The organism is Fibrella aquatilis, assembly GCF_017353255.1.
In the GTDB taxonomy this organism is placed as follows: Bacteria; Bacteroidota; Bacteroidia; order Cytophagales; family Spirosomataceae; genus Fibrella; species Fibrella aquatilis.
The window spans coordinates 57,672-115,342 of sequence record NZ_JAFMYU010000021.1 but is presented as its reverse complement, the minus strand read 5'-3'; the positions used below and the strand labels follow the sequence as shown (position 1 = coordinate 115,342).

Below are 57,671 nucleotides of genomic sequence, written 5' to 3'. Positions count from 1 at the left end.
TTGTAAATACGCTTGCAGGTTTCAAGCACGTAGGTAAGGGCGCTGAAAAGTCCATTCAGATCATCGCAAGACAAGGTGTCTTTGTATAGTACCAGTCTATGTGGATATAGTACGCCGATCTCCCAGAGATCACCGTTCGAGACAATGCCATATACAGGGTTTCCGTCCTGGTTTAACTGCTGAATAGTATACATTTCCAGGGCGCATTGCGCCCATCCCATTGTAAAATCATCTTTTTTGGCCTCGACAACAGCTACGTAGGGCGTGTCAAACACGACTTTGCCCAATACCGATTTGCGGGCAAAGATGTAATCAGGCACACCTGACAGTTCATCGTTGAGTTCAATTGGCTTATGACTCCAAATTGCAAACGTTTGACGATATGGTTTCCAAACAGCCCGCAGGATGGGGTAGATCACATTCTCACACATTGCTGCATCGGAGGCATTGTAAGCAATCTCTGTTCTGTTGAAAGTAATTTCTTCATGAAGTTCTGGTGGTGCTGGCCACGTATTTCGCTCAGTTGGCAGCCTGTCCTCTTCATACCGAATAGAGTATGCCTTCAATACATCACCGAGCGTTTTATATAGTATAAAAGCCATGATTGTTTGTCGTTTTTGTAAAGATACCCACCTACTGCCAAGGGACTAGTAGCCCAGTCCCTGCGCCCGGTCAACGGCGGCGCGGAGTTCGGGAATGGTGAGGTGTTCGAGGTTGGGCACGACCAAATCGGCCTCGGTCAGCACATCGGGGGTGCCGATGCCCACGGCAAACATACCGCCGCGTTTAGCGGCTTCGACGCCCGCCACGGCATCTTCAAACACGATGCATTCGGCAGGGGCGACATTCAGTTCGGCGGCTCCTTTCAAAAATACTTCCGGGTCGGGCTTGCTGTTGGTGATCTTCGAGCCGTCGATGAGGGCGTCGAACAGGTGCGTGATGCCCACGCGCTCCAGAATCAGCGGCGCATTTTTGGAGACAGAACCTAGGGCTACCCGGATTCCGGCGCGTTTGGTTTGTTCCAGAAAGCCCAGCGCGCCGGGCAGGATATCGTCGGGCGTCATTTGGCTCACCAGTTCGAGGTACCACTCGTTTTTCTGCGCGGCCAGTTCCAGCTTTTTTTCGTCGGACAGCGTCACACCACCCAGCGCCAGAATCCGGTCGAGTGAATCCATGCGGCTGATGCCTTTGAGGGTTTCGTTGAACTCATGCGTAAAATCGAACCCCAGCGAATTGGCCATCCGCCGCCACGCCTGGTAATGAAACACGGCCGTGTCGACCAGCACGCCGTCGAGGTCAAAGAGAAATGCGTTGATCATAGGAAATAGGACATTGGACGTTGGACACTGGATTAGATACTGTCCAATACCCAGCGTCTAACAGCCAGCGTCTTCATTTAATACCCCCCCGCCTTTAAAGCAGAGAATAGTTTTTTGATGGTTTCGAGGCCTGCGGGGCCATTTTGGGCGAAGTAGTAGAAAGCCTCTACGTCGCCGCGGTGCATGGCCACGTTCATGTCGCCGCTCTGCGATTTGTGCTCCGCCTTCACCCAGTCGGCCACGATCTGATAGCTGTGCTTACCCCCCTCGCCAAACGTGTGCGACACGTCGACTTCGTAGACGGTTGCGCTGGGCAGCACCTTTGTTTCGGGGTAGCCGGGCAGTTCGGAGAAGGAAAAGGTGGTGGTGCGGCTGAGGGTGCGCCCCGCCAGCACAATGGGCTTGCGCCCCTGTAGCCGCGCCACCGCCCGAAGCGCCAGAATCGTTGCGGCTTTGTGGTGGGCGTGCTGTTCAGCAGAGGGCACCAGGCATAACACCAGGTCATAACGGCCTTTGTTCAACACCTCATCGAGTTGCTGATTGACCAACTCCAGGTTCCACCGGCGGCCACCCAGGTAGGCAGATGGGTCGGTGGAGTAGGCGTCGTCGACATGGTCGAAGAAGTAGAAGTTGGTGATGCCCATAACCTCGCCCGCCTTCATCAGTTCTTTCTTCCGAATGGCCGGCAAGGCCCGCCGCCCCACCGTAGAATCAAGCAGGTTCATGCCGTAATATTTCGACGCCACCATGCCATTGAACCCACCCGACCCATCTGTGACGAGGGCCAGGTCAGCCGAGCCACCGAGTTCACGCACCAGTTTGAACACCGTAACGGGAAACATGGTCTCATCGTCGGGGTGAGCCGTAACGATCAGTGTTTTAAGCGATTGCGCCTGAACCGTGATGGATAACAGGAGTAATAGGGAGATTATATATGGCATTGGATAAGGCTGAAACCAAACCTATAAGCGGTCCGCCACTGTGGGTTGAAGGAACCCTCATAGGTTGAGTTGGTGTAAGCTACGCTGATGCAACCCATAAGGTTTCCTTCAACCCGCAGCGGCGGACCGCTTATAGGTTTACTGTGATTTACTGTAACTCCAGCACCAGCGCGGTCTGGGCAGGTAGTTGTACCAGCTTCAGATCAGTGATTACTTCGCCCGTCAGCACGTTTTTAGCTTTGGTGAAGCCCTGGGTGCGTTCCGAAAAACGGGCCATGTCAAGACCGATAGGCGTATTGTTCTGGTTGGTGGCCACCATTACTGTGGCGTTGTCGGTATAGCGGAAATAGACATAGGTGCCTTTTTGGGGCAGATACTGCATCATCTTGCCCGAATGGAGCGCGGGTGTGTTTTTGCGGTAATTGGCCAACGCCTTTACGAAGTTGAACGCGTCGTTCTCGGCTTTGTTGCGGCCCCCAGCCGTAAACTTATTGGCCGCATCACCCGGAAAACCGCCCGGAAAATCGCGTCGTACTTCGGCATCCGATGGGTCTTTGAAGTTCTTCATCAGAACCTCAGTGCCATAGTACCAGTGTGGAATACCACGCATGGTAAGCAGCCACGTGGCCGCCATTTTATACTTGCTGATATCCTCGCCCACGACCGAAAAGAACCGGTCGGTGTCGTGGTTTTCCAGAAAGGTTACCAGCGTATTGGGGTTTTCGTAGACGGCATCCTGCGCCAGCACGGCATACGGACGGTTGGCACCATTGTCCCAACCCGAGGTGGTGTCTTTCGCGCCTTCGAGCAGGGCCGAATACAAGACAAAGTCAAGCCCACCGGTCTGGTTCGACTTAAAGGGGAAGTTAATCTTGTTGCGGGTATAATAGGCCTGATCGACGGTGTTGTTTACCCATGATTCGCCGAAGGTGAGCATCTTAGGATACTCGGCTTGCAGGGCGGCGTTGCAGCGGTTCATAAACGGCTGGTCGTTATACATATACGTATCAATCCGCCAGGCATCTACGGCAAAGGTCTCGGTATTCCAGATCGCGTTCTGAATCAGGTAGTTGGCCACAAACGGGTTTTGCTGGTTCAGGTCGGGCAGGAAGGGTACAAACCAACCGTCGAGGGTCACTTTGCGGTCAATGGCGGCCGAATGCGGGTCGGTGATGGGCTGGTATTTGTAGGACGTATTGGTGTAGGTGGGCCACTGATGGAGCCAGTCTTTAAACGGCATGTCTTTCAGTATCCAGTGGTTGATGCCCACGTGGTTATAGACCGCATCCTGCACCAGCCGCATACCCTCGGCATGAAGTTTTTTCGACAGGGCTTTATACGCTTCATTTCCGCCCAAGCGCTTATCCACTGCATATTGGTCTGTAAATCCATAGCCGTGGTAGGCCGACCGCATGGCACCACCTTCGTTGGTCTGAGGCTGGTTGTTTTCCAGCACGGGGGTCATCCAGAGGGCAGTTACGCCCAGTTCTTTGAGGTAGTCGAGGTGGTTTTCAACGCCTTTCAGGTCGCCACCGTGGCGCAGGAATGCACTGTCGCGGCGGGCTTCTTTGTCGGCCATATCGGCAAACTGGTCATTGCTGGGGTCGGCGTTGCTAAACCGGTCGGGCATAAGCAGGTAGATAAAGTCGGCAGTAGTCAGGCCCTGTCCTTTAGGCTGATTGTCGCGGGCTTTCAGTTCATAGTTCCGTTTAATCACGGTGCTGCCATTGCGACCAATCAATTCGAAGGAGCCTGCTTTTGTGCCGGGTGCAATGGTCAGATCCAGAAAGGCATAGTTCTTATTTTCTACAGTATGCGCCTTCACCAGCTTCACACCGGGGTAACTGATGGTGTAGGTAAGCGTACCGGCATTGGGGCCGTAGACTAGCAGTTGCAGAGACTTGTTTTTCATACCCACCCACCAGTTGGTTGGGTCAACGCGGCTGATGCCCGGTGTTTGGGCCACCGTCAGTTGGGCAAGCAGACAGAGGAGTAGGAGGGGGAATAGCTTCTTCATAAAACAAAAGTAAGCGCATTCCGCCCACGCCGGTAGTGCCAGTTTTCGGCGTGGACCCATTTTCTAAAAATGGGTCCACTAGAGTACACGCGCCTACAAGGTCAGTCCGCTACGACGGAGCATGGCTTTGGGGGATGGTTCGCGGCCCCGGAACTTCTTGTAGAGTTCCATCGGTTTTTCGCTGCCGCCTCTTTCGAGCACGTTCTGTCGAAACTTTTGCGCTACCTCTTTGGCATTCAGCCCGCCTTTTTCCTGGAAAAACTCGAAGGCATCGGCGTCCAGCACCTCACTCCACTTATAGCTGTAATACCCCGCTGAATACCCCCCCGCAAAGATGTGCGAGAAGGCTGTGCTGAACGATGTACCCTGCACCTGAGGGAACAGGTTCACCAGCGCGTCGACGTGGCTTTCTATTTCCGTCACGCTCTCGCCGGTGGGTTGGCGGTCGTGGAAATACATATCTGTAATGCCGAAACGCAGTTGGCGCAGGGTGGCAATGCCCGCCATGAAATTCTGACTCGCCCGGATTTTGTCTACCAGTGTCTGCGGAATTACCTCACCAGTAAGGTAATGTTTGGCAAACAGGTGCAGGGCTTCAGGCGCATAGCACCAGTTTTCCATTACCTGCGAGGGGAGTTCCACAAAATCGCGGGGAACGTTGGTGCCGCTCAAGCTCTCATACTGCCCGTTAGCCAGCATCCCATGCAGGGCATGGCCAAACTCGTGAAAGAGCGTGGTGACCTCATAGAAAGTTAGTAATGAAGGCTTTGTGTCGGTAGGGCGGGTGAAGTTACAGACGTTGACAATATGCGGACGGAGGTTTACACCGTTTACGATTCGCTGACCCTGCACGTCGTTCATCCAGGCACCACTACGCTTGCCGGGGCGGGGGAAATAGTCGCCGTAGAAGACCGCCAGAAACTGCCCGTTCTGGTCGAACACCTCATAAGCCTTCACCTCCGGGTTATACACTGGTATATCTTTATTCTCACTAACGGTGATGCCAAAGAGCTTGTTGGCTACCGCAAAAACGCCTTCTACCACGTTGTCGAGCTTAAAATAGGGCTTCAACATCTCATCGTCGAGGTCGAGTTGCTGCTTTTTCAGCTTGTCGGCGTAGTAGCTGTAGTCCCACTGCTCAATCTGGTCGCCGGTGAAGCCACAGGATTTAGCAAAACTGGTTAGCTCGGCCAGTTGGCGTTCGGCGGCGGGACGGGCATATTGCACCAGCTCATCCAGAAACGAGGTCACTTTCTGGCTTGACCCGGCCATGCTTTCTTCCAATACAAAATCGGCGTGGGTCTGGTAGCCCAGCAGGTTGGCGCGGTCGTAGCGCAACTGCACCATCCGCTCAATGTTGGCCTGATTGTCGGTGGCGTTACTGCCAAAGCCGCGTCCGTTATAGGCCCGGTAGAGTGTTTCGCGCAGGGTCCGGTTGTCGGCATACTGCATAAACGGTCCGTAGCTGGGTGCCTGCAACGTGAATGCCCAGCCCGTCAGGCCTTTTTCGTCGGCGGTCTTTTTGGCGGCCTCCAGCACAAAATCGGGCAGGCCGCTCAGGTCAGCCTCGTCGGTTACGGTCATCACGTACTCGTTGGTTTCGGCCAGTACGTTCTCACCAAATTGCAGCGACAGTTGCGACAGTTCTTTGTCAATGGCTCGCAGCTTTTCTTTATCGGCGTCGTTCAGGTTGGCTCCGTTGCGGGCAAACCGCTTGTACGTTTTTTCCAGCAACATGGCGCTTTCGGTGTCCAGATTCAGGCTCACGCGCTGGTCATATACGGCTTTTATACGAGCAAACAGCCTGTCGTTCAGCGTGATATCGTTGCCATATTCGGTCAGCAGGGGTGAGGCCTCCTTCACAATACGCTGCATCTCGGGGCTGGTTTCGGCGGCGTTGAGGTTGAACAGCACCGACGTGGCCCGGCTTAGCAGGTCGCCGCTGCGCTCCAGCACCACCACGGTATTGGCAAACGTAGGGGCATCGGGATTGGCCACGATGGCATCGATTTCCTGCCGCCCAGCGTCAATACCAGCCTGAATAGCAGGCAGATAATGTTCGTTCTTGATGAGGTGAAAGGGAGCCGTTTCGTGGGGTGTCTGAAACGGCTGAAGCAATGGATTGTTGGTCATATAGCTTTTCAAAGTAGCATTAATAAGAAAACGGATTTCGACAGAATCAGATTCAGCAAAAAGAAAAATCCGCTCAATCCGTACGGTCCGCCGCTGCGGTTCCCTTTAAACGTCACCACTCTGCCCGGAACTGCCCCATCTGTCTAATGGAGTGGCACGCAATGCCCCGCCGCCCGGCCTGTGCCAGCAGGCTGTCTGTGCGAACGGGTTCGTTTGAATCGTCGAAGATATACTGCCGCGCCACGAGCCGGTTGGCTAGCTGATCCCACGAACGCAGGGCATTGCGGCGCACCAATACATAGTCGATCAGGGCGGGAAGCTGCCAGCGGCGGTAGTTAGATAACCGATTGATTAATAGCAAGCTGCGTCCCTGCCACACCACCAGCGACATGTCGGGGTTGTGCCAGTAGGTGGGGAGCACGGCCACGGTGTCGGTCATCAGGTTGCCCACAGCCACCCGCCGGACGCCCCACTCGCCGAAGGTATTTTTCAGGTTGAAGTTGTATTGGCGGGGGTCGGTTTGCCAGTCTGCGTCGGTGAGCACCGTGGTTTGGTGGCCCAGGGTCAGGCTTACCGCCGTTTTGCGTGGCATGAAATGCACCGTCAGTCGCCGTTGCCTGTCCTGTTGGGCAATCTCAAACACCGTCAATGCGGTTAGTAGCAGTGCCAGCACGGCCGTGGTGTGTACGAAAAAGCGTTGCCGGGTCAAGGCCACCATGCCAACGGCCCCCAGGATGAGGTACAGCAGCACCAGCCCTGCTTCCGACAGCCAAAGCCCGTCCCAGACCGCACCCGGCCAGTCGGCAAGCCACTCTACCGATTGGTTGAGTGCCCAGGCCACCCCGCGCAGCAGCCAGCCCAGCCCGTCGCCGAGGTAGGGAATCCAGCCCAGCGTAAACGTGACCAACGCCAGCGGCACCAGCACCGTTGAAAGGCCCATGACCACGGGGTTGGCCAGCAAAAAATAGGTGGGGAAGGTATGGAAGTAATATATCGCCAGTGGAAACGTGAATAACTGCGCCATAAGGGCCACCACCGTCAGCTCCCAGAGTTTGGTAGTCAGCTTGTTCTTATTCCGATACCGTTGCATCACGTCGGGCACCCAGGCGCCAATGCCCAGCACGGCCAGGTACGACAGCTGAAATCCCTGCGAAAAAGCCGCGTTAGGGTCGTAACAGAGGATAAGAAACGCCGACGCTGCCAGCGTGTTCAGCAAGCTTAAACTCCGATTAGCCACCCCCGCCGTTAGCAAAAAGGTGAACATCAGTGCCGACCGCAGAATGGGCGACGAGAAGCCCGTCATTAGCGCGAAAAACCACAATACACTGATCTTCAGCAGCACAACCCACCAGCGGTTTGCCTGTTTGGGGGCCACCCGCCTGATGAACCAGGTCATAATGACAAACAAAATGCCCACATGCAGCCCCGACACCGACAGAATATGGACGGCCCCAGCGGCGGCGTAGGCATCGTACTGACGCTGGTCGAGGTCGTCGCGTACGCCCAGCAGCATGGCGTTCACAATGCCGTATTCGGCGCGGGTGCCAATGCGGCGGGTAAACAGGCTGTCGGCCCAGGCATTGACCCGGTAGGCCAGGGCGGTGAGAGGGTTAGGCGGGTCGTTGCCCAGCACCCGCCGTTGCCAGGGCAGGATGTACTGCTGATGGGTGATGCCCCGGTGCGCCAGGTGACGGCGGTAGTCAAACTCGGCGGGGTTCAGGGGTGGGTCGGCGGGGAGGGGCGGGCGCAATACCAGCCAAACGTCTCCGTAGTGGGGTAGGGGGGTGGGTTTTAGCGAATCGCCTTTGGCCAGATAGGCCATCACACGGCCACTCATAGCCTGGTAGCTACCGCCAATGCGCCCGCGTCTGATCTGGAGTTCTACCTTATACGTCTTGGCGCGGCCTTCGGGCAGGTTTGTTACTACGGCCTCGTAGGCGTCGGGCGGCTGGGGAGCGTGGCCTATGTGGTCGGCGTGGCGGGTGGGGTTGCTGGCGTAGTGTAGTCCGCTGCCCAGTGCTGCAAAAATTAGCAGCAATAACAGGCCCTGCGCCAGACTCAGGGGCCTAATGGGGCGGCGTTCGTGTTTCCAGATAAAAAAGCCATACGCCACCGCGCTTAGCAATCCTATACCAACCGGCCACCAGATCAGTTGTGGGGAACGTTCGGCAAAAAAGATACCGGCCAGCAGGGCAATGGTATGGCGGAAAAATGGATACCCCCGCATGGCTATCTACGCCTTTGCGGGGTCAGCGTTATCGACCATGCGTTTGCTGGGCAGCACCATTTTCACGTGCATAATGCCGCACTCGTCAAACTGTGGCCCGACGGGCAAAAAGCCGAAATGGGCATACAGCGGCATAGCCGACAGTTGGGCGTGTAGGTAAATGCTCTCGATGGGTTCGGGTTGCTGGTTGAACACGTCGGTGAGCACGGCCTGCACCAGGACTTTACCTACACCATTGCCACGGGCCTCGGCCAGCACCGCAAACCGCTCTAGCTTGATGCCCTTGCTGGTGCGCCGCCACCGGGCCGTGCCCACGGGTTTGCCTTCCAGCCGAACCAGAAAATGGGTGCTGCTACCCTCAAACTCGTCGTATTCATCTTCGGGCGAAACGCACTGCTCATGGACAAAAACAGCCCGCCGAATGGCAAAGGCATGCTCAAGGTCTTCCGGGTTGTGAATGGTAGATACGTCGGTCATAGAGAAATGTTCAACGTTTAAGGTTTAAAGTCTAAGGTTGTAGTTGGCGTAGCTTCGCGTTCTGGATTGCTCTGGCGCGAAGCTACGCCAACTACAACCTTAGACTTTAAACCTTAAAGGTTGAACCATTTTTATTTTACCAGCAGCCGTTGCGAGGTGTGTTCGGTGGGGGTGGCGACGCGGAGGATGTATACGCCCGTTGTTAGTGTCGTAGCATCGACGGTGATGCGGCGGCTGGGGGTGCTTACGTAGTTCTGCGCTTGCCGTAACCGGCCTGCTGCGTCGTAGAGTTCGGCGGTAAACGACTGATTACCCGCAAATTGCACATCGACAGTGGCGGTAGTAAAAATCGGATTCGGATACGTCGTCAGGGTTAGTTTTTCAGCTGCAGCCAGCACTGTGGTTGACTGGATCAACTGTCGACGACGGGGGCTGAGTTGCAATACCGCCCGCATCCGGTCGCGCTGCCCGCCGGTGAAAACATTCATGCACTGGTCAGGCGAGTAGTCCATGTAGTCTTCAATCAGGTTGCGCGTTCGCTGGCCTGCCACACAGGTGGAAAAGATCGGTTCGCAGCGGTCGGTCTGGTTCAGGGTTTCTATTTTGGGCGTATCGGCCACGTAGTCGTCACCACAGCGCGAGTCGCCGTTGGGGTGGAACAGGCCCAGCCAATGGCCGATTTCGTGGGTGGCGGTGCGTCCGCAGCAATACAACTGACTCACCACCGTGCCCGTCTGACTACCGAAATACCGGTGATCGACTACAAATCCGTCAATCTTCTCGTCGGTTTGGCCCAGTCCTTTCAATGTATCGGCGGCACTCGGAAACTGCCCATAACCCAGGTACCCCCGGTTGGAGATATTACACACCCAGATGTTAAGATACTGATTGCTAGGCCAATACACAACGTTCGACAATTCGAACAGGTCGTTAAAGAGATCGAATGAATTTTTGACTGAATAGTAGTGCCGGGTGATGCCCGTAGAGGGTTTACCGTCGGGATCCTGCGTAGCCAGGAAAAATTCGATACCCGTATCCACGGCCAGCGGGTTGGTCGATGCGCCACCGGGCGTACCCGCAAGTTTCCGGTAATCTTCGTTCAGCACTCGTATCTGCGATAAAATCTGCGCGTCGGAAATGTTGCTGTTGCCTGCTCCGCCAATGGTGCCGTTGGCGGTACTATGCACCACGTGCACCACCACCGGAATGCGGTAGACCACGTCGGCTGTACGCCGGGCACTGGGGTTAGTCAGGCGTTCGGCTTCTGCCGCGGCCACCAGCTGATTAAGCCGGACCAGTTCTCCCGCCCGGGCACCAAACCGCCGCTGCAACTGCGCCTCTACCTCCGGGTTGGCACACCGGTGCACCCCCGCATCGTCTGTCGGCACCTGCGCCAATACAGTACTACAGTATGCAGTGAAGAACAGTATGCAGTAGGCAGTGCGCCGCAAAGTCGCCAGAGCAGCTGACCACCTCCTGACAGGCATACACCCCACTGCATACTGCATACTGTAGTACTGTAGACTGAATTTACTGTCCCGCTTTTTCATAGGCGCTGATAATGGCTTTCACTAGTTTGTGGCGCACCACGTCGCGGCCGTCCAGTTCCACGAAGGCAATGCCCGGCACGTCGCGCAAAATGCCTATCGACTCTGAGAGGCCCGATTTCTGGTGCTTCGGCAAGTCAATCTGCGACCGGTCGCCGGTGATGATGGCTTTGGAGGTTGGCCCCATCCGGGTCAGAAACATCTTCATCTGCATGGCCGTGGTGTTTTGGGCCTCGTCGAGCAGGATAAAGGCGTTGTTGAGCGTCCGGCCCCGCATGTAGGCCAGCGGCGCGATCTCGATGACCCGGTTTTCGAGGTAGTATTTCAGTTTTTCGGCTGGAATCATATCGTCGAGGGCATCGTAGATGGGGCGCAGGTAGGGGTCAATCTTTTCTTTCAGGTCGCCGGGCAGAAAGCCAAGGTTTTCGCCCGCTTCAACGGCGGGCCGGGTGATGATGATCTTGCGGACTTCCTTGTTGCGCAATGCCCGCACGGCCAGGGCCACGGCGGTGTAGGTTTTACCCGTACCGGCGGGGCCAATGGCAAAGACGAGGTCGCTCTTTTCGGCTGCTTCGACCAGCTTTTTCATGTTGGCCGTTTTGGCCCGCACTACTATGCCTTTGTTGCCGTAGACCAGCACCTCATCATCAGACACCGGTACGTTGTTCTGATCTTCTTCGTTGCCCCCGCTGAGGTAGGTCTGCACATTTTCGTGCGTCAGCTTACCATAGCGCTGGTAGTGGCCCATCAGCGATTCCAGGATGTCGGTGATGCGCGAAATTTCGGGCGTGGTGCCTTTGATGCGGATTTCGTTGCCCCGCGAAATGATCTTACTCATCGGAAAGGCGGCAGCCACTTCCTTGATATTGTTGTTTTCGACGCCCAGGAAATCGATCAGGGAAACGTCGTTGTCGAGCGTGATGATTTTTTCGACCAAGTTGTAGAAGGGGATTACGGACGTTGGACGCTGGATTTTGGACAAAAAACAGGCAGCTCGATTGAGTTGTGGTCTAGTGATCCAATAGCCGGCATCCAGTATCCAGGTGCTTACGTTGACTGGCTGAATATACGTGTTTCGGGTATTGACGTAACAAAATTGAGACAAAATTGACTCACGTGTTCGGCTGCGTTACGCTCCCTAAAGAATCCAAAATAAAATGCGAAAAATGGTATGGGCTGCTTATCTTGCTGAACCCCAACCCAATTGATTACGCGGCGGTCGCTGAACGCCCACAGTCGGTTCAGCGCCTGGCTGTTGTCGGTTTGCATTTCTTTTGCTCGTCAGCTAGTTTTTTGCAGAACGCCAGGTCATTTAGCGTCAATGGGTTAACCGTATCTTGTTACCGGAACACCCATTCAGGCTATGCGCCGGGCTTGGGTGAACCGTCGGCCAACGCCTATTTTTGTCTGACTATGGAGAATAACCGCGATAGCGGAGCGCCCCGCCCGAACAACAATTTCAAGAAAAATTTTGCTGGTGCAGCCGGCAATCGGCAGCAGCCGTCGGCCAATAAGTGGCTCGATTCGGGTTTGGGTAAATTACCACCGCAGGCTACCGATCTGGAGGAAGCGGTGCTGGGGGCGCTGATGATTGAAAAAGATGCGCTCTCGGCCGTAGTGGATCTGCTGAAGCCCGAAACGTTCTATAAAGAGGCTCATCAGCGCATCTACAAAGCCATCCTGACGCTGTTTGCCAATTCGGAACCCATTGATTTGCTGACGGTTACGCAACAACTGCGCAAAACCGCCGAGATTGAGCTGGTGGGGGGCGGGGGCTACATCTCCGAGCTTACGTTACGCGTTAACTCCGCCGCCAACATCGAATACCACGCCCGGATCATCACCGAGCAGGCCCTCAAGCGCGGGCTGATCACGATGTCGTCGGAGATCCTGAAAGATGCCTACGAGGACACTACCGACGTATTTACCCTCCTCGACCGTACCGAGCGCGACCTCTTCCAACTCACCGAGTCGAACATCCGCAAGACCGTGGCCGATATGCGGTCTATCGTAAGCGAGGCGTTGAAGGAGATGGAGACCAAAAAAAACCAGGAGGGCCTCACCGGCGTACCCTCTGGTTTCACCGCGCTCGACCGCCTCACCTCCGGCTGGCAACCCACTGAACTAGTTATCCTAGCGGCTAGGCCGGCTATGGGGAAAACCGCTTTTGTGGTGTCTGCGTTGCGTAATGCGGCGGTGGATCATGGGAAGCCGGTGGCGATTTTCTCGTTGGAAATGTCGTCGGTGCAGTTGGTGAACCGGCTTATTTCGGCGGAGGCCGAGATCGATTCGGAGAAGATCCGTAAAGGGCAGTTGGCCCCGCATGAGTGGCAGCAACTGCACCACAAAATTCAACGCCTCACCGAAGCCCCCATCTTTATTGACGACACCCCCGCCCTGTCTATTCTGGAACTGCGGGCCAAATGCCGCCGCCTGAAAGCGCAGCACGACATTCAGATGGTGGTCATCGACTACCTTCAGCTGATGACCGGCGACAGCAGCAAGGGCAGCAACCGCGAACAGGAAATCGCCTCGATTTCGCGGGCGCTGAAAAACCTCGCCAAAGAGCTAAACGTACCCGTTATTGCCCTGTCGCAGTTAAGCCGGGCCGTGGAAACACGCGGTGGCGACAAGAAACCCCAGTTATCCGATCTACGAGAATCCGGCAGTATCGAGCAGGACGCCGACGTGGTGATGTTTTTGTATCGGCCTGAGTATTACAACATTACGCAGGATGAAAACGGTAATTCGACTGTTGGGGTGGGTGAGGTGATCGTGGCTAAAAACCGGTCTGGTTCGCTCGACACCATTCAGCTTCGGTTCATCAACCGCTTCACCAAATTCTGCGACCTCGACGGGTATTTCACGCCGGTTCCGGGTGGGGGCAGCTTCCCCGAAGGCGTATCGGGCATGGGCAGTTTCAACCCACCGGGCGGTATTCCAGCGCCGGGCACCATGCCGCCGCTACCACCCACCGGGGGTACCCTCCGCAGCCGCGCCAACGACCTCTCCAACTTCGGCAACGCCGACCCAGGCCAGGAAACGCCGTTTTAAGGAGCAAAGAGCCAAGAGGTGAGAGCCAAGAGACAAGATAGCTACCCACGGCCATCTTGTCTCTTGGCTCTCACCTCTTGGCTCTTTGCTCCTTACATTTCCAGCAACGCCCGTAGCTCGGTGGCTTCCTGGGGTTTCATGCGGCCGGCCAGTACCAGGCGGAGCTGACGGCGGCGCAGGGCCGATTCGTAGCGGGATTTTTCGTCGTCGGTTTCGGCAATAACGGGCGGCACCTCAATGGGGCGGCCACTCTGGTCAACGGCCACAAACGTATAGAAAGCGCTGTTGGTACTCACGCGCACCCCCGCCGGAATGTCTTCGGCCCAGACTTCAATAAACACCTCCATCGACGAACTGAACGCCCGCGTCACCTGGGCTTTCATGGTCACGATGTTGCCTAGTCTGATGGGTTCGGCAAACGATACGTTATCGACAGAGGCCGTGACTACCACGCGGTTCGAGTGTTTCTGGGCGGCAATGGCGGCGGCAATATCCATGAAGTGGAGCAGGCGGCCACCCATCAGGTTGTTGAGCGTATTGGTATCGTTGGGCAGCACCATTTCGGTCATGATGGTGTGCGATTCACTGGCACGTTTGGGTTGCGGCATTTGCTGTTGTAAAGGGTTTTTTCAGATGGAATTCTTTTAGACAGGATTATCAGGATGGCAGGATGAACAGGATTTCTTTGCTCTAGTAGATGATATATGATGAAGAAAGAAATCCTGTTCATCCTGCCATCCTGATAATCCTGTCTGAAAACCCTTTTTTTCTTTCAGGCGAAGTTAACGAATGAGAATGCGTACACCCAAGCCAAGTGGTGCCTGGGCGGTGAGTTGAATCTGTTGCGGATCTTCGCGGTGTTTGAAGATCAGGTAGTTAACCATGTCGAAGGCCAGTAAAAACACACCCTGAACCGCCACCGCTTTTCCATAGCCACGTAGCTTATCGGCCTGATCGGGGTGTTTGTTGGCTTGGCCGGATGTTAGCCAGCGCATAGCCACCCAGCGATAGTCCCAGTGTGCGTGTATGCGTATACCGTTGCTGGCTGAATCCCAGCCGGTTAGCTGTGGCGGTGGGTGATTGTGCTTGTGCCGATGGTCCCAGCAAGGCGTCACCGAGGGCATAATAAAACGAACGAAGGCGGCTCATCTGACAGGAATTGGTTGTCAGTAGAACCGCCTGCGTACCGCCACTATTTCGCCTACCGGTTGAATAAGGCTGCACCACCGGCCAGCAGGGCAAACAGGAAGATGAGTGCGTAGAATCCCAGCACGATCAGCACCAGTATACCCAGGAACTTGAACATCGATTTCAGGTTGGCAAATGAACTGTCGAGGCGTGCTTGATTCTGTTCCAGCAGGGCGATCTTCATATGGTCGGCGAAGCGGAATAGGTAGAGGCAGGGAAAGAAATAAAGCGCCGCGAAGCCAATGTATAGCACGGCGAAAAAGCCTCCAAAGTTCTTCAGCATCCCCAAGCTTTCGGCCCCCGGCGACTGAATCTGGCTCAGGGTGCCCATCATGGAGGTGAAAAAGAAGCCGAATAGGGCAATCAGCCCGCAGAAAATAAAGCCCAGCACGGCGAAGAACTTGGCCCAGCGACCCGTTTCGCGCAGGTAACGGGCATTTTCAGCATTGATAACGAGGGGGGAAGGGGTAGGAGCAGGATAGTCAGTCATAGTTTTCGGTGTTTAGATCGCGCTCAAATTAGACGAACCATGACTAATTGTCAATCAGGAATTTGCAATGGGTATACAAGCCCTATGCAAGCCTACTAAACGGTCATTTTGTATATTGGTAGGCCCACCAGATCAGCAGCCCCTGAATGGGCAGCCGTCCCCACCGCAACCAGGGCGACATGGCCTGAAACTTATCGCCCACGGCCATGTAATAGTTGGCTGGGAAAACGGCAATCAGTAGTGCAATGAGGCCCCAGGCTGCCCACACGCGGGTGGCCGGAAACAGCAGCCCAATGCCCAGTACAAGCTCGGCCACGCCGCTCCACAGCACCAGGGCGTTGTGGGCGGGCAGGTAGGGCGGCATGATGTAGAGGTAAAATCTGGGTCGCACAAAGTGCCAGATACCGGCCAGCATATACAGCGCAGCCATGATGTAAAGCGAGACTTTCATAGGTAGCAAGGTACAATCAGAACACCACTTTCTCGGCCTCAATAGGTTCGCCCCAAAACAGGCTGGCTTGTCGGCTGAAATCACGGGCGGAGTCGGTGGTGAGAAACCGACGTTGTCCCGGCTGGCCAGCTAATGTCGGCCCTGCCGAAAGGCCAAATTCGGGGTGGCGGGCCAGGTAATCGACCAGGCTAGCGGCCACAATAGGGCCTTGGCTGAGCAGCGTAACGCCTGTGGGAAGGATAGCCCGGATCTTGTTTTCAAGCAACGGGTAGTGCGTGCAGGCCAGCAGTAGCGTGTCGATAAGCGGGTCGCGGGTAAGCAGCCGGTCGATGTGTTGTTTCACGAAATAATCGGCCCCGCCAAAGCGGTGTTCGCCGTTTTCGATCAGCGGTACCCACATCGGGCAAGCCTCCTGCGTGACGGTCAGTTCAGGAAAAAAATGGCCGATCTCAACCAGGTACGACTCCGACGAGACCGTGCCGCTGGTGGCCAGTACCCCCACATGCCCCGCCGCCGAATACTGCCCAATTACCTCTGCCGTAGGCCGAATCACGCCCAGGACGCGCCGCGAGGGACCTGATTCGGGCGTGGGTCCGGGATAAAGCCGGGGCAGGTCGAGTTGTTGAATGTTGCGCAGGGCCTTTGCCGAAGCCGTATTGCAGGCCAGCACGACCAACTCGCAGCCCTGGCCAAACAGGTACTGCACACATTCCAGCGTGTAGTCATACACGGTTTCGAACGACCGCGTACCATAGGGTGTGCGGGCATTGTCGCCTAGGTAGACGTAGTCGTGCTGGGGCAGGGCGTTCACGATCTCGCGCATCACGGTCAGCCCGCCGTAGCCCGAATCGAAGATGCCGATGGGGGAAAGAGTGTCCAAAGTTTAAAGTCTAAAGTTCAACGTGTCTGCTTCGAGAAATTGCTTACACTAGGAGCAACGTGCACCGTTTCGGACTGTCCGTTGGGTACCATTCAATTATAACGGCGCAACTTTAGACTTTAGACATGAAAACGTTGAACTAAAATTTATGCGTTCACAGGAATGGTTTGGCCGCACCGGCAAAGATGGCTTCATATACCGGGCCTGGATGAAAAATCAGGGGTTCCCCCACCACGAGTTCGAGGGGAAGCCCGTGATCGGTATCTGTAACACCTGGTCGGAGCTGACGCCCTGCAACGCGCACTTCCGCGAACTGGCCGAAGCCGTGAAGCGCGGCGTGTGGGAGGCGGGCGGCTTTCCGCTCGAGTTTCCGGTGATGTCGCTGGGCGAATGCCAGATCAAACCCACGGCCATGCTGTTTCGGAACCTGGCCAGTATGGACGTGGAAGAAAGCATCCGGGGCAACAGTATCGATGGGGTTATTTTGCTCTGTGGCTGCGACAAAACCACGCCCTCGCTCGTGATGGGGGCCTGTTCGGTCGATATTCCCACGATGGTGGTGTCGGGTGGACCCATGCTGGCGGGGCGGTTTCAGGGGCGTAAAATTGGCACGTCAGACCTTTGGCGCTTTGCCGAAGACTTCAAAATGGGCCGCATGACCCAGGCCGAATTCACCGCCGCCGAAGCCGCTATGGCCCGCTCACAGGGGCACTGCGCGGTCATGGGGACTGCCTCTACGATGGCCGCGATGGTGGAGAGCCTGGGCCTCGCCCTGCCCGACAACGCCACCATCCCCGCCGCCGACTCGCGCCGGAAAGTGCTGGCCCATATGACAGGCGTGCGGGCCGTTGAACTGGTGCGCGAAGGCATCACGCCCTCCAAACTGCTAACCCGGCAGGCCTTTGAAAACGCCATCGTGGTCAATGCCGCGCTGGGTGGCTCGACCAACTTTATCCTGCACCTGATTGCCATTGCCGGACGCATCGGCGTGGAATTGTCGCTCAATGATTTCGATGCCTTGTCCGGCAAAATTCCGCTGCTGGCCAACCTGCAACCCTCTGGTGAACATTTCGTGGAAGACCTGTTCTACGCCGGTGGCCTGCCCGCCATCATCCACGAGCTACTGCCGCATCTGAACGGTAATGCACTGACAGTCAATGGAAAGACATTGGCCGAGAACTGCGCCGAGGCTCAGAATTACGACCCGGCGGTGATTGCCTCGCTCGATAAACCGTTCAAGCCGGAGTCGGGCATTGCTGTGCTGCGGGGGAATCTATGTCCCGACGGGGCCGTGCTCAAACCCTCGGCGGCTACCCCTGCCCTGATGCAGCACACGGGCCGAGCGGTGGTGTTCGAAAACATCGACGATTACAAAGCCCGCATCGACGACCCCGATCTTGACGTAGATGCCGACTGTGTATTGGTGCTGAAAAATGTGGGGCCGCGTGGCTACCCCGGCATGCCCGAAGTGGGCAACATGACCCTGCCCGCCAAAGTGCTGGCGCAGGGCGTTCACGACATGGTTCGCATCTCCGACGGGCGCATGAGCGGCACCGGCTTCGGCACCGTCGTGCTGCACGTCTCCCCCGAATCGGCGGTGGGGGGCAACCTGGCCTTTGTTCAAAATGGCGACCTCATCACCCTCGACGTGCCCAATCGGAGCCTGCACTTGCACGTCTCGGACGAAGAACTGGCCGGGCGGCTGGTGCATTTCAAACCCCTCGATTTGGGCTACGACCGGGGCTACGTGAACCTGTTCATCCGCCACGTCACCCAAGCCCACGAAGGCGTCGATTTCGATTTTTTAAAAGGCGGTTCCGGCAGTGTGGTGAGACGAGACTCGCATTAGGCTATGTATTTTGATACGCCTTATGAATCACTTAATGCCAACAGGGGCTAACGGTGCAACCTCTACACCCTCGCCGCGTTGGGCGCGTTCGTCGTGTACCCAAGTGCTGCCTGTCCGACGAGACAGGGAAGCAGAGCTAATTACTTAGAAGCGTCTGCTGTACTCGATGAACAAACTCAACTGAAACATTTGCCAATAGAGATGACTGTTCAACGGTCAGCCCCATTTGCAAAGCGTTTTTGACAGTCTCAGTCTTTATACGCGCTTCGGCTTCCTGAATCTTCTTTTGCTCATTCTTCACGGCCAGCGCATTGGCCGAAATCGTCATTTCGTAACTCAACCGTTGTTCCGGGGTCAACGCCCGTTTGTCCAACTCCTGAATAGCGACTCGTAACCACTCCTCGTTCCAAAAGGGCGGAAACTGCGTTGGCTCGCTTACCTCGTGTATGGTCTTCATGGTGTACAGCAGTTTGTCGAGGTTACTGGTGATGTCGGATAATCCCTTCTTAAACTTGTCTAACTCCACTGTGATAAACGTCATTTGCTCGTCTATGAGTTCGTTGTGTTGATTCTTCAGCACGGCAACATTATGATAATCAGCGATGTGCGGAAAAATAGTGGCGGCTAAAACACCGATGCAGTAAATTTTGGGTAAATCGTCAAACTCGTAATCGCCTCTTTTAATGAGTGTATTCAGCCGGTAGAAGGAATAGAACTTCATGCGCTGAATGAACTCCGGGTATTTGCCTAACTGCATCTCCACGATGAATTGCGTACCCTGCTCGTCCCGACAAAACAGATCATAAATGCCACTCCGACTGTCACGAGTAACGCCTTTGATTTCGTTCTGGATAAACGTGATCTCCTCAATAGCGACGGGTGAGTTGATGAATGCCTGTAATGCTTTACGCAAAAACCGGGTGTCGGCTTCGTTACCAAAGGTGGCTTTGAAGCCATAATCGGAAACAAGCGGAATAAACCGCTCGTCATCGTTGTACAAGTCCATGCTGTAAAAGTACTCAATGAAGGCTAGTCAGAAGTAGCCCCGCTACTCTTTACACACTCAGTTGGTTAGGCGCAGAAACGTAGCGTATCCAAGTGCTGCCTGTCCCGCGTAACCGCCGCCCCGCGGAGCTTGACAAGTACTATTTTTGGTTCATCAACTCCTCAATTTTATGCCTTCCTTCAAATAGGGTTTTTTCAAGCAAGGCAACTTCGTTGAAAAGTACAGTACCAGCTAATTTGAATATAGGTGTGTTAATGTTCCGGTCAGCCGTAATGAACCACTTTGCTTTTCCGTCTTCGATAAAATAACCCACGCGGACACCATCCTTGGTAGCAAATCGGTTTTCTTTGTAAAATGCCTCTCCCTTGACGGCATCAGCAAAGCCCGACTTTAGCACTGCCACTGCTTTGATGATTTCGAGTAAATCGGAATACTCAATAAACCAGTTCATACTGCTGAACTGCCGTTCCTTTGATAGCGCATAGTAAAACTTGGTTTCTGTAGCTATGCTCGCTCTGCGGATTTTGGCTTCGGCTACACCACTCAAGCCTAGATTCATATTTGGCAATTTGTAGTCTGTCAAGAGGATCATTTCGCCATTTCTTGATAGAAATCGCTCAAGGCTGGACTTCTCATTGTCTGGGTTTTCAGCTTGCTGGCAAAAGGCAGCATTGAGGCAAAAAGTGAAAAGAAGGAGCGTAAAAGTGAATAATTTCATTTGGATGCAGTAACGTAAAGTTTGAATTGGTAAATATTGCTAACCCCGACACAATTAGCAAGCCCTGCCTCACACTTGCATTCTGTCGGTGGTAGTTTGGCATGTGAGCCGTTGGTTGGCGTCGCTAGAGGTACGTAGTGTCGCTCAGAGCAAAGTGTGTCAGAGGGAGTAAGAGCCGCCGCAACTGCGCTCTGTCGGACGTAGTCGCAAACTGTCGGGGGGGTAGAGAATGCCACCAAGTACGTACAGTCAACCGAAGTTGGTTTTGTCGCAGGTACGGTAAGCAGTGAGCAGGTGGCTCTTTGGGTTTCAGACTACATTTGTCTATGACGTTTCATAACCAAACCGCCATTATTACCGGGGCAGGGCGGGGCATCGGCTTTGCCATGGCGCAGGAATTGGCCCGGCAGGGGGCCAATGTGTTGCTCAACGATTTCGACCCAAACTTGGCTCGTGAGGCTGCTGCGGCCATTCAGCATGCGGGGGGGCGATGCGCGGCCCTGCCCGGCGACGCGGCAGACGTGGCGTTTATCCGGCAGATGGTGGCTACGGCGGTCAACCTGTTTGGGCGGCTCGACATGGCCATTGCCAACGCGGGCATCACCGTCTTTGGCGATGTGTTTACCACCACGCCCGAAGCCTTTCAGACTATTGTGGATTTGAACCTGCGGGGTAGTTTTTTTTTGGTACAGGCGGCGGCCACACAGATGCGGGCGCAGGGCAAAAATGAAGCGGGCATAGCCGGGCGGGTATTGCTGCTATCGTCGGTGGTGGGGCAGTTGGGGCATCCGGGTTTGCCGGTCTACAGCATGACCAAAGCGGGGTTGCAGATGCTGGCCCGGCAGGCGGTCATCGATCTCTCACCGGCGGGCATTACCATCAACGCCGTGGCCCCCGGCGCTACCCTCACCGAACGCACCACCGACGACCCCGATTACATCCCGATCTGGTCGCGGATTACGCCCATGGGTCGCCCCGCCACCGTGGCCGATATTACCGCCGCTGCCCTGTTCCTGCTGTCGCCGCAGGCCAGCCACATCACCGGCCAAACCCTCACCATCGACGGCGGCTGGACCAGCGTAGGGGTACCACCGGTTTGATTTACGAATTACGATTTATTGCTTACGCACGGATTTGCTCTGGCGTAAGCAATAAATCGTAATTCGTACATCGTAATTCGTAAATTCCTACGCCAACGTCACGTTCACGGCGTGTTGCACCGGCAGGCCCTGTTTGTTCATTTGTTCGATGAACGGGTCGGGGTCGAGTTCTTCGCAGTTCCAGACGCCGGGTTTGAGCCAGGTGCCATTTACCAGCAGCATGGCCCCGATCATGGCGGGTACGCCGGTGGTGTAGCTCACGGCCTGTCCGCGAACCTCTTTGTAGGTTTCGGCGTGGTCGCAGTTGTTCCAGATAAAATAGGTTTTTTCCTCGCCGTCTTTGATGCCCCGAATCTGGCAGCCAATGCTGGTTTGGCCCGTATAATTCTCGCCGAGGCTGTCGGGGGCGGGGAGTACGGCTTTCAGGAATTCAAGCGGAATGATGTCCATCCCGTTGAATTTGACGGGGTCAATGCGGGTCATGCCCACATTTTGGAGCACTTCCAGGTGAGTCAGGTATGCCTGCCCGAAGGTCATCCAGAATCGCGCCCGCTTCAGCGTCGGGAAGTTTTTCACCAGCGATTCCAGTTCTTCGTGATACAGCACATACGACTCTTTGGGGCCAATGCCGGGGTATTCGATGGCCTTGTGGATGCTCATGGCCGGAATCTCGATCCACTCGCCGTTTTCCCAGTAGCGCCCCGGCTGGGTAATTTCACGGATGTTGATTTCGGGGTTGAAATTGGTGGCGAAGGCCTTGCCGTGGTTACCCGCGTTGCAGTCGATGATGTCGAGATAATGCATCTCATCGAACTGGTGTTTGGCGGCGTAGGCGGTGAATACCTGCGTCGCGCCGGGGTCGAAGCCGCAGCCGAGCAGGGCCATGATGCCCGCTTCTTCAAACCGCTGTTTATAGGCCCACTGCCAGCTGTATTCGAACTTAGCTACGTCTTTCGGCTCGTAGTTGGCCGTGTCCATGTAGTGGGTTTTGGTGGCCAAACAGGCATCCATGATGGGCAAATCCTGGTAGGGGAGGGCCACATTAATGACCAAAAAGGGCTTAACCTGTCCAATTAATGTTACCATCTCGGCAACGTTGTCGGCATTGACCTGGGCGGTCTCTATTTCGACACCGTGCATCTGGGCCACTTCGGCGGCAATCTTGTCACATTTGGAAAGGGTACGGCTGGCAAGGGTAATGCGTGTGAAAACGCTGGCGTTGAGCGCACATTTATGCGCTACAACGCTTCCCACGCCGCCAGCCCCAATAATTAGCACATTGGCCATGTTGGGAAAATGGGTTTGTTCGAAAACGATGTGGGCAAAGATACGAAGCAACCCCGTTTGGGCAGACCTGCTGACCAAGTGCCCGTTAGTTGTTACTAGAAAGGGTAATTAAGGGCTGAAAAAGAATTTTTATTGAACGGTAAAACTAGCCTTCGTGGTACTTTCCTTTATGTAAGTGACTGACCGTCAACTCATTTTAATATGCCGTATACTATATATATCAACGATAACTAGCCGAATTTGTACTAATATCGGTTAAATTTTCACGTTACCAGTTGGTAACAATAGGTTAATTCTACAGCTTTGTACCCGAAGCCGATAAATTGGTTCAAAACCCATTTCAAAAATGACAGTGATATGAAGATTGTGAAACGTAGAAACCGGGCAATGACCATGGAGCGCATCCTGCGCGCTATGGGAGACGTAATGGCCGAGAAAGGTACCAAGAAAGCAGGTATCAATGCGGTTGCTGAAAAGGCAGGTGTAAATAAGGTGTTGATCTACCGCTACTTTGGCGGTTGGAACGGACTCCTGGAAGCCTATGTACAGCGGGGCTTTTTCCTGTCGATGTTCAACGAACGATTCCTTGACACGGTACCGTCGAACCCCGGCCCTGACGAGCGCAGCAAAGTTTGGTCGGAGTATGTCATCAAACTGGCGCGTGAATTCCGGGATCGTAAATCGTCGCAGGAACTGATTCGCTGGGAGATGCAGAACGGTGAAACCGAACTGGCCCGTCGTCTGTCGGCTTTCCGTAACGAATCGTACAAAAAGATTATTGACAAACTGGCTCCTTTCCCAAGCTATGATCCCACCGCCCTCACGGCCGTGATTTTGGGTGGCGTGACGTACCTGACGTTGGTGAGCGACAATCGGAACAAGATTGTTGATATCGATGTGAGTACGCCCGAAGGTTGGGAGCGTATCGAAACCGCTATCCGGCGTATTTTCAGTAGCCTCAACACCGCCTTGACTGCACAGGATACCATAGCCAGGTAGTCAGCAGCGTCCTACACAAACAGAAAAAAGTGGCTGAGAGCCAAGAGGAGAGAGCTAAGAGCCAAGAGTTTGCAGGAGGCATTGTTCCTTCGCACAAGTTCCTGACTCTCAGCTCTCACCTCTTGGCTCTTGGCTTACCCGTTCATCAATGCCTCAATCTCATCGGCCTCAATCGGGATGTTGGCCATCAGGTCGATGTTGCCCCCTTCGGTGATGAGGATGTTGTTTTCCAGCCGGATACCCAGCCCTTCGTCGGGGATATAGATGCCCGGTTCGCAGGTGAACACCATGCCCGGCTCGAAGCGGCGGTATTTGTTGCCCACGTCGTGCACGTCGAGGCCCAGAAAATGCGACGTACCGTGCATGAAATACTTTTTGTATAGTGGCGCGTCGGGGTTTTGCTTTGCTACTGCCTCACGGTCCAGCAGGCCCAGCCCGATCAACTCCGACTCCATAATCTTGCCTACTTCGCGGTGGTATTCGTCCCAGACGTTGCCCGTTACCAGCAGCGCCCTTGCTTCGTTCATGACGCGCAAAACGGCCTCATACACAGCACGCTGACGAGGCGTAAACCGACCACTCACGGGAATAGACCGCGTCATGTCGGCGTTATAGTTGGCATATTCGGCCCCCAGATCCAGCAAAATCATGTCGCCCGCCTGGCACTGCGCCGAGTTGTCGATGTAATGCAAAATGCAGGCATTCTTCCCCGACGCAATAATGGGCGTGTAGGCGGCCTTGCGTGAGCGGTTGCGCAGAAACTCGTGCATCATTTCGGCTTCGATTTCATACTCCCATACGCCCGGTTTTACAAAGCCCAGCAGCCGCCTGAACATGCCGTCGGTGATGTCGATGGCGCGTTGCAGCAGGGCCACCTCGTGCGGCAGCTTAATGGCCCGCAGTTGATGCATGAGCGGGGCCAGGCGGCTCAGCTTATGCAGGGGATACTGGCGTTTAATGTCTTCTACAAACCGGTCTTCGCGCGTTTGCACACCCCCGCTGAAACGAGTATGTTCGTTGGTATTCAGGTAGATAGCGTCGGCCTCGAAGACCATCTGCGTGAAAATACTCTCGAACTGATGGGTCCAGTACACCTGTTTGGCCGGTATGCCCGACGTGGCTTCGGCTTCGGCTTTGGTGAGTTTATGACCTTCCCAAACGGCGATCAGATCAGACGTTTCGCGCAGGAAAAGGGCCTGCCTGAACTTCGGGTCGGGGTGGTCGGGAAAGAGTACCAGGCGGGTTTCTTCCTGGTCTACGCCTGTGAGGTAAAACAGATCGGTGTTTTGTACAAACGGCAGGGTACCGTCGGCATTGGTGGGCATGATATCATTGGCGTTGAGCACTACCAACGATTTGGGCGGGAGTAATTGCGTTAGCCGCTCCCGATTTTGCACGAAGAGCGAGTTGTCGATGGGCAAATAGCGCATGTATGAACTGATTTACGAGGTACGATTGCAGGGATTTACGATTTACGAGGTACGATTTACGATTTTTGCTGACGCGTCCGCCTGCTCATGCGTAAGCGGACGCGTCAGCAAAAATCGTAAATCGTACCTCGTAAATCGTAAATCCCTGCAATCGTACCTCGTAAATCAGTTCATACATGCGCTATTTATCCAACCTGTTTTTGCTGGGGATGTTGTTAACCGTATCTGGGTACGGGCTGGCACAGCCGTATGCTGCTTCAACGACGGTACCTAAATACTGGGTTTGTTTTACTGACAAAGACCTGCAGGCCGCACCCGCCCTGTCGCCACAGGCATTGGCTCAGCGGCGGTCTCGTCAATTGCCTGTCGATGAGACCGATAAGCCCGTTTCGGTGGCCTACGTGGCGCAGCTTCGTGCGCTGGGGTTGCAGCCCTTGGGGCAGTCGCGATGGTTTAACGCGGTGTCTGTCCCACTCACAGCTGCGCAGCGGCAACAGGTAGCCCGGTTGCCGTTTGTGCGCGAGGTGCGGGCTTTGGAGCCGGGGCTGATTATCACGAGCTTACCCCACGCCAACGAACCGAAACTGGCCGCCGTTATGGCGCAGATGCAGGCCAGTGATTTTGCCCAGGCGGGCCTCACGGGGCGTTTTGTGCAGATCGGCGTGATCGACGCGGGCTTTTTCGGGGCCGATTCCATGTCGTGGCTGAAGCCCATTGCCCAGCGCGGCGGGTTCCGGCAAATCCGCGATTTTGTGAACCGGGCCGGTACGCATAATGACCTGATTCATACCCGCGAAACCCGCTCCGATGACCATGGCACCGAAGTATTGGGGGCTATTGGCGGCTACGACCCCATCAGCGGCCTTCAACTGGGGCTGGGCTACGATGCCTCCTTTTACCTGGCCCGCACCGACGCCGGCAACCGCGAATTTCGGGGGGAGGAAGACAACTGGGTGCAGGCCATCGAGTGGCTGGATAGTCTGGGTGTGCGGCTTATCAATACCTCGCTGGGCTACGCCAAGGGCTTTACCAACCCCAAAGAAAATTATGCCCCTGCCCAGATGGACGGCCACACCAGCCTTATCAGCCGCGCTGCCCAAATGGCCACCGACAAAAAAGGGATGCTCATCATTGTGTCGGCGGGCAACGAGGGCGACGACCACACCTGGCGCGTGATCAGCACCCCCGCCGATGCCGAGGGGGTGCTGGCGGTAGGGGCCACCAACAACCGCCTCTGGAACCGCATTGGCTACAGCAGCATCGGCCCCGAAGCGCTTCCCTACCTGAAGCCCAATATTTCGTGCTTTTCGCTCTACGGCACCTCGCTGGCGGCTCCGGCCATCACCGGTTTTGCGGCCTGTCTGATGCAGGCCAACCCCAAACTGACCAACAAACAACTCCGCGATATTATCCAGCAATCGGCCCATTTGTACCCATACGGCAACAATTACGTGGGGTACGGCGTGCCCCAAGCCTCGCGGGCCTTGCTGCTGTTGCGTAGCCAGCCACTGCCTACTAGCAACCGGACAGTGACGGCGTCGGGCCGGGAGGTTGACCTGGAGCTACCCGCCAGCGTGGAGGGCCAGGTGTCGGTGTTTCGGAAGAAAAGCGCCCAACACGTCATTCGGCAGGAGGCCCTGCGCCCCAACAAGGGTAAGCTGACACTGCACCGGCTGGCGGGCGAAACCCACACCACGGTGGATATGAAAGATGCGGTGATTGAAGTGGTCTGGCAGTAGGCTATTTATAAATTGCCTCGAAAAAGCTGGTCCGGCTGCGAGTGCCTTCGTAGTGGAAAAAGATTTCGCCGGGCAACCCCGCCGCCCGGTTGGCCCCAATCTGCTGCCGCAACAGGCTGTCGGGGGCCACATAGCTGCCCACTTTCAAGAGCATGCCCGGCACCACGAGCGATTTTTGCGCCGCCGACACCTGGGTATTGACGATCTTGTTCAGTTCGTTTTGGTAGGCCGTCAGATCGCGGCGGTAAATCTGGGGAGCCACCATGTCGACAGAACCGTTTTTAACCCAGGCGGGCCAATCCTGCAAATAGTTGGTCAGGCTGAAGGGGTAAACGCTGGGCGCTGAGGACACCTGGCAGCTGGGTTTGGTGCGCTTAACAAGGGCCGTAAGGCGACGCAAAAAATCGGTTAGCTGGTTAGCGCGCCAGGCCACCCAGGCGGCGTCCTGCGCATTGGTCGGCACGGTGTTGCCAGTCTCCTGCGTATAGCGGGCTTTGGTGTCGGCATCGTAACCCCCCTCGGTGGGCATGGCGGGCAGGCGGTCGTCGCCTTGAATACCATCAACATCATACCTGCTCACCACCTCGTTGACCAGATCAAGCATAAACGACTGAACGGCCGGATTGAGCGCGTTCATCCAGCGAAACCCGTTCTTGGTCGTTATCGAGCCATCGGCCGAGCGGGCGGCCCAGTCTGGTTTTTGGGTGAGGATGTGTGCGTTGGTGCCACTGTAGTCAGCCGCAAAGCCAAATTCAAACCAGGCATAGACCTTGATGTTGCGCTTGTGCGCCTCCTCGATGACCTCTTGTAGTGGATCACGACCGGCAAAACGAGGGTCGATGAGCTTACCAAACGTGCGCTGCATAAGGGCGCTGGGGTACTGCGTGAAGCCGCCCGTCCAGGTGACTACAAACAGGTGGTTGATACCGTAACGGGCGCAGTCGTCGACCATCCGGCGAATATTATCGCGGGAAAAAAGCGCGTCTGAGTCGCTGGCAGGAAGCCATACCCCGCGGATGGGAACCGGACTGGCGGGTGGTACGGATAGTGTGGGTGTGGTGGCATTTTTACAGCCGAAGAGGGGAAATGCCAGCAAACAAGCTGCCAGCAGCAGCGAATAGATTTTCATACCTAGAGACAACGTTGAGTGTTTAAAGATGCAACTGGCTTCTTGAAACGCCCCGTATTTCGTGTACTTTCGGGCATCGTTCACCGTAACTCGCTGACTCTTATGCACTACCGATTATTACTTTTTTGCCTGCTTTCCATTTCGTTGTCGAGTTGTTTGTATGATCCCTTTCCGCGCACGGGTGGTGGTTCAACGGGGGGGAGCACGGGCAGCAGATACCCCAACGATGGCCAAGGCGGTTATCCCAACGGTGACGGCACCTACAGCCAGCCTCCCGCTACTGGACCAGCCCAGCCAGCCGACAGGGGTGTTCGGGTCGATAACATTCGCCTCACCCGCGACTATACTATTCTGGACCTAACATTTACCGATGCCAACAGACCTGCCTATGATGAGAATCGCAGGCAGATACCGTCGGGAGTTTCCATTGAATTTGATCCGGCTGGCCGTTTGGTGGCGGCCAATGGTGCCCGGACGTTTGCGTTTGTAAAGGCCGATAATATTCCGCTTAAGCCTAAACAGATAAAAACGTATGGTGGGCGGTCGTATTCCTTTACGCTCTATTTTGAGCGGCTCGACAAGGGACTTGAAAACTTCGATCTGTTTGAGTGCAATGACTACGACCAGATTGTGTGCTGGAATATCTACAATCTGTATGTACGGAATCCGGCCAGTCCGGTAGTCAACCAGCCACTCCCCCCGGCCCCGCCTCCCCCCAGCAGACTTCCCGGCGAAACGCCGTTACCCGCACCCGCGCCAAAGCCTGTTGAGCCGCCCGCCGTGCAGACGGTCATGATTTCGGGGGTGGTGAGTAACTCGCTGACCAACAGGCCCATTACCGCCACCGTAGCCTATCAGTTGTCGAACAAATCGACCCCAGTGGATTCGGTGCAGAGTTTCGCCTCTGACGGGTCGTACCGGATGCAGTTGCTACGGAGCCAGGTCTATACCTACGTGGCCTCGGCGAAGGGATATTTACCCGCCAGCGGTACGATTGACCTGATGAAAGCGTCTAACAATCAGAAGATTACGCGCAATGTTCAATTAAAGCCACTGACGGTGGGGACTAAGATTACGTTGCAGAACATCTATTTCGCCATGTCGAAATCGGATCTGCTACCGGCGTCTTTTGCCGAACTGGACCGCTTGGTCACGCTCATGAACGACAACCCGCAGGCCCGCATCCGGCTGGAAGGGCACACCGACATTATCGGTGACAAAGAAGCCAACCTACAACTCTCGCGCGACCGAGTGCTGGCCTGTCAACGCTACCTCGTCGGCAAGCGCATTGACGTAGACCGGATCGAAACTGTCGGCTACGGCGACACCCGCCCCATCCTGACCAAAGGCACCGACGAAGAGCGCAAAGTAAACCGGCGGGTGGAGTTTGTGATACTAGCGCTGTGATTTACGATGTACGATGTACGAATTACGATTTATTGCTTACGCCAGAGCAAATCCGTGCGTAAGCAATAAATCGTAATTCGTACATCGTAATTCGTAAATCATTTCACTTGCGTATCAAACGCCCCCGTCTGCACCTGGCCGTTACGTTTTACCTGCACCCAGATGCGGTAATGGCCTGGGCGGGGGAAGGCGTAGGGGAACGAAATCATGTTGTTGATGCCGTCGGCATGGCTCATTCCGGGCATTTGCAGGGCTAACATAGCGTTCTTTTCAGCCTCTGGTTTGGTCTTGAACTGGGCTACGTAGGTGTCTATGCTGTCGCGGAAACGGGCACCGTTTAGCTTGGGAGCCGTGCGTGAGGTGTCGGCGATGCGGTTGACGAGCATGGCTTCAGAAGCCATCGAATAGGTGCCCACGGGATGCAGGTGAATGTAGACCGTGCCGTCGGAACGGAGGATGGCGGCGTGGCCGGGCATGCCCAGATAGGGTTCCAGTTTGGCGGCTTTTCCAGTAGGGTCAGCCACGGCAAACTTTAGTATATACAGTTCACCCGTGTTCAGAACCGGGCTGGGCTTGTCGGTCCAGATCATAGTCGAGCCGTCGGGCAGGCGGGTGCTGGCACCGGGTTTGCCGCAGGCTACCATGTCGTTGTCGAGGTGCAGTTTGCCCACGGCGTCCTGTTTCACGCCCATGGGTTCGGCCATCAAATAGCTATCGTCGGGGTCGACAGGGCGGGGAAGGGCAGCCTGGGCAGCCGATACCTTCACGACGGGCACGTCGACGGTGTCGGTAAGGGTTTCGGCGTAGCCGGAGCGGTAGACTACATCCATAAACACTAGGTAGCGACCACCTGGCAGGTTAGCTAGTTTTGTTTCGAAATGCAGCGAATCGCGGCGGGTGGGGTGCACGTGGGCAAAGGCGTCCATGCCCGGCATCCGCACCAGAAACGTATGCATGAGCTTACCGTGGTCCGGCACAAGCAGGTTGAAATCGCGGCGCCGACGCCGATTCTGGCTGAACCCTGTCGTGTCGGGGCGCATGGTCAGCACTACCTGCGGAACACCCGCACCGGCGGCCCGGCCCGGTCCGTTTTCGACCGGGACGACCGTACTGATGAGCGGAACGGGTTTATAGAGTTGGTAGGTCCGGTATTCATCGGCCCAGCTGTTCCACCACATACGGCCACCAGACAGCACAAGCACCAGTACAGCACCGCCAATAGCCATGCCCACCAGCCGACGACTCTGAACGCTTTTGCCTGGTGCACTGCCAGGCTTGGTTACCCCGTCGGCATTACTGGCTCCGATAATGGTCACCAGCATGGCTACCAGCAGCAGGCCCATGATGGCCAACCCGACACCCGTACCGGCAGGCATATCGCGGGTAGCGGTAGAAGTGGCCAACAGCGGAACCACCACCGTTGCCTTGCCGTCGGCTCCATTAATAGTTAGCTGAATACTGGTTGAGCCGGATTGCATGAGCCAGATGGCTCCTTCGAAACGGTTGTTGTCTACGGCGGTGAGGGCCTCGGCTTCGGGGGCACCTTCATCGCCTTCAAAAAAGTAAACGGGCCGTCCGGCAATGCTGCTGGCTTGGCCTTTTTCCAGATACACCGTTACATGCGCCGTACCCGGCACCACGTCGGGCGGTTGCACACTGACCAGTAACTGATAGTTGCCTACTTGTTTCTGCACAATCACCCCGGCACTGCCCACGTGGCCTTCGGCAAAGAGTGAAAGAGTAAGAGCTATAAAGAGCGAAAGGAGGAAGGGTTTCATAAGGGGGGTAATGATTGAGAAGTAAGAAGCAAGAATGGCTTTGTGATCAATTGTTGCGAGGTTTCTTACTTCTTTACTAGTTCTACCGCACAACGCGCCGCATCCAGTTGCCCCACCAGAGGCCAATGCGGGCCGAGGCGAAGGCGATGAGCAGAGCCTGACCAAAATTGAGCGCAAACTCACCGGCTGTCTGCGTGAACCAGGGGCCAAATTTGTACCGATATTCCCAATTAGGGTCTTCGGCATACATCCACGAATGGCTCATGAAAAACCAGTTGCGGGCCAGTGGTGATTCCTGCAAAAATCCGCCAAAGGGCCACTGTACCGCCAAAAAAACGACTAAGAATACGGTGCCTGCTATAGCCGCTAACAACCAATCGTTCAATGGATTAGCGACACGGTCTTTCGAGAATCGGTTAAAAATCCAGTCGAGGGCAAAGCCGGGAAAGACCAGCAGCATGGGGAAAACAAAGGCCTGATAATGGGTAATTGGGTTGCGAACGGGACCCAGCTTGGGCGTGGCCGGAAAAGCCTGTAGCACCCAGCTTGGTACGGCAATGACCAGCATATAGATAGCGGCCACCGTCAGGATCGGGTAACGAAACTGGGTGTCATTGCTGGCAGCCCGCCCGATGGCCAGCAAAATAAATGGGAAGATGATGGCCGCGTTGGTATAGTACGACGAGTTATGCGACGCATACCGCCCCAGGTTTTCAGAGACCAGCACAAACAACACCGACAGCATGAACGCGCTCGACAGGGTAAATAATAGCCGGATACGAGCCGCCTGCCGGGGGCTGGTCTGACTGTTGGTCTGGTTTTGCTGCGCCAGCACGGCCACGATAGCCCCAAGCTGCACCATCATCATACCCACTAGCAGGATCGTATGAGGTGGCGTAAGAATCTGAACGTCAAGCCCGTAGGTGTTATGCCACCAGTCGTCGAAGGGGGCGGAGGTGAGCATGGCCAGGGCACCCCACGCGCAGAACATGGCCCCCAGCGATCCGTAGAACACGCCCCAGAACCGCACCGATTTGGGCCGGTCGGGGTGGTTTTTCTGGAAGGTCATCGAGAGGATTTGGTAGCCCGAAAACAGGCCCGACACCAGTGCGCCGGTATACATGACCACGTGCGGGGCCGAAAACAGGCCGTCGCGGCCAATGCTCATGTGCCACATGATGTCCCAGAGGAGACCCATGACAATGCAGAAGGAGGCAAAGACAACGGCGTACACGTAGGTAGGCAGCCCCAAGCGCCAGTCGGTAGTGCGGGCAGGGGAGAGGGGGTAGGCCGGGGCAGAATTTGGCAAAGCGGCTTGCATACGGTTGGTTCAGAACGTGTTGAACCAAAGATGCAGAAAAGTACGCAAGGGTTGCCCGCGAATTTGACGAGCGGTTGATTTGTGTAGCAACGTAATCACGAGTACGTACCGGTGCCCGTTTTTATTTCGACCAAAACCCTTTGGCGATCAGGTAGGGGATCAAAAGCCAGAGCAGACCTTTGATCAGGAAAAACAAGAACCCGGCCCAGCCGAGCCGCTTGAACCACAGCCGGAATTTATTATCTGTTGGTGCTGCCACGTTGGGATTTACGAATTACGAGCTGTCCGCCGGGGGCGCCTAGCCGCTGTGGTACGATTTACGATTTTTGCTGACGCGTCAACCTATCGTGCGTAAGCTGATGCGTTAGCAAAAATCGTAAATCGTACCTCGTAAATCGTAATTCCCTACGTTTTCTGTTTTTTCTTCTTTGCCGCAGGAAATAAAATATTATTCAAAATGAGGCGGTAGCCGGCCGAGTTGGGGTGCAGGTTGAGATCGGTGGGTTCCTCGCCGATTTCGTGGCGGTAGTCTTCGGGGTCGTGGCCACCGTAAAACGTGAAGAAGCCTTTGCCATAAGGAGCGTGAATATACCGCGCCTCACCCGCGGCCCGGTTTTCGGCCAGAATATCGACCTGGGGTTTGATGTAGGCTTTTTTGAAGGCCGTGGTCTGCCCCATAAAGCCCTTGATCGTGCTTTGGTGGTTCTGCGTCAGCATAGTTGGTATGGGGTTCCACTTGGCCGAAAACTGAAACAGCGTGAAGTAATCGTTGTGTTCACTCAGGCCGCGCTCTTCGGGTTGGTTGTCGATGTTCGAGAACTCAATCATATACGGATTAGTGTAGACCTGGAAATCTTTGAATGCCATGGTCTGACTGAAATCGAGCTTGCTGTTGCACTGCGGGTCGAAGGGGTCACCGTCGTAGAAGGCATCCACGATGTCGGTGTTCTGGGCGGCCAGGGCAATGTCGTAGGTGTCGGTGGCATTGCACATGGCGAACATGTAGCCGCCGCCAAGGGCAAAATCGCGGATTTTTTTCACCACGGCCAGCTTCATCTGCGGCACTTTGGTGTAGCCAAATTTCTGGGTAATCACTTCGGCCTCGCGGCGCTGAGCAATGTACCAGGGCTGGTCTTTCATGTGGAAAAACTTACCGAACTGCCCCGTGAAATCTTCGTGGTGCAGGTGTAGCCAGTCATATTCGGGCAGTTTGCTGTTGAGCACCTCTTCATCAAACACCACGTCGTAGGGGATTTCGGCGTAGGCCATCACCATCGTCACGGCATCGTCCCAGGGCTGTTTGGTCTTGGGCGAATACACGGCCACCTTGGGGGCTTTCTGGAGCTTCACGGCATCCATGTTGGCATTGGGCGAGTTGATTTCTGCCAAAATGTTGGCCGCGTCGGCATCCGAAATGGTCTCGAACGTAACGCCCCGAATCAGCATCTCTTTGGCAAACGCGGGCGACTGCGGCAGCAGGAACGACCCGCCCCGATAGTTGAGCAGCCAGTCGATTTCGGTATCGTGCGTTTTCAGCACCCAATAGGCAATTCCATAGGCCTTCAGGTGGTTTTTCTGCGCTTCGTCCATGGGTATCAGAATACGCGCTGCGAAACTGGCCGTCGACAGCAGAAAAAGGACAAGCGGTAGGAGTAAGCGTCTCATTGGCAGGTTGGCAAGCCGGTTAGCTAGTAGCTTTGTAACGAAGGAAAAAAGGCTAAATGTACAATGAACAATGTATAATCGGTCCGCCGATGCGGTACAATGGCTCATCAGCCAGCGTACTTAATCCGACTAACTCTGCCGTGAGCGACATTGTACATTGTGCATTATATATTGTTCATTAAAAATGAATATACTCGAAAATATCCGCGAGGGGTGGCGCTCTATCCTCAGCAACCGGCTGCGGACCATCCTGACGGCCCTCATTATTGCCATTGGCATTACCTCATTAGTGGGTACGCTCACGGCGATTGATGGCATACAGGCGTCGTTGAGCAGCAGTTTCGAGGGGCTGGGTGCTAACACGTTCAGCATTGGGCCCCGGCAGGAAACGCGCCGGTTTAGTGGGCGGGTGATCCAGAAAGACCGCCCTATCGATTACCACGAAGCCCTGGCGTTCAAGAAACGGTACAAATACGGGGCCACAATCACCATTACCGCACCGATCACCAGCGGGGGGCAGGTGAAATATGGGTCGAAGAAAACCAACCCGAACGTGCAGGTGATGGGCATCGACGAGAACTATTTGCCCGTGAAAAGTTATAAACTGGCACAAGGGCGGGCCTTTACCGCCAATGATATCGACCTGTCACTCAATGTGGCCTTGATTGGCAGTGAACTGGCGGGATCATTATTTGGCAGAAACGTCAACCCCATCGGGCAGGTAATCCGCGTTATGGGCGGGCAATTTCGGGTGCTGGGCGTACTGGCCAAAAAAGGCTCGCTCAGTGGTGCTGGTGACGACCGGATTGTGCTGGTGCCGTTTGAAACGGGTCGTCAACTGGCTGGAGACCGGACGCTCACGTTCGATATTTCGGCATCGGTGACGCAGATTGCCGACCAGGACATGGCCGTGGGTGAGGCTACCGGACTTATGCGCCAAATCCGCCACGACATGCTGGGGCAACCCGATTCATTCGAGATCGAGCGCGACAATGCCCTGCTCGATGATATCGCTGACACTACGGGCTATTTGCGCTGGGGTGGGTTCGGCATTGGTGCTATCACGCTGCTGGGCGCGGCCATTGCCCTCATGAACATCATGCTGGTGTCGGTTACCGAGCGTACCCGCGAAATTGGCATTCGGAAGTCGCTGGGGGCCACGCCGAGCCGTATCCGTCAGCAGTTTTTGTTCGAGGCCATTGTGATTTGCCTGCTGGGTGGCGTGTTTGGTATTTTGCTGAGCCTGGCCTTGGGCAACGTGGTTGCCAGCGCCGTGAGCAAGGGAATAGGTCACTTTGTGGTGCCCTGGCTCTGGATGGTACTGGGCATTGTGGTGTGTGTGGCAGTGGGCTTATTTTCAGGCATTTACCCCGCCATCCGGGCCTCCCGTCTCGATCCTATCGAGGCGCTGCGCTACGAATAAATACGGCAAAATACTAGTGCGAGAACTCTATATACTTATGTACAAATTGGGTTTTTTGTGTAGTATCTAAACATTAAATTGTGAAACCTGTACTCATATTACTTTTGCTTAATACAAATATGATACGGTTTTAAGCGTGGTTTAAACTTTTCTGTGGTTTATATTTGTCAAGAGACAATACAAAATTGTCTCTTTAGTCAAAAAAACCGTAGAACCTATGCTTAACAGGTACACCGTAACCACCCGTACTGTGGTGTCCGTAATTTTACTTGTGCTTACCACCAGTGTGTCGTGGGCGCAAGCCGTGCTAAGAGGTACCATCACCGACGAAGCCAAGTCGCCTCTGGCAGGGGTATCTGTCATTTTGGTGGGTACCAACTCCGGTGCTACCACCGACGGTGAAGGCAAATACGCCTTAAAAGTGCCCGAAGGCACCCAAAAAGTAAGCTACTCGTTTATCGGCTTTACCACCGCTACCAAAACAGTGACGATGGCCGGTGCCGACCAAACGCTGGACGTGCAACTTGAAGCAGCACTCTCGAACCTCGCAGAGGTAGTTGTAGTGGGTAGCCGTGCTTCACAACGCTCTATCGTCGACTCACCCGTGCCGGTAGACATTCTGTCGGCGGCCGATTTAAAGACCACGGGCCAGCCTACGTTCGATAAGTCGCTCCAGTACCGGGTGCCTTCGTTTAACACCGTCAACACGCCCGTAAACGATGCTACTACCCTGCTCGACCCCTGGGAACTGCGCAACATGGGTCCTAGCCGGACGTTGATTCTGGTCAACGGTAAGCGCAAAAACCTGTCTTCGCTGCTCTACGTACAGTTTTCGCCCGGTCGTGGCGAAACGGGCGTTGATATCTCGGCCATCCCGACGCAGGCCATCAAGCGGGTGGAGATTCTGCGCGACGGTGCTTCGGCTCAGTACGGTTCCGATGCTATTGCGGGGGTAATCAACATCATCCTCAAAGACAAGTACGACTTTTCGAGCCTTGACCTTAACGCGGGTATCACCTCGAAAGGCGACGGCGGCATGTATAGCGTGGCGTTCAACGGAGGCAGCAACCTAAGTGGCAAAGGTTTTTTGAACTACACGCTCAACCTACAGCAGCAAAATAGCGCCGTACGCTCTGGCACGATCTACGCCCCGTCTGAGAAAGCCGCCTTCGGTGGTGATGCCGCTTCTGATGCCCTGATTGATGCGTATTTGCGGGACTTCCCAACGGCCAACAACGTCAACGGCACGGGCGAAACTTCGGCGGCACGTTTCCTGATCAACGGCGGCGTATCGCTGGGTAATAAGCTGGAACTGTATGGCAACGCGGCTATGGTGATGAAGCGCGTATCGAGCTTTGCCAACTTCCGCACGCCCTACTGGCGGCAGGATCGTGGCCTGCTCCACAGTCCCACCGACAACGGCGGTAAAAACTACCTGACGCAGGCCACACTGGCATTTCCGAAAGAAGACAATGTAGACCTATACAAAGGCTATATCGGCTACGTGCCCACCTTTGAAGGTGACATGATCGACAACAACGCTACGCTGGGTATCAAGGGCGAAACAAACGGCTGGAAGCATGACGTGAGCTTGACCACGGGCTTCAACAGCCAAAACTACACCGTTGATAACACCGTAAACCGGTCGCTGGGCAAAGCCAGCCCTACGCGCTTCAAGCCCGGTGGATACGAGTTCAGCCACATCGTTGGCAACGTCGACGTGTCGAAGCAGGTGACCGACAAACTGAGTCTGGCGTTTGGTATGGAGGCCCGGTCGGAGAAGTACACCATCATTGCCGGTGACGAAGCGTCATATACGGGTCAGGGGTCAAACTCGTTCCCCGGTCTGAACCCGCTGAATGCCGGTGTGAACCAGCGTTTTAACATCGGTGCCTACGCCGACCTGAGCTATGACGTGACCAAAGATTTCCTGCTCAACGGTACCGTTCGGACCGAGAACTACAGCGACTTCGGCAACGCCAACGTCTATAAGCTCTCGACGCGCTACAAAATCGCCGACGAGAAAGTGGTGCTACGGGCCTCGTATTCAACGGGTTTCCGCGCCCCTACGCTGCACCAGATTTATGCCCAGTCTATCCAGGCGTCGTTTGTGGGCGGGCAGATTCAGTCATCGGGTTTGTTTAATAACCGCAGCACCCAGGCCCGTTTGTTGGGTATTCCCTCACTGCGCCCCGAAAAATCGACCAACCTGACGTTGGGAGTGGCCCTGAACCCCACCAAGAACCTGAACATCACGCTCGATTACTACAACATCAACGTGAAAGACCGGATCGTATATAGCTCGTCGATTAGCTCGTCGAACGCCAACAGCGCCCTGGGTCAGATTCTGAATCAGTATGGCGTTACGAGCATCCAGTTCTTTATCAACGGCATCGAAACTAACAACTCGGGCATCGACGCTGTGGTATCGTACCGGAACATCCTGTTGGGTGCCGGCAAGCTGGGTTTGAACGTGGCGGGCAACTTCACGCTTAACAACGAAATTGTGGGTACCCCAACCGACCCCGCCCCGATCAAAGCCGCTGGTTCGACCATCCTGAACACGCAGATTAAATCGCTGCTGACCGAAAGCCGCCCCCGCTATAAGGTGATCTTCGGCGCCGACTACGCCATTGGCAAGTTTAACCTAAATCTGAATAGCACCCTGTTTGGCTCAACGTCATTCCAGGATTTGGACAACGGCGGTGCTATCATGGAGCACATCAAGGCCACGTTTGTACCCGCTGCCGTGACCGACTTGAGCATTGGCTACCTGTTTAGCAAAAATGTGACGGGTACGCTCAACGTGAACAACCTGTTTAACGTGCTGCCCAAGTGGGACCTGGTTGCGCTGGATAACGAAGGTGCAAAAGCCATTGCCGATCCCCTGGCCAAAGCGCGGTTGCGTGGCGACCTGGGCTTCAGCGGCCGCTACGACATCCTGGGCTATAACGGTTCGCAGTTCAGCCAGTTGGGCACCATGTTCAATGCCAACCTGAACATCAAGTTTTAAACCTTATAGGCGGTCCGCCGCTGCGGTTTGGAAACCTATAAGGTTTGTTAATAAAAACGGCCTCTCTAATGCAGAGAGGCCGTTTTTATTGTGGTACCGATTGAGATTGGCGTTAGCCAACGGCGGCTGAAAACACCCACGTATCAAAGGCATACGTGGGTTGTTTTTGTTCAGAGAGAACCGTTGATCCGGCCAGTTGGAGCAGCAGCCTGATTTCGGCGGGCAGGAAGGCGCGGAGGGTGGCGTCGTCCTGAGCAACGGGCTGGAGGGGCTGCCCTGATACCTCAATGAAAAAATCGGAATGCCAGTCCCAGCTGAAGCCGGTGGTGAGGTTAGGCGTGTAGCGGCTTTGGCGCAGGTAGGTTTGCCCGTCATACACCGCCCGGTGTTCTACCACGGCTTCGGGGTTCAGGCCAGACAGGAACGTACCTGCGTCGATGAAGTCGAAATGGAGGGTGCCGGTGGGGGAGAGGTGGCTTGTCAACTGCCGGAACGTACTGAGCACATCGGCATTGGTGAGGATATAGCTCAGGCTGCGGGCGGTAATGAGCACGGCATCGTAGGTACGTGCCAGGGCCAGCGTCCGCATATCGGCCAGCTCGAAATAGGCTTCCGGGCAGCGTTGGCGGGCCAGGTCCAGCATCTGCGGACTCACGTCGACGCCCGTGTAGGCATAGCCCGCCGCCACAAACCGACTGGCGAGGTGCCCACTGCCGCACCCAATCTCAAGTACCGATGTTGCTTGGTGGGGTTGGATGAGCGTTTCGTATAACGTGAACTCGGCGTCGTAGTCGATAAACGTCTGATAGAGTGCGTCATAGAGGTAGGCCAGGTCGGAGTAGAGCTTGGTCATGGTGGCGGGCTGGGTTGGATACTGCTGAATTGGTGGTTCAATATTGCTTTTTCGGCCTTGAAAGCCTACTTTTGCATCACGTTCAAGAGAACTACCGGCCCACGTTGGGCAAGTTTAACCCTGCCGGGTTGGCGGAACCGGTAGACGCGATGGTCTCAAACACCATTGTTCGCAAGGACATGCCGGTTCGAGTCCGGCACCCGGTACAATTAGCCACAACATGCCATGATAGGTGCGTTGTGGCTTTTTTGTTTACTTGCTTATCATGAGCCAACTAATCCCCAATTCTGACTACGCCGATCTGATTAGTCGAATTGCCACAGTATATACAACCGGGCAGCGAACCGCAATGCAGTCGGCGCAACGAACGTTGCTATTAACCTATTGGCAAATTGGGCAAACGATAATTGAGTTTGAACAAGGTGGACAGGCTCGGGCCGATTATGGAAGTCAGTTGATAACTCGCCTATCTCGTGATCTGTCTCACCAATTCGGCAAAGGATTTGATCGTAGTAATCTGATTTACATGCGATTACTGTATCGGAAATACGCTAATATGGCTGTTCTGTCTCACCAATTGACGTGGGCGCATTACGTTGAACTGGTAAAAATGAGGCATGACCTTGTGGATAATGAGGACGATTGAGTCCATATCAATCAACATGATCGGCTGGTAAAAAAGGGGCGGAAAGGGATTTATTGGGTAATCATGCCTTTAGCTAGTTATGAAACTCACGATCTTCAGTATCAGCCTTGTTTTGCTTGGCCTTTCCTTTGCGTTTCGGCCTGTTCCTGTTGACCATACTGCCTCTTCGCTGGGGGCCACGGTCGTTGCGCCAAAGCCGCTGGTGATTAAACAGGACAAAAACGACGAGGCCATCAGCGTATACCGCGCCGGGGAGAAAACGCCGCTACTCACGCAGGTAACGAAAGCCGATTTCAGGCCCTACCTGCACCCTATTGCCGCGCCCGACGGTAAAGGGGTGCTGACCGAATACAGCCCCGGCCACCACAAACACCAGACAGGCCTATACTGGGGGTTCACCCGCGTGAATGGTCGCGACTATTTCCACCATCCGCAGGGCGACTACTGGCGGCGGGTGTCGGCCAAAGTGGTGCCTGCCAAGGGCAACGCTGTGGGCTGGCAGACCGTGTATAACCTCATCGACTCGACCGGTAAAGCCGTGCTGACTGAGACCCAAAACTGGTCGATGCGCGAACAGAACGGCACGTTTCTGCTCAACCTCGACTGGAACGGCGAAGCCCAAACCGACGTCACCATTGGCAAATACGACTACGGCGGGCTGTTTCTGCGGATGCCCTGGCACGAAGGCATCCGGGGCGAGGTGGTGAACGCCGCCCGCCAGCGCAACGATAAAGCGGAAGGTCAACCCGCCACCTGGGTCGATGTGGGGATGCAGGTAGACGGGCGGAGCGATTTGGCCCACGTTGCCATTCTGGATCACCCCCAAAACCGCAATTACCCCACCCCCTGGCGTGTAGACGGGCAACTGGGTATTGGCCCCGCCCGCGCGCGCAACGGCGACTGGCACATCAAAAAAGGTGATACTGAGGTGCTGAAACACGAGATCGTGATCTACACGGGCGCACTTAACGACGTGGCCCTGAACAAAACCTTCGGCGAATTCATCGGCAACGCGGGCATCTACAACTCGACGGTGTTGTGGAGTGTGGCTCAGAAAGAGGGCCGCGAAGCTAAATTTCTCACCCCCGCCGAAGCCGTTTCGGCCATGACCGTGGCCAAGGGGTATCAGGTAAACGCCTGGGCAGCTGAACCACTCATGACCCAGCCCATGGCCTTTTGTTGGGACGACCGGGGGCGGATGTGGATTGCCGAAAACCGCGATTACGAGTCGCGGGGCAAGGGGTTCTCCAACGCAGGCAATAGCCGCATCCTGATTCTGGAAGATACCGACCACGATGGCGTGGCCGACAGCCGGAAGGTATTTATGGAGGGCATCGCATTTCCGGCGGCCCTTGCCGTGGGCTTTAATGGCGTGTTTGTGGGTGCTCCGCCCAACCTGCTTTTCGTGCCGGACAAAAACGGCGACGACAAAGCCGATATGGACGATATCGAGGTGCGGCTGACGGGCTGGGGCATTCGCGACCGCCACGAAACGCTGAACAGTTTCCATTGGGGACCAGACGGCTGGCTTTATGGCTGCCAGGGCTTTGCTACGCCCTCGAAGGTGCGCAAACCCGTTGGTAAAGGCCGCCTCTACAAACACAATGATCCCTTCCCCGACGACGTGCTGACGGGCGAAGGCACCGATATTAACGGTGGGGTGTGGCGGTACCACCCTACCAAAGACAAGTTTGAGGTAGTGGCCCACGGGTTTAGCAATCCCTGGGGCATCGACTACGACGCCAAGGGGCAGATGCTCATTACGGCCTGCGTGATTCCGCACCTCTGGCACATAATTCCGGGCGGCATTTACCACCGGCAGGGGGGGCAGCATTTCAACCCCTACGTCTACGACGACATCAAAACCATTGCCGACCACAGCCACCGCTCAGCGCATGGCGGGGCGCGGGTGTATCTGTCCGATGCTTTCCCCAACACGCAGCAGGGCCGTATTTTCATGGCCAACATCCACGAACACGGCATCTTGTCGGATGTGCTTACGCCCAAGGGGTCGGGCTTTGTGGGGACGCACGGCGAAGACTTTATGCTGGCCAACAACGCCCAATGGGTTGGGTTTAGCCTCGAAATTGGCCCCGAAGGTGGCCTCTACGTGCTCGATTGGCACGATGCCGACATTTGCGGGTCGAGTGTGCTGAACGAAGAAACCGGCCGGATCTTCCGCATCATGCCCACGGCCTCGGAAGCCGAAAACTGGTCGGGGCGATACAGCGACCTGGGTAAGATGACCGACGATCAACTGGTGGCGCTACAAACCAGCCGCAGCGAATGGCACGCCCGCCGGGCACGGGTGATTCTGCAAGGGCGGGCTGCCGCCGACAAACTAGCCTCCTCGGCGCAGGCGGCTCTGCACACGATCTTCCAGACAAACCCCAACACCAGCTGGAGGCTCCGTGCCCTGTGGACCATGCACGTAACGGGTATCCTAACCCCCGACGAACTGACAAAGTCACTGTCCGACAAAGAAGCCTACGTGCGGGCATGGGCAGTGCAACTGCTGTGCGAAGACAAAAACCCCCCGGTGGCCGCCCTGACGGCGTTCCAAACCATGGCCCGGCAGGACCCCTCGCCGGTGGTGCGGCTGTACCTGGCCTCGGCCATGCAGCGGTTGCCCAATGACGTTCGCTGGAAACTGGCCGAGGGGCTGCTCACCCACCGTGAAGATGCCACCGACCATAATCTGCCCAAACTGATCTGGTATGGCCTGGAACCGCTGGTGGGCGAAAACCCCAAACGTGCCCTGGCGCTGGCCACGCAAAGTCAGCTACCCCTGGTAACGCAGTTCATTGCCCGCCGGGCGGTAGATGCCAACGCTACCGAGGCCCTCGTAGCCACGATTGCCGCCCAGCCTAAAAACAAAATTAATCTGCTGGAAGGTATGCGCGACGGTGTAGAAGGTCGGTCGGATCTGACGGCTCCCACCAACTGGAAAGCTGCCTATGCGCGGCTGAAAGGGGCGAACGATGCGGCCGCCAAGCTCGCTACCAATATTGGCAATCGCTTTGGGGGTACCGAAATGGCCATGAAAACCCTAGCCGTACTCAACGACGCCAAAATGCCCGTTGATCAACGAAAACAGGCGCTTCAGACGCTGGCGGTGCAGCAACGGCCCGAACTGCTGCCTATGCTACCCGCGCTGCTCAACGACCCAACCCTTCGCCTGGAGGCCATCCGGGCGGTGGCCAGCTACGACAACGAGGCGTTGGGCAAACAACTGCTGGAGCAGTACCCGAAACTGGCCCCCGCCGAGAAAACAGCGGCCATTCAGACGCTGGCCTCACGACCCAGCTACGGCTGGCTATTGACCCAGGCGCTGGCCAAAAATAAACTAGCTAAACGCGACGTGCCTACCTACGTGGCCCGGCAATTGCGCCGGGTGGTGGGCAGCGGCTTCGTAGAAGTGTGGGGACCAATTGACCATGTGTCGTTGGACGAAAAGGCGTATGCCCGCTACCGCAATCTCCTTACCGACGAGGCCGTTAGTCAGGCCAGCGCGGTGAAGGGTCGGGCTATTTTCCTGACCACCTGCGGACCCTGCCACAAACTCTACGGCGAAGGCGGCATCATCGGCCCCGAACTGACGGGATCGAACCGGGCTAACCTGGACTACCTGCTTGGCAATATTCTGGACCCCAGCGCCGAAATACAGGACGATTACAAAATGGTGGTCGTTACCACCCGCGACGGACGGACGTATGTGGGCAATGTGGCCAAAGAAAACGAGCGGCAACTCACGCTTCGGGTGGTGGGGCAGGATGCCGTGGTGGTCAATAAATCAGACATCCAGTCGCGGGAGGTAAACCCTGTTTCTATGATGCCCACAGGCTTGCTGGAGCCACTTTCTGAGACAGAGGTGAAGGAACTGGTGGCCTATTTACGCACCACAGCACCACTAAAAAGGCCGTTCGCAAAGAAGTAATTGCCTCTGCGTAGTTATACGACTATCGCGGTCGGAATATGGCCCGTACTCACCTTTTAGCAGTAACTAAATGACATCCTTATCTGCCAATCTTTTTCCGGCTACTATGGCCGATGTACCCACCGATGTTCAGATTGAACCCATCCATCAACGCGAGTATCTCCTTAACGGCGAGATGGTGCCCTGGACGGGCACAACCGCCGATGTGTACTCACCCGTTGGGATGCCTGATGCCACGGGTGTCTGGCAACGACACCTGGTAGGCAGCTACCCCGTTTTTGGACCCACCGAGGCTATGGCCGCGCTGGATGCCGCCGTGGCTGCCTACGACAACGGGCGGGGTGAGTGGCCGCAAATGGCCGTAGCCGACCGCATTGCCTGCATGGAAACGTTCATTGGCAAAATGTTGGGGCAACGTACGCTGGTCATTAACCTCATCATGTGGGAGATCGGTAAGAACCGCGCCGATGCCACCAAGGAATTTGACCGGACGGTAAAATACATCTACGACACCATCGACGCCCTGAAAAACATGGACCGCAACTCGTCACGGTTTCGGATCGAAGAGGGCATTATTGGGCAAATCAGGCGGTCGCCAATAGGCGTAGTCTTGTCGATGGGGCCGTTCAACTACCCGCTCAACGAGACCTATACGACGTTGATTCCGGCTATTCTGATGGGTAACACCATCCTGTTCAAAACGCCCAAACACGGTTCGCTGCTGCATTATCCGTTGCTGGAAGCGTTCCGAACCAGTTTTCCGAAAGGCGTAGTCAATTCGCTCTACGGGCGCGGGGCCAACGTGATTCCGCCCGTGATGCAGTCGGGGAAAGTGAACGTGCTAACCCTGATTGGCTCGAGCAAAGTGGCTGATGAGTTGCAGCGGCAGCACCCCAAACTCAACCGCCTGCGCTCTATCCTGAGCCTCGATGCCAAAAACGCCGCCATCATCCTGCCCGATGCCGACCTTGAGGTAGCCGTGCAGGAGTGCCTGCTGGGGTCACTGTCGTTCAACGGGCAGCGATGCACGGCCATCAAGATCATCTGGGCGCACCGCTCTGTCGTCGACGCTTTTCTGGCCAGATTCTGCCCAGCGGTGAGCGCGCTCAAACTGGGTATGCCCTGGGCCGACGGTGCGCAGATCACACCCCTGCCCGAACCGGGTAAGACCGATTACCTCACCAACATTATTCACGATGCCGAAGCGGGCGGGGCGAAAATTATGAATGAGGGTGGCAGTGAGGTGAGCGAATCACTGTTTCGCCCGGCGGTGGTGTTTCCGGTAAAAGAGGGAATGAAGCTCTACCGCGACGAGCAGTTTGGGCCGGTAGTACCCGTAGTGGCTTACGACGATGTAGAGGAGTTTATCAATTACCTCATCACCGACGATCACGGCATGCAGGCGAGTATTTTCGGAACCGACGCCACGGCTATTTCTGCCCTCATCGACCCGCTGGTGAACCTGGTAAGCCGGGTAAACATCAACGCCCAGTGTCAGCGCGGACCAGACACGTTTCCATTTACAGGCCGTAAAGACTCGGCTGAGGGTACATTGTCGGTTGAAGATGCCCTGCGTTCGTTCTCCATCCGGTCGGCGGTGGCCACGAAAGATACATCGGCCAACAAAGGGATATTGAACGAGATCGTCGGAAATCACGAATCGGTATTCCTGAGCACGAACTTTATCTTTTAGACGCTGGACGTTAGACGTTGGATATTGGACAAAAACAAAGCTACTGCTGTGGTAGATAGTCCAATATCCAGCGTCCAGTATCCAACCTCCTCTTTACTTCGAAATAATCTTGACGTTGATTTTGCGCTGGGGTTGCTTGCCCAATTCGCCCACTTTCACGCCCGTACCCAGGCCGATGGCGTCGACGCGGAGGTAGTTGATGCCCGCCGTAACGAGTTGCTGCTTAAGCACGTTGACCCGCTTAAACGATAGTGCCTTGTTGGTTATGCCGCTACCCACTGGGGCATCGTCGGCATAGCCCTGAAATTGCACCTGCATGGTAGGGCGGGCTTTCAACTGGGCGATCAGCTCATTCACCTGCCCCTGCGATGCTGGGGTCATCGTGAGCGAACCGGGCGCGAAGGTGACGCCCGTGAGCCCGAATATGCGGCCTTTTGGTTGAACAGGGTCGTTTAGGTACGTAGTCAGGGCGGTGTTGAAGGTAGCATCGGTAGCGCCGGGATTGGCCACCGCTACGCCCGTTGCGGTAGTGGCCGACGTAACCGACGCTGATACCGGACGGGCCGCACTCGTATCGACAGGCACGGCCAACGACCGGGCCACGGTATCGGCAGCAGCCGAGTCGCTCGAATTGGCCGGTACTTCCGTCGACAAGGCTTCGTTGGGATTGTCGCTGTTTTTAATGCTGTTCTGGTAGATGAAAAAGCCACCTACGCCCAGGGCCGTGAGCAGGGCCAAACCAATCAGCCATTTCCCCGCCGAACCATCGGAACCGCTGTCGGGTTCGGGTTCAAACGAGACCGTCGAAGCCGGAATAGGCCGAGTGGCCGAAGGCCGGATACTGGCCGAGGGGGCGTTGCTGCGGGCGGGAGCAGCCACGCCAGCCACAATTTGCTGGATGCCCACTTTCTCTACCAACTGCGGAAACAGGCCTTCGGGCACAGCGTTAATAAAGGCTTCGCGCTGATCGAACAGCGACGCGGCCAGGCCGTCGGCGGTGAGTTTTTTTTCTTTCACCTGCCGCCCCAGCACGTCGAGCACCACGGCGGCGGTAAGCCCCAACAGCGAAATAGCCGACGAGTTGCGGATGCCGGCGTATGACGAAATCATGCCCGCGATAGAGCTTTTCATGGCCGGCAACAGCCGACTGATGGCCTCGTTGCCGTTAGTGATAACGGTATGTGTGAGGGTAGCATCTTTCAGAACCGCCGACAAGTCGGTAGTGAGGGAGCCGTCGTAGCCGCTTTTCTGGAGCTGGCTGAACAACTGGTTGACGCCAATTTCGGTGGTGGTTCGTTTTAGTAGGCCACCAAAGACGGTGTGGACCAGGCCTTCTACCGCTTTCGTGGTTTTTTCGGCAGGTTCGTCTTCGTAAGAGGCAATTTTGGCCAGTACGTCGGGGGTCAAAACCTCATTGAAAGCACCAAATAATGTCATAAGTAGTAGTCAGATACGGTGTCAATACGGCGGCATAACGGTCGCTTTCACTCCTACCTGTGCCGTATTGGAATGTGATTCTTTTTGAAGAGGAAAGTCAAAATTAACCACAGTTTTTCAATGGCAGCCCATGAGCCATTTATTAATGTTCGACTACTGCCTTTTCTGCAATTGAATCACGGCTTGTTGATAATCATCATCTACGGCCCGCAACCGTTGCTGACAAAACGCAATCAGCTCTGTGGCCAGCCGAATTTTGCCCGGCAGCTCGTCTAGCGGCACGGTATCGTTTTCAATTTCATCAACCAGCGTCGTAAGCTGGTCATAAGCATCCTGGTAAGTCATAAGGATAATTAAAAATTAAGAATTAAGAATGCAGACGTGAGGCAAACCTTAACTGGATGAAAAGACTGGAAAATGGGCTTGGCTCGGTAACATAATTCTTAATTCTTAATTCTTAATTCAAGATTACCATCCACCAACTGTGCGTCAACGGGCAAATGGGGCTGGAATTGGGCGGCGCGGGTGATGATCTTACCATTTTGGCTGAGCAGCGCGTAACCTCGTTTCAGGATGTTCATCGGGTCGAGGTGGCGGATGGTGGTGGCTTTTTCGGTAAGTTCCACTTGCCGGTTGCGGAGGTACAGTTGCGTGCCGTAGCGAAACCTGTCGGTAAGCTGGTCTACTTCTTCGCGGGCTTCCTGCAACGCCACCCGGCCCGATTCGGCCACGCGGAAGGCCAGTTGCAGGCAGGTTTCCTCAAACGTGCGGTTGTGTTCGAGCAGAAAAGCGGCGGCTTTGGTGGGCGTTTTCACGCTCTGGTGGCACATCATATCGGTAATGCTCACATTGCGGTCGTGGCCAATGCCGGCAATGATGGGGTATGGAAAACTGGCCACCGCTACACCCATGCGCAGGGTATCGAACGCGCCAAAGTCGAGCTGCGAGCCGCCGCCGCGCACCATCACAACCACGTCGTAGGGCACGCCGCCGGTTGCAATCTGCTCCAGTTGCGCGCAAATGGCCTTGTCGGCCCCCACGCCCTGCACCTGCGTGGCGTAGTCGTCGATCAGGAAGCGGTAGCCCCAGGGGTTGTTGGCTAACTCCTGCCTGAAGTCGCGCCAGCCGTCGGAGTTGGGCGCGCCGATGAGGGCAATGCGCTGGCAAACGGCGGGCCGGTCGAGCATCTGGTTACTAGTGATGTACTGCCCCTGATCGAGCCAGACAAACTGCGAATAATCGCGCACGAGGCTATCCAGTACGGCCTGCCGTTCGCGTTCGAGGTTGCCCAGCGTGTAGGCATGATCGATCTGATGCACCTCCAGCCGCATGCCATACACGGCATGGTAGCTGACAGACACCAGCATGAGCAACTGAATATTGCGGGCAAAAGCCACCTGCGTAGCCGCCTCGAACTGCCGGATGATGGGGTAGTTTTTCCGCCAGATGGCCGCTTCCAGCTTCGCCACAGTCTGGTTGCCCTCGCGCTCCACCAGAGTCATGAAGCAATACTGCCGGTCGGGGTAATTTTTGATGTCGCTGGTTTCGGCCACCACCCACATGGCTTTCCCCCCGAAGCTCTCCTCCAGCACGGCATCAATGGTATAAGCAAGGTCAGAGAGACGAATGGGAGACATGGGATTTTGGATTGGGGATTTCGGATTTTGGATTGGGCTGACGCGTCAGCTTACTTCGGCGTAGCTGACGCGTCAGCCCAATCCAAAATCCGAAATCCAAAATCAACAACACCCCCCTCCGTCGTAGAAGTAGGTTGAGGGTGAGATGAAGATATCATTGCGGCCGAGGGCGGCGAGGGCACCGGCGGTTTTGTCGCAGACAGCCAGGGGTTGATTGGGCAGCAGCACGTGGCCTTTGTGATCGTCGAAATGGTCATTATCGCCGTAATAAATAGCGGTACGCCCTGTAAAGATACAAGGACCGTCGGCGGGCATGGGATCTTTGATGGCGCAAACTTCCACGCTTTCGATATAAATCAGCTCGTTGGTGGCGTAATGGTTTGGCGACAGCACCCGGTAGGCTCGTTTGGCCCGTACTTCAATAGTGCCGAAACCCACGCTGGCAATCATGTCGAGGTAGGCCTTTAGCGGTAGTGACCCCGTCAGGCATAAGGCACGTAGCCGGTCGTCATTCCGCAGTTCGTCAGACATCGGCTGTTCACAGGTAGGGTCTGACATCACCAGCCGACCGCGTGGTTTCAACACCCGATACACTTCTTCCAGGGCCTGCCTGAGGTCTTCAGCCTTGAAAATATTGAACAGACAGTTCTGCGCGGCCACGTCTACGCTGTCATCATCGACGGGCAACGCCAGGGCAGAGCCTTTGCGGAGGTCCATGAAATCGTGGTGAAACCAGTCGTTCTGGGCTTCGGCTTCCAGCAGGTTTTCCTTGCAGGCCGCCAGCATTTCGTCCACAATATCGACGCCGATGATGGCCCCCGGTCGGCGGCTGAAATAGGCGAACTGGAGCAGTTCCATACCACCGCCAATGCCCACATACAGCACTGTAGGGCTGTTAACGAGGTCGCGGGGGTTCACGGTGCTACCGCAGCCGTAGTTCATGTCGAGCATTTTCTTGGGCATGCTCAGGCCGGGCAGTTGCCACACGGGGTTGGTGGTGCAGCACAGGCCAACGTCAGGCGTTTCAGCCGCCTGCTTATATACGTCGATGGTAGCGTCTAGGTAGGACAAGGGATGTTGGATTGGGGATTGAGAGTTGGGATTTACGACTTACGATGTACGAATTACGATTTATTGCTGACGCGTCAGTTTACGCACGATAGGTTGACGCGTCAGCAAAAATCGTAATTCGTACATCGTAAGTCGTAAATCAGACCGTGCTCCCACCGCAACTCGACCCTGCCCCGGCCGTGCAGGCGTAGCAGTGTTCGTTGACGATGATAGCGCGTTGGTTGAGGATATCGGCGTTGAAATCGCGGATGTGGGCGACGGGGCTGGCCACGGTGAGGTCGAGCATCTGGTTGAAGTCGCAGTCGTAGAGTTGGCCGTCCCAGCCGATGGAAATTGTGTTGCGGCACATCACGCCTGCCGCCGCGCCCGGATTGAAAGCATTGACGAGCTTTTCCATATAACCGTCGTAATTACCCGACTTCAATAAGTAATCGAGAAAACGGCTGACGGGGATGTTGGTAATGGCGTATAAGTCATTGAACGTCAGGTTAAATTCGTCATTCAGTACGCGCTTGAACTGGCGTTTCAGGCTTTCCTGACTGCCGGGTAAAAAGGCGCCATTGGGGTTGTAGACCAGGTTCAGGATCAGGCCCGTACCGGCTACGCCATAGCCCACGTCGTTCAGCATTTTCATGGCCCGGATCGAGTCGGCGAAGACTCCTTTGCCGCGCTGCCGGTCGGTCTTGTCGGCATTGTAGAAAGGAAGCGAACTGACTACTTCGATATTGTTGTCGCGGAAGAATTCGGGCAGGTCGTGGTACTTGGGATTGGCCACGATGATGGTCAGGTTGCAGCGTACAATCACATGCCGCCCCAGCTTGGTTAGCTCCGTGACGAACCATCGGAAATCAGGATTCATTTCGGGCGCGCCACCCGTAAGGTCAACGGTGGGGATGGTGGTTTGGGCCAGCGCGTCGAGGCATTGCTGCATCGTTTCGCGGGTCATGATCTCCTTCCGGTCCGGCCCCGCATCCACGTGGCAGTGCTGGCAAACCTGGTTGCACATCTTGCCCATATTGACCTGAAAAATGTCGATCTGCGTGGGCTTCAGCGGAAACAAGCCAATCTGACCCAACTGCTCATGGAAAGACGGCAGGCCGAGTTTACCGAAGTTGTCTCCTTCGATGAGGTCAAGCTGCGCCGCCGAACTAGCCAACACATGCCCGGAGGCTTTGAGGGATTTCATGTTCTGATTTACGATTTACGACTTACGATTTACGATTTATTGCTTACGCTTCGGTTTGCACTGGAGTAAACCCGTATGCAAGCCCACATCGTAAATCGTACATCGTAATTCGTAAATCCTTACATGCTCAATTCTTTGGCTTTGTTCATCATTTGCACGCCGTGCACCAGCGTGGCACCACCCCGGATAGCGGCGGCAACGTGGACAGCCTCCATCATTTCCTGCTCCGAACAGCCTTTTTCGAGGGTGTCTGACGTATAGGCATCAATGCAGTAGGGGCATTGCACGGTATGCGAAACGGCCAGGGCAATAAGTGATTTTTCGCGGGCGGTGAGGGCACCTTCGGCGAACACCGCGCCGTAATAGGCGAAGAACTTGTCGGCAAATTCTTTCTGGAACTCACCGATTTTGCCAAACTTCTTCAGGTCGGCGGGATCATAATAGGTCTGCATAGGAGAGGGGGTTTATAATCCTTCAAACTGCCTTAAAAAGCGCACGTCGTTTTCGAAATAAAGGCGCAGGTCACGTACCTGGTATTTTAGCATGGTGATGCGTTCGATGCCCATGCCGAAGGCGAAACCGGTGAACTCGTCGGGGTCTATGCCGCAGTTAATCAGCACGTTAGGGTCTACCATACCGGAGCCGGCAATCTCGACCCAACCCGTGTATTTGCAGACGTTGCAGCCACTGCCGCCACAAATCTGGCACGAGATGTCGATCTCGGCGCTGGGTTCGGTGAAGGGAAAATAAGAGGGACGGAACCGGATTTTAGTGTCTTTCGTAAACAGCTCTTTTACGAAATGATAGAGCGTGTCTTTCAGATCTTTGAAGCCCACATTCCGGTCAATATAAATGCCCTCCACCTGGTGAAACTGACAGTGCGCCCGCGCCGAAATCGCCTCGTTCCTATACACCCGCCCCGGCATGATTGACCGGATAGGCCGAAACCCACCGGGCGAATTACGTACCTGTTCCATCAGCCGAATCTGCACATTGGAGGTGTGCGTCCGCAGCAGCACGTCCTGCGAAGGGGTGTCTGTTTTCTCCACGAAAAACGTATCCTGCATTTCGCGGGCGGGGTGATTGTCGGCGAAGTTGAGTGCCCCGAAGTTGTACCAGTCCGTCTCGATTTCCGGTCCGTCGGCCACGTTGAAGCCAATGCGCTCGAAGATCTGGATAATGCGCTGCCGCACAATGCTCAACGGGTGTTGCGTACCCATCAGGTTGGGCACTACGGGTAGTGTGAGATCAACCGGCGGCTGCGACGATGCCGTCTGCTCCGATGCCTCTACGGCTTCCTGAAAGGCCTGAAACCGATCCTGTGCCAGGTTTTTTAGGCTGTTAAGCTGCTGACCCAGGGCACGGCGGTCTTCGGCGGCGGCGGTTTTCAGGCTCTCAAACAACTCAGTCACGGCCCCTTTTTTGCTCAGGTACCGCAGCCGATACTGCTCTAGCTGCTCCTTATTCGTTACGGTCGCCGCTTCAATTTCGGCGTATAGTTGGGCAATGGATTCGGTCATAAAGAGAGGTTTAAAGTCTAATGTCTACAGTTCAATGTTGAGTCGGCGCACCATTCATAAGCGTGAGCAATACGCCGACTCAACATTGAACTGTAGACATTAGACTTTAAACTGTTTTTTCAAAGGTACAGCAAATACGTTTTGCGGAGTTGTTTGTAGCGGGTTAGGGCGGGTTCCCAGCTCTGGCGGATGGCCTTTTCGGGGACGCCCGCAATGATCTGTTTACGAAGCTGATCGGTGCCCGCCAGCTTGTCGATGAAGTTTGTTTTGAGGAAGAACGTCTCTTTATCGGGTGTCTTCTGGTAGAAGTCGAGGAGGTAGCTGAGCGAAAGCCCCAGCTTTTGCGCGTCGATTTTGGTGAGGTTATAGCCGTAGCAGAGCTTGCCTTTGTTGGGTGGGTTTACGGCGCCGGGCTTGTCGGTGGGCGTGAAGGTGTAGGGGCCACCGGGGTAGGTGGGCGAGCCAATCACCTGAAACTGGGTGTCGGTGCCGCGACCCAGGCTCACGTTGGTGCCCTCGAAAAAGCAGAGTGATGGATACAGCAACACCGCCTGCCGATTGGGTAGGTTGGGCGAAGGCGCAATGGGCAGCGTGTAGGGCGTGGCGTGGGTGTAGCCTTTCACGGGCACCACCGTGAGGGAGCATTGCAGTCCCCCGGCCAGCCATTTCTCGCCGTTGATCATCCGGGCCAGTTCGCCCACCGTGAGGCCGTGCACCACTGGAATAGGATGCATGCCCACAAACGACTTGAACGCCGGGTCGAGCACGGGGCCGTCTACGTAGTGGCCGTTGGGGTTGGGCCGGTCCAGCACCACCAGGGGCTTTTTGGCTTCGGCGCAGGCTTCCATCACGTAGTGAAGGGTGCTGATATAGGTGTAGAATCGTGCGCCAACATCCTGAATGTCAAACACAATTACATCCAGCGAGTCGAGTTGGGCGGCAGCGGGTTTGTAATTCTTGCCGTAGAGCGACACGATGCTCACGCCTGATTTTGGGTCGCGCCCGTTGCCGATTTTCTCGCCCGCGCTGGCCGTTCCCCGAAAGCCGTGTTCGGGCGCGAAGATGGTTTTGATACTCACGCCTAGGCTCAGCAAACTATCCACCACGTGCGTTTGCCGAATCATCGACGTTTGGTTCACCACCATGCCCACGCGCTTGCCCTTCAGCGACGTAACGTACAGGCCCGTCTGCTCCGCCCCGGACTGGATCTGAGGTTTGGGAGCGGTAGTGCTAGTTGTCGGATTGGCATTAGGCCGGGCTGGACCAGAACTGATGGCACCTGCCCAGGCAAACAGAAAAAGCATGGTTTTCATAATGTAGTGAGTTAATTGTCAGGCTGGTAATAGAATGATAAATGTGGTGTATTCGCTGGGTTTGGTCTCTACAGACAGGGTGCCGCCATGGCCTTTGGTGATGATGTCGAAGCTGAGGCTCAGGCCCAGACCGGTACCCTGCCCGGTGGGTTTGGTGGTGAAAAAAGGTTGAAAAATCTTGCGTTGCAGGTGCTGGGGGATGCCACAGCCGTTGTCGTGCACCCGAATTTCAACGCCCAATTCGGTCTGTTTGGTACGCACCGATACCAGCGGTTTGTAGCCTTCCGGTGCCTGTTTGGTTTTTTCCAGTACGGCATAAAACGCATTGTTAAACAAATTCAGCAGCACCCGGCCCATATCCTGACTAACAACGCTGACAGGCGACAGGTCAGAATCAAACTCGGTGATGAGGGTAGCATTAAAGCGCTTGTCCTTAGCGCGGAGGCCGTGGTAGCTCAACCGCATATACTCGTCGGCCAGGGCGTTGAGGTCGGTAGGCTGGCGTTCGCCGGTGCTGGTGCGGGCGTGTTCGAGCATGCCGCGCACAATGCTGGCCGCCCGCCCCCCGTGATGGCCAATCTTGCTCACATTCTGCTCAATGTCGGTCAGTAGCTCTGCTTCCAAGCCAGGGTCGCGCTCAGGGGTGGGGCGGATTTGTTCCTGCCGCAGTTCCGAAATCAGTTCTGACGACACCTCGGCAAAGTTGTTGACAAAGTTGAGCGGGTTCTGAATCTCGTGGGCAATACCCGCCGTCAGTTCACCCAGGCTGGCCATTTTCTCGCGCTGTACCAACTGGGTCTGGGTATTGCGCAACTCCTGCAAGGACCGGTTGAGCGTGGCCGTACGCTGGGCTACCTCTTTTTCTAGGGTGGCTTTCTGGTCTTTCAGAATAGCCTCTTTTTCTTCCGACAGCTTTTCGACGTCCTTTAGCCGCGCCTTCAGGTCACGGTTGGTCTGCGCGTTTTCGCGGGCCAGAATCACAGCCATCGTCAGTGGCACAGTGAGGCTGATGATAACGGTGGCCACATTGCCCGCCAATTGAAGTGATTCAGAATCACGTCCCCGGAACGCAATGGCTATGACGAACATGCCCACGACCACGCCAAACATAATCAGCAAAGGGTACAGTACGAGCCGGGCGTTGGCCTGCTGAGAACGGAGGGCCGTTACACTGGCGATGAGTAGGTTAATAAATAGTCCGCCCAGACCGGCTATCATCAGCAGGGTTGGCATGATATCCTGCTCGGTGAAATGGTCAATGAAGAAGGCGACCAGGACCACGGCGGTCAGCGTCCAGAATACCCAGGTGAGGCGTTTGTTGAGGAAGCCATAAAAAGTGGCACAGAGGTAAATGCAGTAGAGCATGTAGCAGAGGCCACCCAAAAACGTCAGCCAGCTTGCCGTAATCAGGTCGGTCTGGAAGGGGCGCATGCTGGAAGCACTCCGACCCAGCGCGAAGAAGAGGCAGGTGAGGCCAAAATAGAAGTTCACCCGTTGCCGCCGGTACAGATAATACAGAAACTGCACCGCGCTGAGCATCAGGAACACGCCAATGATCAGCGGGCTGCGCATGTTTTGTGCTTTGGGCAACGCTACGTCTTCCATCAGCGTGTCGCCGGGGCGGAGCGTAGCTTCAAACATGGGTTGATTATCCACCCGGTCGAAGGGGATATACCAGGCTGGGCGGTGGTAGGCCCAGCGTACCGCCAGCACATGCAGGCCAGGTTTGGTTAGCACCAAAGGGTACCATTCGTAGACCGTTGGCGAATAGCTCACCTGCCGGTAAGCATTGGCGCTGACCGTGCCCAGGCGCTTGATCAACTGCCCATCCAGGTAAATTTCTGATGCACCCGCCTGGGCTACATTGAAGTATAACTGCCTGGTAAACAGCAGACTATCTACCGAAAAATACAGTCGAAGCCAGCTAACCGTGTTGCTCACTGGTTTGCTCACCATGCTCATCATTCGGGTGGGGCGGATGCTGTCCCAACGGTTATCGTTGAACGAAGGGCTGGCCCAGGCACGGTTATCGCCGCTGTGCCACCGCCACTCTTTTTCCAGCATGATCTCTCCTGACTTCGGCAGCGTGTCAAGCCTTAGTACCCGCTGTTGCGCCACGGCAATAGTGGACAAACCTAAAAGAACAACCACGAGAAATAGCCTCATTATGGGTGGTTTTCAGAGCGTTTCGTGGACGAAGTTACCATCAGAGGCCTCGTATACGTTGATCGCCTCGTTTTGATGCGGAGGCGGTAAGCGCCGGGGGGCAGTATCAACGGTCTATCATCGGCAGCACTGGTCAATTCAACCACATCAACCGGCACATGCTGACTCGATTCATCGGCCCGGTAAGCTGCCACCAGGCAGGGGTACTTCTTGGTCTTGTTATGGGGCTGAACATCAATGTATTGTTCCGAGGAGTTATGCACCGCCCAGAGAGGTCTGCCTCTTGCCCATTGTGTACGGGGGTGCACCAGATAGAGGTCTATTTCGCTCGAATCGGTGGTTAGTTTGCAGGGTTTTCCATCGCGCACAAACACCGCAGCCTCTGTTCCGACAAGCTGCCGGTACAGCGGCGATTCTGCGGCTGAATCAGGGCGTTCGGTGAATTCAACCTGGTTGATGGTGAACGGGTTAATGCCCGTTTTGGTCCGCAACCGACCTGCCATCGCTTTGCCCCACACCGGTGCCTTATCTTCAATGATATGGCTGAAACCGCAGTGAATCAGCACTTTACCGCGTTTGTGCGTACGCATGAACCGTGCAATATTATCGGCCTGCTTTTCTTCGCGTGGGATATTGTTTTTGTTTTCCGCCTCGTAGCTGAACAAGACAAATCCCAGCCGGAGCGCTTCACGGATCAGGTGGCCAAACTGCGGTTCGACGGTATAAAAACCGTCTTCGAGCAACAGCTTTTTGCGCCGCATCAGCGCCCGTCCGTCAGACAGTGCCTCAAGCCCCAGGTACCGATACCCCGCCGCCCATAGATCAGGCAATAGTGACGCCGTAAACACCCGGTGGAGGGGTTGATGGTGGGCTTCGTTGATGATGAGCACCTGTTCTTTTTTGCTTTGCTCGATGATGAACGCCTTAGCCCCCAAACGTTGGCAATCGCTGGGCAATGGGGTGCTCTCCTGACTGGCGGTTTCGCCGCCTTTAGCATAGGCCTGAAGGGCTTTGGCGTAGTTGCCAATAAACGAATACCGCCAGGCTATCATCTCGTTTACCCAGGTGTTGGTGTCTTTTTTAGCCAGTGCCTCAATTGCCGAGGCGAACAGGTAGGTCTCATCGACGACCTGTTGCGCCTGAGCAACTGGGTTGATCCAGGCCAATGCCAGCAAGAAACAAGTCACCCTCAGGATAATCATATGCCGCGTTGATAGTGTGTATTGCAAACATAGCGGATGTGGCCTGTTGACGGTATAAATAACCTACAAAGCCCCAACAGTTTGCCCCGCCAATGCCTGCCCAAACTGGTCGATATGCTCGTCGGTAAGGTCGAGGTGGGTTACGAAGCGCACCAGTTGCGGGCCGAACGACACGGCCAGAATGCCCCGTTCTTTCAGGTGCGCCACGTACTCGGTGTTAGTGATGCTCTCGTGCAACCGAATAATCACGATGTTGGTATCCACCGGCATCACCGAATGAACCTCCGGCTGCTGGGCCATGAGCTGCCCGATGCGGCGGGCGCGGGAGTGGTCCTGTTTCAGCCGATCAACGTGGTGGTCGAGGGCGTAGATGCCCGCAGCGGCGAGGAAGCCGGCCTGTCGCCAGCCGCCGCCCATGAGCT

47 protein-coding genes and 1 tRNA gene (2 of these 48 cut by a window edge) are annotated in these 57,671 nt (G+C 55.6%); 12 read left to right on the top strand and 36 right to left on the bottom strand.

From position 1 onward, the window contains the following. From J2I48_RS21820 to J2I48_RS21780, 9 genes are all read right to left on the bottom strand, one after another. Nucleotides 1-602, bottom strand: partial view of a hypothetical protein gene (locus tag J2I48_RS21820; protein ID WP_207337619.1) — the 5' portion only. It extends 7 nt beyond the left edge of the window; only the first 602 of its 609 coding nucleotides appear in the window; its start codon is at nt 600-602; its stop codon lies beyond the left edge, outside the window. 45 nt (nt 603-647) lie between these two features. Beyond that, the gene (pgmB, locus tag J2I48_RS21815; protein ID WP_207337618.1) at nt 648-1,319 is read right to left on the bottom strand and encodes a beta-phosphoglucomutase; all 672 of its coding nucleotides are present in this window, start codon (nt 1,317-1,319) and stop codon (nt 648-650) included. A 77-nt stretch (nt 1,320-1,396) separates the two neighbouring features. Continuing rightward, the gene (locus J2I48_RS21810; RefSeq protein WP_207337617.1) at nt 1,397-2,260 is read right to left on the bottom strand and encodes a PIG-L family deacetylase; all 864 of its coding nucleotides are present in this window, start codon (nt 2,258-2,260) and stop codon (nt 1,397-1,399) included. Between the two features lie 148 nt (nt 2,261-2,408). Further along, nucleotides 2,409-4,277 (bottom strand): glycoside hydrolase family 13 protein, encoded by a 1,869-nt coding sequence (locus J2I48_RS21805; protein ID WP_207337616.1) that lies wholly within the window; start codon nt 4,275-4,277, stop codon nt 2,409-2,411. Nucleotides 4,278-4,370: 93 nt separating this feature from the next. Continuing rightward, nucleotides 4,371-6,410, bottom strand: a complete 2,040-nt coding sequence (locus J2I48_RS21800; RefSeq protein WP_207337615.1) for a M3 family metallopeptidase — start codon at nt 6,408-6,410, stop codon at nt 4,371-4,373. Nucleotides 6,411-6,522: 112 nt separating this feature from the next. Then, nucleotides 6,523-8,637 carry a ComEC/Rec2 family competence protein gene (locus tag J2I48_RS21795; RefSeq protein ID WP_207337614.1) on the bottom strand — a complete coding sequence of 705 codons (2,115 nt, stop codon included), beginning with the start codon at nt 8,635-8,637 and terminating at the stop codon, nt 6,523-6,525. Between the two features lie 6 nt (nt 8,638-8,643). Further along, nucleotides 8,644-9,114: a GNAT family N-acetyltransferase gene (locus tag J2I48_RS21790; RefSeq protein WP_207337613.1), complete on the bottom strand. Its 471-nt coding sequence runs from the start codon at nt 9,112-9,114 to the stop codon at nt 8,644-8,646. Between the two features lie 131 nt (nt 9,115-9,245). Then, nucleotides 9,246-10,502, bottom strand: coding sequence for a M43 family zinc metalloprotease (locus J2I48_RS21785; RefSeq protein WP_207337612.1), 1,257 nt, complete (start codon nt 10,500-10,502; stop codon nt 9,246-9,248). Between the two features lie 142 nt (nt 10,503-10,644). Then, nucleotides 10,645-11,598, bottom strand: coding sequence for a PhoH family protein (locus J2I48_RS21780; protein ID WP_207337611.1), 954 nt, complete (start codon nt 11,596-11,598; stop codon nt 10,645-10,647). Nucleotides 11,599-12,074: 476 nt separating this feature from the next. Between J2I48_RS21780 and dnaB the strand changes: the two genes are divergently transcribed. Next, nucleotides 12,075-13,715 (top strand): replicative DNA helicase, encoded by a 1,641-nt coding sequence (gene dnaB / locus J2I48_RS21775; RefSeq protein ID WP_207337649.1) that lies wholly within the window; start codon nt 12,075-12,077, stop codon nt 13,713-13,715. Nucleotides 13,716-13,807: 92 nt separating this feature from the next. On the opposite strand, the gene J2I48_RS21770 is transcribed toward dnaB, so the two are convergent. The 6 genes from J2I48_RS21770 to murI form a co-directional block, all read right to left on the bottom strand. Then, on the bottom strand, nt 13,808-14,323 hold the full coding sequence (locus J2I48_RS21770) for an acyl-CoA thioesterase (protein ID WP_207337610.1): 516 nt from the start codon (nt 14,321-14,323) through the stop codon (nt 13,808-13,810). Nucleotides 14,324-14,497: 174 nt separating this feature from the next. After that, nucleotides 14,498-14,710 carry a DUF6992 family protein gene (locus tag J2I48_RS28365; protein ID WP_229376643.1) on the bottom strand — a complete coding sequence of 71 codons (213 nt, stop codon included), beginning with the start codon at nt 14,708-14,710 and terminating at the stop codon, nt 14,498-14,500. Beyond that, a complete protein-coding gene (locus J2I48_RS28360; RefSeq protein WP_229376635.1) occupies nt 14,658-14,864 on the bottom strand; it encodes a hypothetical protein in 207 nt (68 codons plus the stop codon). The genes J2I48_RS28365 and J2I48_RS28360 overlap by 53 nt, the downstream gene beginning before the upstream one ends. Nucleotides 14,865-14,916: 52 nt before the next feature. Then, nucleotides 14,917-15,393: a DUF5362 family protein gene (locus tag J2I48_RS21760; RefSeq protein WP_207337609.1), complete on the bottom strand. Its 477-nt coding sequence runs from the start codon at nt 15,391-15,393 to the stop codon at nt 14,917-14,919. 103 nt (nt 15,394-15,496) lie between these two features. After that, entirely contained in the window at nt 15,497-15,844 is a 348-nt protein-coding gene (locus tag J2I48_RS21755) for a DoxX family protein (protein WP_207337608.1), read from the bottom strand. Between the two features lie 16 nt (nt 15,845-15,860). After that, complete coding sequence (gene murI / locus J2I48_RS21750; protein ID WP_207337607.1) at nt 15,861-16,724, bottom strand: glutamate racemase; 864 nt, start codon at nt 16,722-16,724, stop codon at nt 15,861-15,863. A gap of 148 nt (nt 16,725-16,872) precedes the next feature. Between murI and J2I48_RS21745 the strand changes: the two genes are divergently transcribed. Continuing rightward, nucleotides 16,873-18,573, top strand: a complete 1,701-nt coding sequence (locus J2I48_RS21745; protein ID WP_207337606.1) for an IlvD/Edd family dehydratase — start codon at nt 16,873-16,875, stop codon at nt 18,571-18,573. A 136-nt stretch (nt 18,574-18,709) separates the two neighbouring features. Here J2I48_RS21745 and J2I48_RS21740 read toward each other — a convergent pair whose 3' ends face one another. Then, nucleotides 18,710-19,579 carry an Rpn family recombination-promoting nuclease/putative transposase gene (locus J2I48_RS21740; protein ID WP_207337605.1) on the bottom strand — a complete coding sequence of 290 codons (870 nt, stop codon included), beginning with the start codon at nt 19,577-19,579 and terminating at the stop codon, nt 18,710-18,712. A 139-nt stretch (nt 19,580-19,718) separates the two neighbouring features. Next, nucleotides 19,719-20,297: a hypothetical protein gene (locus J2I48_RS21735; protein ID WP_207337604.1), complete on the bottom strand. Its 579-nt coding sequence runs from the start codon at nt 20,295-20,297 to the stop codon at nt 19,719-19,721. Nucleotides 20,298-20,623: 326 nt separating this feature from the next. Between J2I48_RS21735 and J2I48_RS21730 the strand changes: the two genes are divergently transcribed. Continuing rightward, nucleotides 20,624-21,397: an SDR family NAD(P)-dependent oxidoreductase gene (locus J2I48_RS21730; RefSeq protein WP_207337603.1), complete on the top strand. Its 774-nt coding sequence runs from the start codon at nt 20,624-20,626 to the stop codon at nt 21,395-21,397. 87 nt (nt 21,398-21,484) lie between these two features. Here the strand turns inward: J2I48_RS21730 and J2I48_RS21725 are convergent, their stop codons facing one another. Further along, on the bottom strand, nt 21,485-22,684 hold the full coding sequence (locus tag J2I48_RS21725; protein ID WP_207337602.1) for a saccharopine dehydrogenase family protein: 1,200 nt from the start codon (nt 22,682-22,684) through the stop codon (nt 21,485-21,487). Nucleotides 22,685-23,071: 387 nt separating this feature from the next. On the opposite strand from J2I48_RS21725, the gene J2I48_RS21720 reads away from it, so the two are divergent. Then, nucleotides 23,072-23,683, top strand: coding sequence for a TetR/AcrR family transcriptional regulator (locus J2I48_RS21720; RefSeq protein ID WP_229376653.1), 612 nt, complete (start codon nt 23,072-23,074; stop codon nt 23,681-23,683). A 134-nt stretch (nt 23,684-23,817) separates the two neighbouring features. Here the strand turns inward: J2I48_RS21720 and J2I48_RS21715 are convergent, their stop codons facing one another. Further along, nucleotides 23,818-25,113 carry an aminopeptidase P N-terminal domain-containing protein gene (locus J2I48_RS21715; protein WP_207337600.1) on the bottom strand — a complete coding sequence of 432 codons (1,296 nt, stop codon included), beginning with the start codon at nt 25,111-25,113 and terminating at the stop codon, nt 23,818-23,820. Between the two features lie 176 nt (nt 25,114-25,289). On the opposite strand from J2I48_RS21715, the gene J2I48_RS21710 reads away from it, so the two are divergent. Continuing rightward, nucleotides 25,290-26,852 (top strand): S8 family serine peptidase, encoded by a 1,563-nt coding sequence (locus J2I48_RS21710; RefSeq protein WP_374758168.1) that lies wholly within the window; start codon nt 25,290-25,292, stop codon nt 26,850-26,852. 1 nt (nt 26,853) lies between these two features. Here the strand turns inward: J2I48_RS21710 and J2I48_RS21705 are convergent, their stop codons facing one another. Continuing rightward, nucleotides 26,854-27,981, bottom strand: coding sequence for a glycoside hydrolase family 10-like protein (locus J2I48_RS21705; RefSeq protein WP_229376632.1), 1,128 nt, complete (start codon nt 27,979-27,981; stop codon nt 26,854-26,856). A 102-nt stretch (nt 27,982-28,083) separates the two neighbouring features. On the opposite strand from J2I48_RS21705, the gene J2I48_RS21700 reads away from it, so the two are divergent. Continuing rightward, nucleotides 28,084-29,388: an OmpA family protein gene (locus J2I48_RS21700; RefSeq protein WP_207337599.1), complete on the top strand. Its 1,305-nt coding sequence runs from the start codon at nt 28,084-28,086 to the stop codon at nt 29,386-29,388. Nucleotides 29,389-29,486: 98 nt separating this feature from the next. Here J2I48_RS21700 and J2I48_RS21695 read toward each other — a convergent pair whose 3' ends face one another. The 4 genes from J2I48_RS21695 to J2I48_RS21680 form a co-directional block, all read right to left on the bottom strand. Next, entirely contained in the window at nt 29,487-31,166 is a 1,680-nt protein-coding gene (locus tag J2I48_RS21695; protein WP_207337598.1) for a DUF8832 domain-containing protein, read from the bottom strand. An 82-nt stretch (nt 31,167-31,248) separates the two neighbouring features. Next, the gene (locus J2I48_RS21690; RefSeq protein ID WP_374758167.1) at nt 31,249-32,487 is read right to left on the bottom strand and encodes a hypothetical protein; all 1,239 of its coding nucleotides are present in this window, start codon (nt 32,485-32,487) and stop codon (nt 31,249-31,251) included. A 121-nt stretch (nt 32,488-32,608) separates the two neighbouring features. Further along, nucleotides 32,609-32,746: a hypothetical protein gene (locus J2I48_RS21685; protein WP_207337597.1), complete on the bottom strand. Its 138-nt coding sequence runs from the start codon at nt 32,744-32,746 to the stop codon at nt 32,609-32,611. 146 nt (nt 32,747-32,892) lie between these two features. Next, nucleotides 32,893-34,152, bottom strand: coding sequence for an asparagine synthetase B (locus tag J2I48_RS21680; RefSeq protein ID WP_207337596.1), 1,260 nt, complete (start codon nt 34,150-34,152; stop codon nt 32,893-32,895). Nucleotides 34,153-34,336: 184 nt separating this feature from the next. Here J2I48_RS21680 and J2I48_RS21675 point away from each other — a divergent pair, with 184 nt between their 5' ends. Next, nucleotides 34,337-35,575: an ABC transporter permease gene (locus J2I48_RS21675; protein WP_207337595.1), complete on the top strand. Its 1,239-nt coding sequence runs from the start codon at nt 34,337-34,339 to the stop codon at nt 35,573-35,575. A 217-nt stretch (nt 35,576-35,792) separates the two neighbouring features. Then, a complete protein-coding gene (locus J2I48_RS21670; RefSeq protein ID WP_207337594.1) occupies nt 35,793-38,588 on the top strand; it encodes a TonB-dependent receptor in 2,796 nt (931 codons plus the stop codon). Nucleotides 38,589-38,700: 112 nt separating this feature from the next. Here the strand turns inward: J2I48_RS21670 and J2I48_RS21665 are convergent, their stop codons facing one another. Next, entirely contained in the window at nt 38,701-39,441 is a 741-nt protein-coding gene (locus J2I48_RS21665) for a class I SAM-dependent DNA methyltransferase (protein ID WP_207337593.1), read from the bottom strand. Between the two features lie 122 nt (nt 39,442-39,563). Here J2I48_RS21665 and J2I48_RS21660 point away from each other — a divergent pair. The 4 genes from J2I48_RS21660 (at nt 39,564) to J2I48_RS21645 (ending at nt 45,717) form a co-directional block, all read left to right on the top strand. Further along, a tRNA-Leu gene (locus J2I48_RS21660) sits at nt 39,564-39,647 on the top strand. A gap of 59 nt (nt 39,648-39,706) precedes the next feature. Beyond that, nucleotides 39,707-40,087, top strand: a complete 381-nt coding sequence (locus J2I48_RS21655) for a DUF1016 N-terminal domain-containing protein (protein WP_207337592.1) — start codon at nt 39,707-39,709, stop codon at nt 40,085-40,087. Between the two features lie 79 nt (nt 40,088-40,166). After that, nucleotides 40,167-44,024, top strand: coding sequence for a PVC-type heme-binding CxxCH protein (locus J2I48_RS21650; RefSeq protein ID WP_207337591.1), 3,858 nt, complete (start codon nt 40,167-40,169; stop codon nt 44,022-44,024). 70 nt (nt 44,025-44,094) lie between these two features. Further along, nucleotides 44,095-45,717: an NADP-dependent glyceraldehyde-3-phosphate dehydrogenase gene (locus J2I48_RS21645; protein ID WP_207337590.1), complete on the top strand. Its 1,623-nt coding sequence runs from the start codon at nt 44,095-44,097 to the stop codon at nt 45,715-45,717. 93 nt (nt 45,718-45,810) lie between these two features. Here the strand turns inward: J2I48_RS21645 and J2I48_RS21640 are convergent, their stop codons facing one another. The 11 genes from J2I48_RS21640 to J2I48_RS21590 all read right to left on the bottom strand — a co-directional run. Further along, the gene (locus J2I48_RS21640; RefSeq protein ID WP_207337589.1) at nt 45,811-47,154 is read right to left on the bottom strand and encodes a DUF937 domain-containing protein; all 1,344 of its coding nucleotides are present in this window, start codon (nt 47,152-47,154) and stop codon (nt 45,811-45,813) included. Nucleotides 47,155-47,307: 153 nt separating this feature from the next. Beyond that, entirely contained in the window at nt 47,308-47,499 is a 192-nt protein-coding gene (gene xseB / locus J2I48_RS21635; protein ID WP_207337588.1) for an exodeoxyribonuclease VII small subunit, read from the bottom strand. Nucleotides 47,500-47,597: 98 nt separating this feature from the next. Then, on the bottom strand, nt 47,598-48,791 hold the full coding sequence (locus J2I48_RS21630) for an exodeoxyribonuclease VII large subunit (RefSeq protein ID WP_207337587.1): 1,194 nt from the start codon (nt 48,789-48,791) through the stop codon (nt 47,598-47,600). Nucleotides 48,792-48,893: 102 nt separating this feature from the next. Then, nucleotides 48,894-49,862 carry an arsenosugar biosynthesis arsenite methyltransferase ArsM gene (gene arsM, locus J2I48_RS21625; RefSeq protein WP_207337586.1) on the bottom strand — a complete coding sequence of 323 codons (969 nt, stop codon included), beginning with the start codon at nt 49,860-49,862 and terminating at the stop codon, nt 48,894-48,896. Nucleotides 49,863-50,001: 139 nt separating this feature from the next. Continuing rightward, nucleotides 50,002-51,048, bottom strand: coding sequence for an arsenosugar biosynthesis radical SAM (seleno)protein ArsS (arsS, locus tag J2I48_RS21620; protein ID WP_207337585.1), 1,047 nt, complete (start codon nt 51,046-51,048; stop codon nt 50,002-50,004). A 119-nt stretch (nt 51,049-51,167) separates the two neighbouring features. Continuing rightward, entirely contained in the window at nt 51,168-51,500 is a 333-nt protein-coding gene (locus tag J2I48_RS21615) for an arsenosugar biosynthesis-associated peroxidase-like protein (RefSeq protein ID WP_207337584.1), read from the bottom strand. A gap of 12 nt (nt 51,501-51,512) precedes the next feature. Then, a complete protein-coding gene (pheS, locus tag J2I48_RS21610) occupies nt 51,513-52,568 on the bottom strand; it encodes a phenylalanine--tRNA ligase subunit alpha (protein WP_207337583.1) in 1,056 nt (351 codons plus the stop codon). Between the two features lie 119 nt (nt 52,569-52,687). Beyond that, on the bottom strand, nt 52,688-53,881 hold the full coding sequence (locus J2I48_RS21605) for an exo-beta-N-acetylmuramidase NamZ family protein (RefSeq protein WP_207337582.1): 1,194 nt from the start codon (nt 53,879-53,881) through the stop codon (nt 52,688-52,690). Between the two features lie 18 nt (nt 53,882-53,899). Beyond that, entirely contained in the window at nt 53,900-56,047 is a 2,148-nt protein-coding gene (locus tag J2I48_RS28355; protein ID WP_229376626.1) for a sensor histidine kinase, read from the bottom strand. Beyond that, nucleotides 56,047-57,249: a hypothetical protein gene (locus J2I48_RS21595; RefSeq protein ID WP_207337581.1), complete on the bottom strand. Its 1,203-nt coding sequence runs from the start codon at nt 57,247-57,249 to the stop codon at nt 56,047-56,049. Before J2I48_RS21595 ends, J2I48_RS28355 begins: the two co-directional genes overlap by 1 nt. Before the next feature lie 63 nt (nt 57,250-57,312). Further along, on the bottom strand, nt 57,313-57,671 hold the 3' portion of the coding sequence (locus tag J2I48_RS21590; RefSeq protein ID WP_207337644.1) for a threonine aldolase family protein. Its footprint extends 676 nt past the window's final position; 359 of the gene's 1,035 nt are visible here — the last part of the coding sequence; its start codon lies beyond the right edge, outside the window; its stop codon occupies nt 57,313-57,315.

Coding starts and splice junctions, on each gene's coding strand:
- J2I48_RS21720 (WP_229376653.1), top strand. CDS start 23,072: ATGACCATGGAGCGCATCCTGCGCGCTATGGGAGACGTAATGGCCGAG.
- J2I48_RS21650 (WP_207337591.1), top strand. CDS start 40,167: ATGAAACTCACGATCTTCAGTATCAGCCTTGTTTTGCTTGGCCTTTCC.
- J2I48_RS21755 (WP_207337608.1), bottom strand. CDS start 15,844: ATGAAAGTCTCGCTTTACATCATGGCTGCGCTGTATATGCTGGCCGGT.
- J2I48_RS21680 (WP_207337596.1), bottom strand. CDS start 34,152: ATGAGACGCTTACTCCTACCGCTTGTCCTTTTTCTGCTGTCGACGGCC.
- xseB (WP_207337588.1), bottom strand. CDS start 47,499: ATGACTTACCAGGATGCTTATGACCAGCTTACGACGCTGGTTGATGAA.
- J2I48_RS21805 (WP_207337616.1), bottom strand. CDS start 4,277: ATGAAGAAGCTATTCCCCCTCCTACTCCTCTGTCTGCTTGCCCAACTG.
- J2I48_RS21715 (WP_207337600.1), bottom strand. CDS start 25,113: ATGCGCTATTTGCCCATCGACAACTCGCTCTTCGTGCAAAATCGGGAG.
- pheS (WP_207337583.1), bottom strand. CDS start 52,568: ATGACCGAATCCATTGCCCAACTATACGCCGAAATTGAAGCGGCGACC.
- J2I48_RS21615 (WP_207337584.1), bottom strand. CDS start 51,500: ATGCAGACCTATTATGATCCCGCCGACCTGAAGAAGTTTGGCAAAATC.
- J2I48_RS21595 (WP_207337581.1), bottom strand. CDS start 57,249: ATGATTATCCTGAGGGTGACTTGTTTCTTGCTGGCATTGGCCTGGATC.
- J2I48_RS21770 (WP_207337610.1), bottom strand. CDS start 14,323: ATGCCGCAACCCAAACGTGCCAGTGAATCGCACACCATCATGACCGAA.
- J2I48_RS21645 (WP_207337590.1), top strand. CDS start 44,095: ATGACATCCTTATCTGCCAATCTTTTTCCGGCTACTATGGCCGATGTA.
- J2I48_RS21790 (WP_207337613.1), bottom strand. CDS start 9,114: ATGACCGACGTATCTACCATTCACAACCCGGAAGACCTTGAGCATGCC.
- J2I48_RS21745 (WP_207337606.1), top strand. CDS start 16,873: ATGCGTTCACAGGAATGGTTTGGCCGCACCGGCAAAGATGGCTTCATA.
- J2I48_RS21760 (WP_207337609.1), bottom strand. CDS start 15,393: ATGACTGACTATCCTGCTCCTACCCCTTCCCCCCTCGTTATCAATGCT.
- J2I48_RS21670 (WP_207337594.1), top strand. CDS start 35,793: ATGCTTAACAGGTACACCGTAACCACCCGTACTGTGGTGTCCGTAATT.
- dnaB (WP_207337649.1), top strand. CDS start 12,075: ATGGAGAATAACCGCGATAGCGGAGCGCCCCGCCCGAACAACAATTTC.
- J2I48_RS21740 (WP_207337605.1), bottom strand. CDS start 19,579: ATGGACTTGTACAACGATGACGAGCGGTTTATTCCGCTTGTTTCCGAT.
- J2I48_RS21810 (WP_207337617.1), bottom strand. CDS start 2,260: ATGCCATATATAATCTCCCTATTACTCCTGTTATCCATCACGGTTCAG.
- J2I48_RS28355 (WP_229376626.1), bottom strand. CDS start 56,047: ATGAGGCTATTTCTCGTGGTTGTTCTTTTAGGTTTGTCCACTATTGCC.
- J2I48_RS21690 (WP_374758167.1), bottom strand. CDS start 32,487: ATGCAAGCCGCTTTGCCAAATTCTGCCCCGGCCTACCCCCTCTCCCCT.
- J2I48_RS21700 (WP_207337599.1), top strand. CDS start 28,084: ATGCACTACCGATTATTACTTTTTTGCCTGCTTTCCATTTCGTTGTCG.
- J2I48_RS21665 (WP_207337593.1), bottom strand. CDS start 39,441: ATGACCAAGCTCTACTCCGACCTGGCCTACCTCTATGACGCACTCTAT.
- J2I48_RS21730 (WP_207337603.1), top strand. CDS start 20,624: ATGACGTTTCATAACCAAACCGCCATTATTACCGGGGCAGGGCGGGGC.
- J2I48_RS21655 (WP_207337592.1), top strand. CDS start 39,707: ATGAGCCAACTAATCCCCAATTCTGACTACGCCGATCTGATTAGTCGA.
- J2I48_RS21800 (WP_207337615.1), bottom strand. CDS start 6,410: ATGACCAACAATCCATTGCTTCAGCCGTTTCAGACACCCCACGAAACG.
- J2I48_RS21725 (WP_207337602.1), bottom strand. CDS start 22,684: ATGGCCAATGTGCTAATTATTGGGGCTGGCGGCGTGGGAAGCGTTGTA.
- J2I48_RS21640 (WP_207337589.1), bottom strand. CDS start 47,154: ATGACATTATTTGGTGCTTTCAATGAGGTTTTGACCCCCGACGTACTG.
- pgmB (WP_207337618.1), bottom strand. CDS start 1,319: ATGATCAACGCATTTCTCTTTGACCTCGACGGCGTGCTGGTCGACACG.
- J2I48_RS28365 (WP_229376643.1), bottom strand. CDS start 14,710: ATGCGCTGGCTAACATCCGGCCAAGCCAACAAACACCCCGATCAGGCC.
- J2I48_RS21675 (WP_207337595.1), top strand. CDS start 34,337: ATGAATATACTCGAAAATATCCGCGAGGGGTGGCGCTCTATCCTCAGC.
- J2I48_RS21695 (WP_207337598.1), bottom strand. CDS start 31,166: ATGAAACCCTTCCTCCTTTCGCTCTTTATAGCTCTTACTCTTTCACTC.
- J2I48_RS21735 (WP_207337604.1), bottom strand. CDS start 20,297: ATGAAATTATTCACTTTTACGCTCCTTCTTTTCACTTTTTGCCTCAAT.
- J2I48_RS28360 (WP_229376635.1), bottom strand. CDS start 14,864: ATGAGCCGCCTTCGTTCGTTTTATTATGCCCTCGGTGACGCCTTGCTG.
- arsS (WP_207337585.1), bottom strand. CDS start 51,048: ATGAAATCCCTCAAAGCCTCCGGGCATGTGTTGGCTAGTTCGGCGGCG.
- J2I48_RS21630 (WP_207337587.1), bottom strand. CDS start 48,791: ATGTCTCCCATTCGTCTCTCTGACCTTGCTTATACCATTGATGCCGTG.
- J2I48_RS21605 (WP_207337582.1), bottom strand. CDS start 53,881: ATGAAAACCATGCTTTTTCTGTTTGCCTGGGCAGGTGCCATCAGTTCT.
- J2I48_RS21710 (WP_374758168.1), top strand. CDS start 25,290: ATGCGCTATTTATCCAACCTGTTTTTGCTGGGGATGTTGTTAACCGTA.
- J2I48_RS21795 (WP_207337614.1), bottom strand. CDS start 8,637: ATGCGGGGGTATCCATTTTTCCGCCATACCATTGCCCTGCTGGCCGGT.
- J2I48_RS21705 (WP_229376632.1), bottom strand. CDS start 27,981: ATGAAAATCTATTCGCTGCTGCTGGCAGCTTGTTTGCTGGCATTTCCC.